Below are 57,671 nucleotides of genomic sequence, written 5' to 3' on the forward strand. Positions count from 1 at the left end.
CAACGTCCTCAAGTTCAAGAGCGCATGACACAGCAAATCCTTGTAGCATTGCAAACGCTACTAGAAACGGATGATGTTGCTGTAACCATGGATGCGGTTCATTACTGCGTGAAATCTCGTGGTGTAATGGACGCAACCAGCGAAACAACAACAACAGCTCTGGGGGGTATTTTTAGATCAAACCCAGCAACGCGCCATGAGTTCTTACACGGCCTGCGTTAGAATAAACCGATTAAGATCAAAAAACGGAGCATTATGCTCCGTTTTTATTGGTTGCTTCATAAGCCTACAGATTTACTATTTTCTTAAACTCTTCCTCTGAGTATTTCTTCTCTGTGCTTTTAGTCAAATCTGTAATCATTTTGTATCTAAGCTCAGTTGCCATATCTAAGGTACGCTTAAGCTGTCCGTATGAGTAGTCGGCAGCCATGTTCAGAGCCGCCTGTTTATCTACTTTATACATGTCTGTTAACGTTTTATCTAAGTGTGCGACCTGCTTGTATAGTTGAGTTTCTTCTTTGTCCCAAGTTGCTTTTAGTACTGGTAAATACTTATCTGGGTTTGTAGAAGCGAGGGCGGTTAGGCTACGGAACTGCCAATAAGCTGAATCATCACTGTAGTTATCATCGCCTACTTGGTACGCTTTTGGGTAATCTTGTAGGGTTGAGTATAACGGCACTAAAACAGATTCTGGTAACACGCCGAAGCTTTGCCAAATAAGACCTTGAAGCTCTTCTGGCATCTCAGGGCGAAGCTGAATAATATGCGACTCTAGTTGACGTTCAACTCTAATTGGTCGTTTCGATTTTCCTTCCAAAACCGTGTCTTTATAAGTCGCGCTAAGTACCTCTGCCACATTTTCAACTGAGATTTTTGTATCAGGTTTCATAAACAAAGGGTATTGCGTCATGCGACTTTGTTGATGCAGCGAAGGTGTCAGTATTTTTTGGCCTAACCATTCACGATCGATATTATACTCATCACCAATAACTCCGAATGCTTTTGCAAAATTGAAAGATTTTTCATCTGCGTTATCAAGCAGTTTGTTTTGTTCTACAAACTCGAATATGTCTTTTGAATGCAGTACCTCTTTGTTTGCCAAGTTCACACCATGTACACGTAAGCCATTTGCAATCATGGCGTAACTGTCATCTGGTACTTTTACAGCAATCCAATGGTGGCCTGAACCAATTTCAAATAACCACGCCTCATTGGTGTCTGCAATATACAAACTATTTCCTTCACCAGCACCATAGGTTTCGATGTAATGACCGAGTAACTCTACGGCTTGTTTTGCGTTTTCTGCCTGAGGAAGGATTAACGTAGGTATAATGGCTTCGATTACGCCATTGTCGATTAAAGGATCTACCTTGGCGACTTTGTCGTTTATTTCTGCGCTGGTTGTTGCTGAAATGGCAACGTTGTGTTCATTAATCCCACGTTCTTCATAGAATTTTCCGTCGCGATTAACGGTATCCGCATCCCAGTCTGGTATCGCAGAGTAAGCAAAGAAGTGCTTTGGCATCGGAACAATTAACCCGTTACCTAACTGCCAGTCACCTTCTTGGTTATCTTGCGCAGGTCGATACTTTAGGTATTTGTTCCAGTTGTTAATGCTAAAATCTTCATTACGAGCAATCATAATGCTACCGTCGTTCGACGCTTCTTTGCCAACAATAAGCCCAGTACAAGCTATCGCATTACTGCTTAGAGCGACAGCTACTGCAGTTGCAAGAAAGGATACAGACCATATTTTCATTTTAATTCTCCGCTTATAAAACAAGATAATTTAAAGTTAACGTTAGTTGTATTTGCAGGTTTTTTATTATCATTTTATAAAAATCAGTGTACTTATCATCACAAGAGAAAATGCTTCTGCTCGTCACATAACTGATATTTCCATTTGAGAATAATTATCTGAAAAATATGCACTTTTTGAATAAATTGATAAGTTATAGTTGTAAAGTAACCTTGCCATATACGTAGCTTTAATTCGTCGTGTTATGAGTAGTATCATTATCACAACAAGACTTTGTTCGTTTCTTACGTATGGTTCTTGGGTTGCAATCGGATAAACAACAGTGCTAAAGCGCGGAATCTTTTGGGGCTTTTTTGTGCTTGCAATGAAGTAAACTGCAATGACTGCGAATGTCGTCACTCTCTAAAGCGAGGAACGAGTGTAATAGGGAATCTGTTTGTCTGTGTAGCTTCTGACTTGGTATTAGATCCTCAACTCAGTCGTTCCTCCTTCTCGAGGATGACGGGCAAGATTGATGACGTTGATTAGGAAATGGTCACGCTTTAACTCGAAAGAGCTGTCGTCATTCCCTAAAGTGAGGAACGAGCGTAATAGGGAATCTCTGGCGGCTAAGCAGAATAAGTACGCTCTATAAAAACATAGAGCGTAACTAGAGCCAATCGCTGGTGGAATGCTTAAGAAAGATTAAACAAACGCTTAAAGTAATGAACAAAACCGGACGGCTTATTCTCAGCTTGATAGATATTCAAGCCATCATAAAAACTTGCCATGAACTCTACGCGAATCTCATCATCACTGCTTCTCGATATACGAGACAACAGCGTAGCGGCTACAGCAGCATGATCATTAGCAAGGCTGTAATCCATTCCTAGTCGTCCTTGAACGAACAACCACAAATGAGTGATTAACTGTAACTGCTGAGCGTTAGAGTTTTGAAACTTGTCGCTGTGCTCAGTGCCCACTGTAGTATCGAATACATTTTGCATCGCTTCATTCGCTTCTTTATTACTTTCAAAGCGATAGCTTGCATCGATATGTACCTTGGTTAACAGGCCAAGCAACGTCTGACGTGCAGAGTTGTCCGGCTTGTTCTCGCAAGCGTGTCTAAACAGAGCATGGTTTTCATCAATAAATGACTTTAACTCTTTTTCATAGCCAGTCGTCAGCGCTTTTACTGAATCGAGACCAGCGAGCTGTAAACACGCTTCGAGCTTAGTTTGGCGCTGAGGTTCAGTCTGAGTTTGGGTCTCAGTCATTACTCTGTAGCTCTTCCCACGTTACTTCTGCAGATTGCGTGTCGCTGTTTACGAACGCAGAGTTACCCGACAGCATCACTGAAAGGTCCATAGTACGTTGTGTCATCGCTGCTAGCTGCTCAATACCATCGTTGTCTAGACGAACGATCTGAGCCTTCAGATAACCGAATTTACCTTTGTTCTGTTCCCACCAAACATTCGATTTAGTGTTGAAGCTGAACACGCTCACAGACTTAGATAAGCGAGTCGCCTTCTTAACGCGTTCTGGATCGGGTTCACCAACATCAATCCACTCTAAGATTTGGTCATCTAACGACTTCTGCCATAAATCGGGTTCTTCAATGCTAGACAACCCTTTAGTGAACTCAAGTTCAGGAGATGCATTGATACAGAAAGCAATGATACGAGCCATCATGCGTTGTTCTGTTTCAGAAGGGTGTTGAGCAACCGTTAGATTAAAAGAGTCGTAATAGTCGCGATTCATATCGGTTAAAGAGATGCGAAACTTAAAGATTGTTGGTTTGAGAGCCATTGATAGGGTGTCTTAGATAGAAATAGTGGGGGGATGTTACCTTAAATCTCTGAATAGCGTGTAAAAAAATAGCCAGCAGAGGCTGGCTATTTTTAGAAAGATGTTTACCACTCTGTTCGCTTCTGTTTTTTACGAATCGAAACAGTGCTCAGTGTGACTTTAGCGGCATTTATTCTGGCTGTGATTGCTGTGAGCTTAATTCTCAAATATTGCTTAGAGAGCTAAAATATTGAAAATTAAATGCAGCGTCTAACACATGTCTAATATTCAAAGGCTTAGCATCATATCCACCACAGTAATGGCGTGTTATAGTTCTTAGCGGTTTGCAGTTTATCGCAGGTAGTCATATACAATACCGATCTTAAACTGCGGCTATAGTTTGTTATGCGATGACTTCGTTACTAGGGTAATACGCTTTAATGTGCGCTTTAGTCTCTTTAAGGAGACTGGGTTGTGAGTTTGTGGAGACAGGCTATTGCTAAGTCCATTTTCTGTTGGAATGATAAAACCATGAGAAACAATTGGTTAAGTGAATCTCATCACGTCATCGGTGACGATGTCACAGAGATTTCGAATGTTAAGTCTGTAAAAGCCACTTCTAAAATAGGCGATATGTGTGCTGTACCTGTATACAACGTTTATGCTTCCTGTGGGTTTGGTGCTCAAAACGATACCGAGTACCAACTTAGAACCGAATTCCTACCTTGCTTATGGTTAAAACGTTTCGGCCTGACAGAAGAAGATGCTCGTATCATCATTTGCCACGGCGACTCAATGGAAGACACTTTAAGCGACGGCGATGAAGTATTAGTCGATACCCGAGAACTCGATCACCCAGTAAAGCACGGTGTCTATGTTGTTCGCATTGGTAAGCACGTTTACATAAAACGCCTGAAGTACGACATCATGGCTGAGGGCTATAACGTCATCTCAGACAACAAAGAAGAATATGATTCGTTTATCGTGAATGAGGAGAAACTCAACGAGTTCGCGGTAATCGGGAAAGTTATTACCACCGTCATGAAGGCGGTGATTTAGAAAAGCGAAGGCGACCTCAGGGTCGCCTTTTTTATTGTTGAAATTGACAATAGTGGATATCACAACGCTGGCTTGTTTTGTTGAGTGCTTAGTCTTGTTTTGTCGATAAAGGATTTAGTCAGTCATTGTTTATCAATGGGTTTGTGATGATCATATGTTAGATAACACGCTGGCGCGTTTTTATGTGATGATAGAATACAAACTTGATATATTTACCTTAATTTTCAGTATTTTATGATGGGTTAATTAAGATTTAGACAGGTGGAGAAGCGAAATTGCCTGCTATTAAGAATGTTACACCCCAATGAATTTGAGTTTTAGCATATGAAGAAAGAATTTTACAGGTTCAGACGCATCAATAGCTTGATCGGTGAATTTAAAGAATTAGAAAATCAAAGCATATATTTTGCAGAACCTGATTCATTGAATGATCCTATGGAAGGTTTTCGAGATATGTACTGGGCAGGTGACTTCATAGTATGGAGAAACCTATTTCAACATTATTTATTATGCCTTGAGAGGCTTTGTTATTTGTTGTTAATCTCAGGCGAAGATCTCCCTATATCCGCAACTGATATGCCGGTTTTTTCTGGTGACGATGATTTTCCAACGCCAATGTATAAAGAGTTATTCTCCAGTATTACAAACAAATTTTTTGATAATGAAAGCTTAGCTAAACTTATTGTTTCGATTTCTAAACGAACAACCCCAGTAAGAAGAGATGAGTTGTTTTTCTATCTTCGAAATACCCATAGTTATGCATTGGAAGTCATTTATTCAGAATATGAGAAAAATGGCCTTATTCCAGAAAGAGACTGGAAAAATTCTGAAGCAGATAAACCAATTATTGACCTGTTAAAAAAAGACTTTATAGGTATTCTAGAAAAAAACTTGAATGAACATGAAGGTGACGAAAAAATAGTAAATGCCATGTTTTCAGCCCATCAGCATTGTAACCAGCAAATGGACCTTATATCTCGATATAATGGAAATATCGACAATGATAAAAAGAATAGAAATCTGGTAATTATTGAGTTTCCTAAAGAATATGTTTCACAAATTGAAAAATTAGTTTTTCCTGACTGGTATACAGCATGCTTTATGTCTGAGTGTAAGAGCTCTTCAGTATGGGGACATTATGGTGATAACCACTCTGGTGCATGCTTAATTTTTAATGCCGATGTAATTAATGATGAATCCTTTCTTAAGCTAAAGGGGCGGAATGGTTACAGCTCAAAATCTGGCCCTACTTATGGGTTTAATAACAGAATGTTTTATCCTATAGATTACATTCAAGGTTATGGTCAAATAGACTTCTTTCGTATGCTTGGTCGTCTTCCTGTTCCGAAGTTGAATTCAGTATGGTACTCGTTAGATGGCGAGATGAGTGAATGCGCAGATGATATGATTAAATCTGAAGATGATTGGCGTAAAAGATACTGGAAAAACTTCTATAGAGATGTCACTGTTAAATCGAAAGATTGGGCGTACGAAAACGAATACCGCCTGATTCTCGCTAGCTCATTAGATAGTTTCTCTGACCCTAAAGACAGATCATTAAATTATGAGTTTTCTTCTCTTAAAGGCATTATTTTTGGTATTAAAACGACAACCGAAGATAAATTAGAAGTAGTAAAAATAATTGAAGAAAAATGTAGAGAAACAGATAGAGGTGACTTTAAGTTTTATCAGGCGCAGTACTCGTCGGATAAAAAGTGTATAACACACTCTGAAATGAGCTTGCTTAGCTTCACTTAAGATGCGTAACAAGTTGCTTAAATGGAAAAATAACAATAGGCCATCGCTTCGTGATTATAGCCAACGGTTATTTGTCCACTTAACCGGCTGTTTTGTACTTGGAGGAAAAATGTACGAATTTTCAAAAATGGTGAGAGAAGTCTTCTTAGAAAATAAGGAAAATATTGATCTGCCTTTTTTCTACAGCTTTCCCAAAAATAGCTGTGAAAGCGCTTCATATTTCTTGGCTGCACTGCTGGCTCAAAAATTCCCAGATAAAGAGTTCTTGGTTGTTCATGGTTACAAACACTCATCTGATGAACATCATTACTGGGTTGAAGTAGATGGCCGAGTGATAGACATTACCGCAGATCAATTTAATAAAGTACGCGAACCTATTTATGGAGCAGATACTCATCCTCTTGAAGGTAAATTTGTTCCAGATTCTAAAATAGAAACCATACTAGGTATCAAGCGGTTTGAATTAGTCGAGTTGGAGCGCAAGAAAGCGGTGTGGGGACATATCTCTGCACTGATTGCACAACGTACATAGCAAACTGTTCAAGAGGGATTCGCGATATGTGGCATTCTTACTATGCGTTGGTTGTTGTGGTTAAGTTGATTTGCGGCGGCTTTGGTATTGCGTTGCTCACACCTTAAAAGGGCTATGCAGCACAAGTTTAAAAGGGTTTAGTATGTCTAAAAAAGATATGTTTGAAAGGTTAGTTGAGAATGCGTTCGATTTCTTAGATATGTCTGTCTCAGATATAGAGCAGCGCCCAAAATATTCAATTATTCACTTTCATGCAGCGTTGGAGCTAATTTTAAAAGCTAGGTTAATGCATGAGCATTGGACATTAGTCATATCTGACAATCAGAAACCGGACTGGAACAAGTTCGTTTCCGGGAATTTTCAATCAGTTTCCTTGTCAACCGCTACTGATCGTCTTGATAAGGTCGTACAAAGCGGGCTCACAAAGCAAGAGTTGCAAGCATTTAAAGATGTTACTAACCATAGAAACAAGGTAGTACATTTTTTCCATGAAGCACACAGTGATATTGATAATAAAAAGAATGTTCAGGAAATAGTTAAACAGCAATTATCTGCTTGGCAATTTTTACACAATTTAATTGGTACTAGATGGAGACCAGTGTTTTCCGGATGGGAAAGTAAGCTGGCTATTATTGACTGGAAGCTACGATCATTAAATAGCTATCTGCAAGTTGTTTATGACCAGAAGAAAGAGCAAATAGAAATACTTAAAAAGAAAGGTGAAAAAGTCCGGACTTGCTCGTCATGTGGTTTTGAGTCTATGCGCCAAACTAAAGCAGGTTGTTTAGTTGAGGAGAGCACTTGTTTAGTCTGTCGGCATGAAGAGAAATGTTTAACGGTTGCGTGTTCTAACTGTGGTAAGGATGTAACGTTTATTAATGAGGGTTTTGGAAGTTGCCTAAGTTGCGATAAACAGTATGAACCTAGCGACCTTCTAGATATTTTAGGGGATGAAGGGGCTTCATATATGGCGGCAAAGGAAGGCGATAACTCTTGGGACCTTGGTCATTGTAGCTTTTGTGAGGGTTATGAAACAGTAGTGAGAACAGAAGCGGATGAATTTGTATGCACTAGCTGCTTTACCGTTACTGAGTGTATGGAGCAATGCGGTTGGTGCAATTCTCTAAACAATGGCGATTTGGAATTTAGTTTCGCTAAAGGGTGTGTCGCGTGTGATGGTCGAGTAGGTTGGGGCGACTAGCTCCATACAAAGCGTCTAAGAGGAATTCCTAACGCTCGGCATTTTCAGTTTGATTCAGCTAATCAGTTATATCCTAATTTAGCAATATAACTGACAAGTTTTTGTATAGGAACTTTGATAGGTTTAATAGCTTTTGTTCACCGTTGGGAAGGGATTCTATTTGTGAGCACAAACAGGTCCCTTCGAGTCAATCTGTTTATATTCACTACAAACCATTAATCGCTTTTATATTTTACGGTCATGCAATTTATGTGGGAACAGCTGGGTATAAACCTGCCACAAGGTATTTAGGTTCCTATGCCCAGTTACTTGTGCAACTTCCTCAATCGTAAAGCCTTTCTCGAACAAACGGCTTGCACCTTCACGGCGTAGGTCATGATAGCGCAGGTTATCAATCCCAACCTTTTGACACACTTCAACGAAGCCTCGGCCAACTGAGCGTGGGTTATATGGAAATATCAACTCACCTTTACGCTCTTGCCTCATTACAATATCAAATGCTTCACCAAGCAGAGGAACTACCATATGGTTGCCTTCTTTCTTACGTGGGTCTTTTCGGTCACGTACGATCACTGTTCTAAGTTCTTCGTTTAAGTCTTCCCAGCGAATACCACAGACTTCGCTGACTCTCATACAGCTCAGGATGCTGAAGTCTAGAAGCACGGAGTAGGGGATTTTGTTTTCTCTGCGTTGCTCACGTTCTTCTAGTGCTTCTTTCAACAGGTCTATTTCATCGGTTGTAGGGCGTCTTGTTCGTTTCTCTGATTTACCGATGAGCTTCATTTCATACAGGATGGGTGTTGCTTCTAAGAATGTGTTCACGTTCGCGAAAACGTTGAATAGAACTAACTACCTTAAATCTCTGAATAGCGGGTAAAAAAATAGCCAGCAGAGGCTGGCTATTTTTAGAAAGCTTTAAAATACTAAATTAAAGTACTTTGATGCTGTCAGCTTGTGGGCCTTTTTGACCTTGAGATACAGTGAACTCAACTTGTTGGCCTTCAGCAAGAGTTTTGAAACCATCGCCTGTGATTGCAGAGAAGTGTGCAAATACGTCTGGGCCGTTTTCTTGCTCGATGAAGCCGAAGCCTTTAGTTTCGTTGAACCATTTTACTTTACCAGTAACTGTGTTAGACATGATGATATCCTAAAATTAAATTTTTATTTTGAGCCAATTGTGGCACTGATAGCGCGGAAAAGTTTATTGCTATTGCGTACAACACAACGGGGTTACTAGTAATCCAACGAAATGTTTATATACAAAGAACTTTCTTTCTAGCCGAGATGAAGTCTAAATCAAATTAGGGGATAGTCAATCGAATCCATAGTGAAAGGTTGCAGAAACTTGGGGGTAGTCAAACTTTGCATTCCTTAAATATCATGGAGTTACAGTTGTATGGTGATTTGTTGTAGTTTTTGTGAAAAAGGTGGTCGAAATTGATGACGAATTTGGAGTAATTGCACTGTTTTGGCACATTTATTTTCCAAATTATTAAGCCGCTAATTGGTGCCTGGCCCCAATTTTAACGGCTTATATTTATAAATCTCACGGTAAGCATCATGTGTCTATTGGAACGAGCTTTTGACTACTTTTTCAAGCGATACAGGTTGCCATTATCGGTACTGAAAAAGATGTCGCCGCTTGGTGAAGTTTCAATGTCTCTTATCCTCTCGCCTAAATCTTCTAAAATACGTTCCTCTTTAATTGTTTCACCTTGTCCATTGACTGTCACAATATTGATGTGGGTAAGTTTAAGCGCGCCGGCCAGCAGCTTTCCTTTCAACTCTGGGTATTTGTCACCTTGGTAAACAATCAAGCTGCCCGGAGCGATTGAAGGAACGTAGACTTTTTTAGGCGCTTCAATGCCATCCTTAGTTTCAGACTCGCCTACGCTAATTGGGCCCCAATACTCTTTTCCGTGTGATGTGACAGGCCACCCGTAGTTGGCACCTGCTTTAATTAGGTTGATTTCGTCACCACCTCGCGGGCCGTGTTCAATCGACCACAGCTTCTGGGTCGGGAAGTCGTAATACAAGCCTTGTGGATTACGATGGCCATAGCTCCAAATCTCATTGAGTACCTTGCTGTTATCCGAGAACGGGTTATCGCTTGGTGTGCTTCCATCAGCATTCAATCGTAATATTGATCCGGCGTGAGTCATGGTGTCTTGGCCGTTGTCTCGATCACCACGGTCGCCGATTGAAAAATACAGGTGGCTATCATCAAAGGTGATACGGCTACCAAAGTGACGTCCGGTGTCCGTTCTGGATTTAGATACAAACACGTCTGTCCAATTGGTAACTTCATGATTGCTGTAATTAGCAGAAGCCAGTGTCGTTACGCCTTCACCATCGACGTCTTTACTGTAAGTGACGTAGAACTTTCCGATTTCAAAAGGGGAGAGCGCGATATCCAACAGACCACCTTGGCCTTTCGCCCAAACATTGGGCAGCCTGAACAGCGTGCTTTGCTCACCCGTCTTTAAATCAACCTGTTTAATGACGCCAGCTTTTTCTGTTACTAGCATGGAGTTATCGTTGATATAAGCCAACCCCCAAGGGATCACGAGTCCGTCGGTGATCTTCTCTACTTGCCATGCAAAAGCAGAGGATATTGGACTCGATGCGATGAGTGCCAAAGCACAGGAAATAAGACGATGATGATTGTTCATGGGAGTCCTTTGTTTTCATGACGTGGTATTAGTTTAGCTTGTGGTCGACAGGTGCAAAGGTTGGGTTACTGAAAAGTGACTATTCATTTATTTAGTTCAACCAGTGTTGTATGAGTAAGCAAGCTCACGTATGTTTAGCCTGCCATTCTCTATTCGATTCCTTCGGAGCATAATGAATACTACCCTTGCAACATCTTCGCTGTTTTCTCTGTCTGTATGTTGTCAGGTTGATACTCAAGCTATCTATTCTCAAACCACCCGATCTCAAAACAGCTGTTATATTGGATACTTTACATCATGAGTCGTCGATTTGACTTTAAATCGATCCTACTTGCGTGTTTGGTCATCAGCATCGGCCAACTCAGTATGGGGCTGGTATTTCCATCATTACCATGGATCGCGAAAGACTTTGATGTTTCGCTAGAGCAAGCTCAGCTTCTGGTGAGTGTCTATTTGTTAGGTTTTGGACCTTCTCAGTTTATCTATGGCCCAATTTCCGATGCTCTAGGGCGTAAGAAGGTGCTGTTAAGTGGTTTGTTGATTGCGATGCTTGGCCTCTTGATGATCATCTTCTTTAGCCATTCATTTACTAGCATGGTGATGGGACGTTTTCTGCAAGGCTTAGGAACGGGTTGTTGCGCTGTACTTGCTCGTGCTTCCACGCGGGATAGATTCAGTGGGGCAGATTTACCTTTAGCTATGTCCTACATTGCGATGGTCGCGTCTATTACACCTTTGATTGCGCCCGTAATCGGCGGCTTTATTAACTTCCATTTTGGCTGGAGCATGGTGTTCATCTCGCTACTTGGCTATGTCTCATTAGCTTGGATGGTTTTGGCGTTCAAGTTTAAGGAAACCGTCACTCAGATCTCCGCTATTCCTTCGCCAAATAAAATGGTTTCTCAATACAAAGAGTTGCTAACTTCTCGCTATTTTATGAGTTTTGCGAGTATTGGCTGGCTTAACTTTAGTTTGATGATCACTACCGTATCAGTGATGCCATTTATTATGCAAAACCAGATTGGCATGACGTCTGATGAATACGCGATGTGGGCGGTGATTCCTGCTTTAGGCATGCTGGGTGGAACAAGTTTATGTAACCGTATTCGCCCCATGTTGGGCAACAAGAAAACTCTGTTATGTACCCCTGTATTGCATATCTCTGCGGCGTTGTGGCTTTTCTTTTGCCCACTTGAGCCTTTGTATCTCATGCTTGGCCAGTTCTTGATGATTCTTGGCAATGGTATTGCGTTGCCTTGTGCTCAGGCGTTGGTGATGTTGCCTTATAAGAAGAACGCTGGCGCGGCTGCTGCGATGTCTGGCGGCGGGCAGATGGTGGTGTCTTCAATGGTGAGTATGGGGCTAGTTCAACTAGGGCTAGGAGAAGCGTGGCATTTATCGCTTGTCATCATGTTGTTCACTATTATTACTCTGATTAATATTTTACGTGGTTTCAGTAGTCAAGAAGCGAGAGAGTCGCAGCTGAGCTAATTAGTTAATTAGTTATTTAATTATTTAGCTAGCGAGTGAAAAACGAAAAGGCCATTAAAGTTCTGAGACTTCAATGGCCTTCTTTATGCTTAGAGCTTAGAGCTTAGAGCTTAGAGCTTAGAGCTTAGACTTAAGCTGAAATACCCGAACTATTCACAGACGACTGCAACCTTCTCACTTGCTGCTGTCTTAGCTGGAACTGGATGATCGATCAGTCGAATCGGAGACTCATACAAAGCTGATAGCGCTTGTTCATCAAGTAACTTATCCGCACTGCCTTCAAAAGCAATCTGACCTTTTTTCAGTGCAACGATGTGTGTCGCGTAACGCAGTGCTAAATTCAAATCGTGCAAAATGACGATCACCCCAACATTTTCCGTTTTGTTGAGTTCAGACAGTAAACCCATAAGCTGAAACTGATGATGCACATCCAGTGCCGAAGTTGGTTCATCAAGGATTAGTACTGGTGATTGTTGAGCCAACAACATCGATACCCACGCGCGTTGACGTTCTCCTCCAGATAAATCATCCGCCAAGGCTTGCGAGAATTCAGTGACACCGGTTCTTTCCATCGCCTGTTGGATAATCGACTTATCTTCTGAATTCCAACGGCCTAGCGCGCCTCTCCATGGAAAACGTCCTAAACGAACCAACTCTTCTACGGTTAAGCCAGCAGAAGCGGGGAGCTTTTGCGGTAAATAAGCAATTTTTTTCGCTAAATCTTTGCTTTTGAATGAAGAGAGGGAAGTGCCGTCTAGTTCCACGCTGCCGTGATCCGGCGACATCTGCCCAGAGAGCAAATTAACGAGTGTAGATTTACCCGAACCATTATGGCCAAGAACGACTGTCAGTTCATTGGTCGGAATCGCGAGGTCTTCGATTGAGAGAATGGTTCGTTCATCACGAATAACTTTGATGTTTGAAAGCTGAAACATGTCAGTCCTGTAATTAGGTCAGTAGCGAAGCTCAATGGAGAAGGCTCGTCGTATTGAACTTTAATAAATGGCGTGACTAAGCGATTTTTTTGTTGTCTGGATGCCTAGGGCAATTATCACAGTACTTTCTTGAATCGCACTTATAAACCAGGCAGCAGCTGATTCTGATCAGTTTTAACATCCTCGAACTAGAGTCCACTTTAAGGCTGTCTAAATGATTTTCAGACAACTGGCATGCTTCTAACCAAAGCTTAGCTTGCGCAATAATGTAATCGTTGGTCAGGCTTGGTTCGTGTTGCTGAAGTTTTATCAAACTGCCTAACAATAGATCGGCCAATAAATGATTGGTAAATCCTGGGCGAATACGTGTCCATTCACTGATCTGGCTTCGATAAAACTCAGTCAGTGCAAGAATGGCTTCACCAGCATCGGGAATCAGCTCTTCTGGTGAACCATGTTGATGATCACCATTAAAGAAGCGGTAGCCAGTAATGAACTCTTTGTATCTAAATTGACCGATATTCTTGATGTCGGGCAATGAATGAAGCCCATAGATAGAAATGAAAGTCACATAGATAGGCTGCCAACACACGAGATCCCAGGTTCGCGTTAACCAATACGCTTTGCCTGCTTCTGGGTGGCTTTGCGAAAGACCATCGTAAACTCGTTTGAGCTCTTTATGGCTATTCTCATTTGTTACCGCAATGCTCTTGTTATTATGTGCACCAAAGCTTCCGCTTAAATAAGGGCTCACTTGTTTTGAGTAAGCGAAGATTTTTTGATGTAGAGACGGGGCTTTCCGACGAGTGATAATATTGTGCAGTTGGGGAAGCATCTTAAATCAATAAATGAGAATCAGTTGCGTTATCATAACGAACATAGTCGAGGATAACCATACAAAATGGGGCATCTACTCGGTGCTTTTTACGTTTTTGAGATTTATAAAGTTTGGGTGGGCTGTCCTTTTTTCAGTGATAAAAGCCACTTTAAGTGATAAAAGTATTGTTGAACCCAACCCGCCCTAGTCAAAAATAGAGAAGATGAAAGCTTGAATATGAACACACCTGCATTTGACCGTATCAGCCGCGTTCTGGCTTATATCCATGCGAATCTTAGCTCTGCGTTATCGCTAGAAGATTTGGCGACGCAAAGCTGTTGGTCTCGTTGGCAGCTGCAAAGAGTGTTTCAAGCCGAAACCGGGCTTACCGTGGCGAACTATGTGAGAGAGTTAAAGTTAAGTCAGGCTGCCGAAGAGCTGCTTGATGGAAAAGATCGTGTTATCGATATTGCGCTTGGTCTCGGATTCAATTCAGAAATAAGCTTTAGCCGTTCGTTTAAGCAAATGTTTGGGGTAAGCCCAAGTCAGTATAGAAAAGCAGGCAAAAGAGTAGGGTTAAAAAAGCCGATACAAGTATCAGAAACGGTGAGTAATTCTGAAAATAGGGCGTTAAGCTTTGTGGAAGTACGCATTGATGAAAGAGAGCCTTTCTTAGTGAAAGGAATGACATCGGAAATCAGTGGCTTGTTTTCACTCACGCAAGACTTCGCGCAGAAAGTCCCTCAGCTATGGTCACGTTTAGAAGGTGAGGTTGAAATCCCTGACGCCAACATGCTCCAGTTTATTGGCGTTGTTGACCTGACTCAGTCTTGTTTTGACGGAACCAATATTTACTATTGGGCGGGCGTTGAGCTTCATGATGAGATCTCTATCCCGCAACTGCCTAGTATTATCTCTGATAAGTTAGAGGTGCTGACGATTCCGAAGCAAACCTATGCTGTAGTGAAGCACCGTGGTCCTATAGAGCATCTACCCCATACTCTAAGTTGGTTTGTGCTTAATTGGCTTCCAAATTCAGGTTATCGTGGCGTTGATGGTTATGAACTTGAGATGTACCCATTTGGTTATCAAGCGCATGCTTCTGATGCGGAAATGGAGTACTGGGTTCCAATTATTAAATCGTAGTCATATTTCAGCCCTCCGACTTTCTCCCCCCTTCTCAAAAGCCTTTGTGTTACAAGGTCAAAGGTTACAAGGTCAAACGCTACTAGGTCAAATGCGACTAGAACAATTGTGTGTTTAATCAGCAATTGACCTAGTTTTACTCAAAATAGGCCAAGTTCTTTTTGAATTTGCACCAAATTGTTAATTATCCCTTCTCTAGATACATACAATGCAAATGAGATTTATTACTATTTACAATTAAGCATTGGTACCGAGGGAATCATGACCACTCACACTCGTTTTAAGTATTCATCATTGGCAGTCGCGTTGCTGACTGCGTTTTCAGCGCAAGCATTCGCGAAAGATACCGCTACTTCCGCAGATTCGAATGTAGAAACTATTACTGTTATGGGTAAAGCCTACCGTAATACAGCAACGAAAACCGTTTTAGCGCCAGAAGAAACGCCGCAAACACTTAACGTTATCGAAAGCGAACAGATGGAACAACGTGGTGTTAAGTCTGTAATGCAAGCTCTTCGTTATGCACCAGGTGTATCAACCGAGAATAAAGGTGGTGCAGTGGTTCTTAGTGATTGGGTTAAAATTCGCGGTTTTGACTCTACGAATAACTATTATGACGGAATGATGTTGCCAATCCTTCCTGGATGGAACGTACAACCTCAGATTGATCCTATTGCGATGGAGCGTTTGGAAATATTTAAAGGTCCAACATCGGTTCTTTACGGATCAATGCCACCAGGAGGCATGGTTAATATCATTGCAAAAGCGCCTAAGTTCGAAGAGTCGACGAAAGTTGGCTTAGCAACGGGTTTAGATAACTTAGTTGAAGCTTCAATTGATACAACGGGTGCTTTGAGTGACAACGTTGCTTATCGCTTGGTTGCTCTGGGTCGTAAGAAAGATACGCAAGTAGACGGCGTTGAGGAAGAGCGCTATGTGATTGCGCCATCAATCGATTGGTATGTGTCTGATAAAACCTTTATTAACTTCAATCTTTATTATCAGAATGACCCTGCACTAGGTCAGAACGTGACACTCCCATTAGCGGCGATTGAATCAGGAAAAGTCTCACCTTCGACATTTGCCGGGGATGTTAATTACAACACCATCAAACGTGATTTCTTGATTACTGGTTATAAATTTAACCATGATTTCAACTCAAATTGGGCATTTCTTCAGAATTTCCGTTATATGAAAACTGACTTTTATCAAGAAAGTACTAGCAGTGGCAATTTTGATGCTTCAACTGGCTCATTAGCTCGTTCGGCATATAGCACCGATGAAAGTTCTACGGGTATTAGTGTTGATAACCAACTATCGGGCTTAGTGTCGACTGGCTCATTGGATCACTATTTACTTTTTGGTGTGGATTATCGAAACACAGAGGGTGATGTAGCCTACGACGCTTTCGCAGGTGTTGATAGCATCAACCTTTACAATCCAAATAACGATAAGCTGAACCCGAATGATTTTACTAAAACGTATTATCAAAATAACGACATTGAAGTGAGTCAGCTTGGTTTCTATTTCCAAGACCAGATGTTGATTGATAATTGGGTGTTCATTGCTGGTGGTCGTTTTGACAAAGTCGAAACAACGACAAAAGTATCAGTATTTGGTGGTGCACCAAGTAAAACGGATACTGATGATACTAATTTCTCATACCGCTTAGGTGCTTTGTACAAATTTGATAACGGTTTATCTCCATTTGCTAACTTTGCTACCAGTTTTGAACCGAGTGTAAAGTTAGATACTAACGGTAATAACTTAGATCCTGAAACCGGTGAACAAGTCGAGTTTGGTCTTAAGTATGACTCATATGAGAATATGATTTCAGGTTCGATGGCTCTGTTCCAAGTGAATAAGAAAAATGTTGGAGTTCGTCCTGATGGCGCTTCACCATGGACTTCAGTTGGTGAGATTCGCTCACAAGGTATTGAGTTAGAAGGACGAGCACAAGTCACTGATAACTTGGATGTGTTAGCGAACTACACATACACCGATATGGAAATTACGGAAGATAGAAATGCATCAAATATCGGACAAACACCAGTATTTGTACCAGATCATACTGCAAATGTTTGGGCTAACTATTTTGTACGTAGTGGTGCAATGAGTGGTCTGAGAGTTGGCGGTGGCGTGCGTTATGTGGGAGAAACTGTTCTAAACGATACGTCAGACAAAAATAAAGGCCAAGTACCATCATATACTTTAGTTGATTTGTCTCTAGGTTATGACTTAGGAGAGGTTAACAGCTCGCTTAAGAACGCAACAGCTAATGTCGTTGCAAATAACATATTCAATGAAGAGTATTACACTTGTTGGAATGAGAGCTATTGCTGGTACGGTCAAGAGCAAACTGTAGAATTTAATGTTAATTACGAATTCTAACTAAGTTAGGGTTATCAATTTAAAGCAGCCATTACTGGGCTGCTTTTGTCGTTTGAATAAATATAGAATTTAGATTGAGTAGGCAACAATATGAATTTACAACGAATAGCTTCCCATGTTTCTAAAATAAAGAGCTTGCATATAAAGCTGGCGGTATCCGTATTAGCGAGCGCTTTATCGTTTAATGCGATGGCCGATTACCAAGTTGAAGACAGCGAGGGCGTTAAAACCCTTGAAGCTCAGCCTGTTAGAGTGGCGGCGCTGAACTGGGACATAGCCGAACAAGTGATTGAACTCGGTATAACACCAGTGGCAGTGCCTGATATCGCTGGCTATACCGATTGGGTTGTTCAACCTGCGATCCCAGAAGGCGTGGCGGACATTGGCACTCGAACTGAGCCCAACTTTTCTGCTTTGAAGAAGCTAAACCCTGATGTGATTCTCATCGCTTCACCGCAGAAAGATCTTCAGGATCGACTCTCTGAAATTGCGCCCGTACTTTACTACCAAACGTACAGTGACCAGCACAGCAATGCTGCGGCTGCTATCGAGAACTTCAAGAAGATTGGCCAGTTACTTGGTAAAGAAGAACAAGCGAACCAAAAGCTGGCCGCAATGGATGAGCGTATCGCTGTCCTTAAGGCTGAACTGGATAAAGCGTATCCGGGCGACAAACCGAAAGTGACCTCTTTCCGTTTTGCGAGCACAACTTCTGTGTTCATTTATGGCGATAACTCGATTCCACAATATGCGCTTGAACAGTTAGGTTTTGAAAATGCGATGGATCTTCCTGCGAGTCAGTGGGGCATCAGTCAAAAACGAATGACAGAGCTTAAGAACGTAAAGAAGGGCATTGCACTTTACTTTGAACCTTTCCCATATCAAGACAAACTAGACCGTTCTCCGGTTTGGAAGAGCATGCCTTTTGTTCGTAATGGTCAATTTAGCCCAGTAGCGGCAAGTTGGAGTTACGGCGGTGCCATGTCGATTTTGTATAACGCAGAAGCTATGGCGCAATCGCTGTTGACGTTAGCGGAGCAGTAATGAAATCCAGTGGTTTGGTGATGGGGGCAGCGCTGTTTTTCGCTTCCCTTGTTCATTTATGGTTAGGGCAATCTGAATTTGGCCCTATCGGTGAGCTGCTCCAGCAAGTTTCACTGATCAGTGACAGCGCGGCATTCAACTCAATGGTTGATGATTCATTCGAGTTGATGGCGTTAATCTATGTCAACTTGCCTCGCTTGGTCATGGCGATCTTGGTTGGCGGAACACTCGGCACCATAGGTAGCCTGTTTCAACAACTGACGCAGAACCGAATGATGTCGCCGCTTACTTTAGGTACGTCGTCAGGAGCATGGCTTGGTCTGGTTATTCTGAATGTGGTTGCGCCGATGTTGGTCGCTCAGTATTCAGTTTGGTTCGCTCTGATCGGTGCACTGCTGGCGATGGGGCTGATTGTTTCTATTGTCGGAATCAAAAACATGAGCGGCTTGCCAATTGTATTGGCGGGCATGGCGGTCAACTTGTTGCTAGGGGCATTTGCGACAGCAATTATCTTGCTTAACGACCAGTACGCACAGAACTTGTTTGTATGGGGAGCGGGTGATCTAGGGCAGAATGGTTGGGAACAAGTAATTTGGCTGATGCCTAAGCTACTTCCGATCTTCGCCATCTTCTTATTGGCGCCAAGAGTCCTGACTTTACTTTCGATTGGCACTGAAGGGGCAGCAGCACGCGGGCTCAATATTGGCGCAACATTCTTTGTGCTAATGGCAATTGGCGTTTGGTTGGTCTCAGTGTCGATTACCTCAGTGGGCGTGATCAGCTTTATTGGTTTGATAGCTCCGAACATTGCGAGGCATTTAGGTTTTCTAAAGGCCAAATCTGAACTCGTCGCAAGCTGTGTATTAGGTGCGCTACTGCTTTGTGTGACCGACAGCTTGGCGATTTTCTTGGCGCAATGGTCTTTGGATATGATTCCAACAGGAACGGCAACCGCGGTGATTGGCGCTCCAGCGTTGATCATTATTGCGAGAAAGCAATTATCGGCTCAAGATCAGCTGTTTTTCTCGATGCCTAAAGGCCCAAAGTTTATTTCACCTTTGGCTTACTTCTTGTTGGGCACAGTGCTTTTCGGGTTGTTGGCGTTGAGTACGCTCTCACAGCCTTCTTCTGATATGGGCTATTTTGTTATCCCAGACGCTTTTGAATGGTCGATTCGTTGGCCGAGAATGTTAACCGCGATATTCGCTGGTGGCGGTTTGGCGGTTGCTGGCGTAATTTTACAAAGGTTAGTCTACAATCCGCTTGCAAGCCCGGACATTCTTGGTGTGTCGGCGGGCGCAGTTCTGGCGTTGATTTTCAGTAGCCTGTTTATGGGATATTCGATTCACTCCTTGAGCCCGTGGGTTGCGTTTTTGGGCAGTGCGATTGCACTGTGTTTATTGTTACTTCTTGGCAAGAAGCACCAGTTTGCGCCGTCTATTTTAATCCTGACTGGTATCTCGCTCACCGCAATGCTAGAAGCTTTGGTGCAATTCTCTTTAACGCGAGTGGGTGAGGGGAAATACACTTTATTGGCTTGGTTAGCGGGGTCTACCTATCGTGTTGAACCTGAATCAGCAATGATTTTGGCCATGGTGATAACGGCTTCTATCGGGGCTGCTTTACTGTTGAGTCGTTGGGTGACCTTAATTGCGACTGGACGTCAGTTCGCGAGTGCCAGAGGGTTAAATATCAATCTCGCCTACGTGGCATTGTTGTGTATTGTTGCGATCTTATGCTCGGTCGTGACAACCACCATGGGGCCAGTCGCATTTGTCGGCTTGTTAGCTCCGCATATCGCTGCAATGATGGGGGCTCGCTTGGTTCGAGAGCAGATCATCTTGTCGTTTTTAATTGGTGCTGCTCTCATGCTATTTGCAGACTGGTTAGGGCAAGTGGTGGTGTTCCCAGCGCAGCTTGCAGCAGGGACGTTAGTTTCCATTATTGGTGGCAGTTACTTCATCTTCTTGTTATTGAAATCTCGAAGAACATAGGTTCTCCCAAAACTGAGAGTCCTTGATTATCAAAGCTACGAATGAAAAGCAGTGAATGGAGCGATCCATCACTGCTTTTTTGTTGATGTTGTTTATGTAAGGGAGAATCGTTAAGCAACACAGGTCTCGCTTCTCAATGTGCAAGTTTGGCATATGTTAATAAAATGTATAATCTAAAGGTCTGACCACTGATAAGGTAGCCACCATGCCAAACCTCGATCGTATTACTTGTTCCATTGATGAAAACCAAATTGCGACGGTTGTTTTGAATCGACCCGATAAGCTCAATGCTATTGATATGGCAATGTTTCAAGGCGTGAATAACATGGTGACTCAGCTGAAAAAGAACACCGAGATTCGAGCTGTAATAGTAAAAGGCGAGGGTTCTGATTTTTGTTCAGGGCTTGATGTTAAGTCTCTTTTGACCAGTAAATCCGGGGCGATGAAGCTGTTGTTTAAATGGCTACCGACATTGCCTAACGCTGCACAACGCTTTTCATTGGGTTGGCGAGATATTCCATGCCCTGTCATTTTTGCGATTCACGGGCGTTGTTGGGGAGGTGGGCTTCAATTAGCGAGTGGTGGTGATTTTAGAATCGCTAGCCCTGATGCAAATTTCTCGATATTGGAAGCGAAGTGGGGGTTGATTCCTGACATGGGAGGCGCTATCGCATTTAGAGAGCTGATGCGTAAAGATCACACCTTAGAAATGGCAATGACGGCCAAAGTGATCGACTGTGAAACCGCGAAAGAATATGGATTGGTGACCAAGATTGCTGAAGACCCTTACGCTGAAGCCTATGCGTTGGCACTTGAGTGCGCGAATCGGTCGCCAGATGTTGTCGCTGCTAATAAGAAACTCTACAACAAGACTTGGTGGTCCAGTCCTGGGTTCGCCTTATTTTACGAGACTTGGTATCAAATAAAGGTAGGGTTAGGTAAGAACAGAGCAATTGCTGCTCAACGTGAAATTCATCGAGACAAGCCGCGTCCATACGTCGCTAGAAAGTTCAAATAACGCTTGTAAAGTAATAATGGGTATTCCCATTGTTTATAGGGCTTTGCGGTAACCTTAGATCAATTTAATGTCTAAGGCTAAATGAGCAATCTGATGAACAAAACTTTTACTTACTCGCTAGCTGCCACCGCAATTTTTACAAGTTTAAATGCTTTCGCAAGTGGTCTATTTTTACAAGAAGCTGTTATTGCTAATGCCGGTACAACTGGTGCAGGTGACGGTGTTTACTCTCGTTCAGCTGCTGCGATGTGGACTAACCCAGCAACCATGTCTCACATGGGCGAAAGCAAAACGACCATCAATACCATGGCGTTCGATCTTGAGATGAAATATCAAGACAACCAAGACTCTAGCGATGATGGAAAAGGGCACTCAGTTCTTCCCTCATTTGGTGCCTTTCATGCTCATCAAGTAACAGACCAACTGCACCTTGGTATCGCACTTGGCGCTGTCGGTGGCTCAAGCCTTGATTATGGCAGTGAGTGGGCAGGCAGCCCTTTACTTGAAGATATCACTCTTACTGCGATGCAGGTGAACCCGTCACTGAGCTATCAACTGAATGACCAATGGTCTGTTGGCGCGGGTATTCAATTGAGTTGGGCTGCATTACAACAGTCAACATCTGCGTTGACCGTCAAACAAGACACAGATTGGGCATACGGCTATAACCTTGGCGTGATGTATACCCCGACAGATAAGCTTAAGTTGGGTGCGAGTTACCGTTCGAAGCTAGAACATGAGTTCAATAATGACGTAAAAGGTCCAACAAATATCGGACTACTGAACTCTTTATCTACAGATATTGTAGTTCCAGAAATTATTGACTTAAGTGCGAGTTATGCGTTGAACCAACAGCTTGACCTGTTGACGAGTATTCAGCTGCACCGTTGGAGTGAGTGGGATACTACTGTTCTCGATTTTGGAACCCAAATAGGGGGGCTCCAGATCGATCGTGACTGGGATGATGTTTGGAAATTTGCGGTTGGTGCTGATTATCAACTTAACTCAGACTGGCGTCTAAAAGCCGGCATCTCTTACGAAACCTCTCCGCAAGACGACCCAACAATGCAGTATGTTGACCTTCCAGTAGGCGAGCAATATCGCTACTCGGTAGGCGCGTCTACTTACTGGGATGATATTTCAATCGACGTGTTCTACGAATACGCTGATTTAGGGTCGGTTGATATGGACAGATTTATGGTAGATGGCTCATTCGACGGTCGTATCCACTTTGTTGGCGTTAGTGCGACCTTCTAATGACATTACGTAATCTATTACTTATTGCTACGGCAACGCTCGGATCGATGGGTGCTTTGGCTGAAGAGAAGCACCCTGATGATCCGACTAAAATCGTGACCAAAGCGGGCGTTGCTTATAACGAAGATTTGCAGTTCTCAGGCTCTATCGGTTTAGATGAAGCGCGAATGATCAATGCTCGTGTCAATGCGGACGGCGAAGAGTGGCGATTAGGCGGTTCATGGCTGTTGCCGATGGGTATCGTGAATTTCAACTTTAGCCGTTCTGAATATGATAACGATGCTTATAAGAACAACTACAGTATTGGCACATTTATACCACTGAGCTATTTCGATATTGAGCCGTTCGGTTGGCAAATCTTCCCAATGGCTGGCTACAGCTATAACGATGGTGAAGTAGCCGTATTCGATGATGATAACGTTGGCTCTGACTATGTATTGATGCCGAGCTCAACACACGGTGGCTATATTGGTGCGTTTGGCTTAAAAACGATAACCGATGAATGGTCTATCATGGGATTTGGTGGTGGTTCAATGGGTTCTGACGATTACTCAGGCTATTGGGCTGGCGTTGGTGCGAGCTATAAATTGAGTGATGCTCAATCATTCAACTTCTTCACTATCTTTGCTGAGGATGACTTCGGTGAAAACAACAGTGTTGGTGCATCTTACACCTATGAGTTTAAATAGCTGTTAGCAGGCAGCAATTCGCAGGTGGACACCTCTCGTAAGAACCATTGACTTAGTTCAGATTAAATTGAACAAAGTCGCTTATTAAAACTGAGCGACTTTCTTTTATTCTATTTCCCAATCTTTTTTATCTCTTTCTCATGTGAGAGTACTGCTCTCTTAATCTAGATTAAGTTTTCCTCGCCTTATTCTCTGTACTATCCGCATAAATCAACGCCCATTCAGTAATGGACAAAAGAGAGTCACTTTGTGAAAAAGAAGTGGTTCTCTTTTGTCTTTTAAAATGGGCAAACATAATAAAGATTTAATGAGGATAAGACTTGAGCACTTTGTTTACAGAAACCCACATTGGCAAGATGACACTAAAGAACCGCTTCATGAGAAGTGCAACGTGGGAAAATATGGCTACCGAAGATGGGCATATGACAGATAAACTGTACGCTATCTATGAAGAGTTGGCTCAAGGTGAAGTCGGCCTGATCGTAACGGGTTACGCGAACATCGTTGAAGAAGAAAAGCCAAATGCGGGCATGATGGGGATGTATAACGACTCATTCATTGAAGAGTATCAAAAGCTGACTCAATTGGTGCACGACAACGACTCTAAAATCGTGATGCAATTGGCTTATGGTGGCACGAAAACCACGCATGATCTTGGCGAACGAGTGATCTACGCACCAAGTGAGGTTCCAGAAAAAGGAACTCAAACACTAGGCAAAGCGATGACCAATGATGAGATCGACTACATTGTTGATGCGTTTGCTCAAGCATCTTTGAGAGCACAAAAATCAGGTTTTGATGGCGTTGAAATTCATGCCGCTCACACTTACCTGATTAATCAGTTCTTAAGCCCTTACTACAACCAACGTGAAGATGAGTACGGCGGTAGTTTAGAAAACCGCATGAGATTCTTGTTAGAGATCTATATCGCGACGCGTAAGTTGGTGGGAGATGATTTCCCTATCTTGGTTAAGCTTACAGCTTCGGAGTTTTTTGAAGGTGGTGTTACCTTCGATGAAACACGTCTCGTGTGCAAAAAGTTAGAAGAAGTGGGTGTTGATGGCATCGTGGTGTCAGGCAACATCCATGGCAAAGCCGACACCATGATTGGCGAATCTCACGATGGATTCATCATTCAAGCTGAAGGTTATTTTCACGAATATGGTCATGCTATCAGCCAAGACGTTAATATTCCGGTGATCACGGTTGGCGGCCTAACGGATTTCGATGCCATTGAAGCCATCGCAAATAACACGGGCATTGAATACTTCGCGCTTTCAAGACCGCTGCTTTCTGAACCACATTTGGTTAAGCGTTGGAAGGAAGGGGATAGAAGCCCTGTTGAATGCGAACGATGCTCTAAGTGTCGTACTAAGCGCGGTAACTTCTGCGTGGTGAATAAAGACAGAAAAGTACAGCTTGCACGCATGTAGTCGCTGAGCCCAGCTCCAAGCGAGCTCCGAAGTTTATAGCTGAGTCTAAGTTTGAGCCTGTGTAATCGCGCAGGCTCTTGTTCATTCCGTATTCCACGAAACGAAATTTGAAACCTTATTACTCACATCTTCCTGTCAAATTGGCGCGACTAAACAGTTACACTACGCCTGTAAATTATCCAACCAAGTTATCGATAAAAACTGGGCAAACTTTGAAACTACTTCCTCTTCTTAAGCAACCTCGAATCCACTGACGCCTCTTTAGTTTTAGCGACATTGCTATGATTTAAGCGTGATACTCACTATTCGTCCCTGTGAACCCTGTGTTTGTGGGCCGTTAGTTTGTGCACCTTGGATTTGCATCGTCGAACACTTTGATATTGAAACGAATAAAACTAAATAGATCATTCAGAGGTAAAAATGCAAAAGAAGCATTGGTCCAAATTCGAGTTGTTGCATGAAGTCGTAACCAACCCCAATATTCATGTAAAAGGTCAACACAGTTATTACAGTGATTGCTGGGATAACGGTTTTGAACAATCGGTAGTGCGTTATTTACACGGCGACGAAGTCAGCCGCCAGTGGGAGCCTCGATGGGAAATCGACGAACTCTATATCGGTGATTATGTCTGTATTGGCGCAGAGGTCGTGATTTTGATGGGTGGCAACCATACCCACAGAGTTGATTGGTTTTCGCTGTATCCATTTATGGATGTCATCGACGATGCCTACATTGGCAAAGGTGGCACTCACATTGAAGATGGGGTGTGGTTAGGCATGAGAGCGATGGTGATGCCCGGTGTGACGATTGGCGAAGGCGCTGTAGTTGCAGCGAATAGTGTGGTGACTAAAGACGTCGCTCCATACAGCATTGTCGGTGGTTCTCCAGCTAAAGTCGTCAAATACCGCTTTGGTGAGTCCGTTATTGACGAACTCATGTCATTCAAAATATACGAGTGGCCCTCAGATAAATTTGAAGCGCTGAAACCGTATTTATGTAACTCAGACTTTTCAAAGTTAAAGCAGGCGATAACGGATTACGACAATTGTTTGTAAGGAGCGCTTGTAACGAGCATTTGTAAGGTGCGTTTTTAAGGTACGGGTATAGCCACAGATTTGTATAGAAAGATCTGTGTCATATTTATATTGAAAAACACGTTAAATCAGTCCGTTACCTTGCAATACTCAACATGGTGTACCAATCTTATTTCATAAGCATGGATAAGGATTGTGTATGCCCGCAAGTTCAATGAAAAACAAAGGGGTGGTGGGGAAAGTCCTACTGCCTTCTTTACTCATAAATCTTCTCTCTCTCGCCGTTCCGTTAACGGTTTTACAAATTTACGATCGTATTTTACCTAACCAAAGTTACGGTACTGCCACTTTGTTGTTGGCGGGTGCAGCGTTGGCTGTTGCCATGGAAGCATTAATCCGGTTTGTGCGTACTTGGCTTTTGTCAGCCGCGGCCAGCAATACCGAGAAAGCGACCTATCAAACTTTGGTTGAAAGAGTAACAACGGCTTCATCAGGCCATCTCCGCCACATTGGTGTTGGCGGCGTGGAAGAGGGGCTTGGTTCTGTATCCAAAGTCAAAGATTGGTATTCCGGTGGTGTGATTGCAGGCTTTATTGATTTGCCTTTTGCCTTGATCTTCTTGGGCTTGGTGGCTTACATCGGCGGTGAGCTGGTGGCGATACCTTTGGCAGTTTGGCTGATTACTCTTGGAATCGTTTGGTTATCTTCTATTCGCGTAAAAAGCTTAAGTGAAGAGGCTTCCCAAGATGAGCAGGAGCGAAAAGCGTTCTTGATTTTGCTGAGCCAAACCATTCAAGGAATAAAACGTCAGGCCGTTGAGTCTCGAATCTTCAACCAGTTTAAATCCCTCAATAATGTTCGCTCTCAGTCTAAAGCGAGAGAAGAAGAACAGAACGCCTTCGCCCAAGAATGTATTCAGCTTGCCGCATTAGCCACGTCAGTGTTACTCGTGATTACGGGGAGCTTATGGGTGTTGGATGGTCAGTTAACTACTGGTGGCTTGGCGGCATGTTCTATCTTATCTGGCAGAGCGGTTGCGCCTTTGAGTGCACTGGTTGGGGTTCGAATCAAGCTTAATTCAATACACAGTGCTAATCAGGCAATTGAAAAATTGAGTGACTTGTCACTATCTGAGTTTTCAGATTCTGAGCAACCTGAGATCCCTTTATCTGACTTTGAGACGTTGGAAATCAAGCAAGCGACCGTTGAAAGATACGGTGAACTCTCTCATGCAGATGTCACACTGAATAAAGGTGAGTTGGTATTGTTAGAGAGTGAGGATCGCCACACTAACAGTCATTTATTGTCGTCGATTGCAGGTATTGATGATCTAAAAGCGGGGGAGTGCTTCATTAACGGAGCTGCAGTTTCAATCGCATCCGTAACCAATATTGTGGCCTACTGTGGCGTTAAAGGGCAGTTGGTGTCGGGTACTATTCTCGACAACTTGTGCGGGTTTGACCCTGAGAAAACGCAAAGCGCCAGTGACTATGCAAAGCGTTTGGGTTTAACCAAAGAGATTACTCGATTACCCGATGGACTAGAGACACAAATTGGCCATACGAGTGCTTCTTTGTTGAGTATGGGTAACGTGAAAATGCTCAATATCGCGGCTCAATTGGCAAGTGATAAACCCATAATCATGTTGGAAAGGCCGGATTCTTCACTTGATTTAGACGCCCTTGGGAATCTAGCTAAGGTGTTGGAAGAAGAAGTAACGGCAGGACGCACGATACTGATGGTGAGCTACCATTCGAAGCTTCGCGAATTGGCTAATCGAATCATTACAGTGGAAAGTCGAGCTATTACGGTCGACAGCGAGAGCAATCAGGAGGCCGTCGTATGAATCGTTTAGATATTGGTAACCCTTCAGGTACGAACAACCGTGCAGATACCAGCGGTCGACAAGAGGTGATGAACCATTTAGAAACCGAGAGCCTTTCCGTTCTTAAGCAGTTGGAAGTTAATGCTAATATCCAGTTGTTCGCACATCAATGGGTCGATGAAAATGGCATTGAATCAATCGACGATATGTTTGCCTTGTTCGACAGGCTTGCACTGCCTTATCGCTTGGTTGCCAACCTAGATGACGTTGGTGAACATAAATTGGTCTTGCTGGTGCTTGGTGAAAATGAGCTTGTCTCTGGTCATTTAGAATCCAAACAATTTGTTGCCTTTAATGCCAATGACGACATCACCGATGTCCCTCAGTTTTGCATCGTTATCGAAGGGCCACCATTAGAGAAGGCCTCTCCTGATTGGGTTGGCGAAAGGTTACATGCGTTTCGTCCCATCATTCCTAAATTGTTGTTGGTCAGCTTTATCACTAACTTATTTGCGCTTGCCGTTCCTTTCATCACGATGTCGATTTATGACCATGTGATTGGCGGTGATGCAGGGCATGAGTTGCAAGGTATCGCCATTGGCGCGGCGTTGTTGTTTGTGATGATGGGTTGGTTGAGAACATTACGTAGCCGCGTGTTTGCTTCAGTGTCGAACCGAGTAAGTCGTGAGATTTCTCAATCCCTCGTGCAGCGTCTGCTTCGTAATAGCTATGCTCAAAATCAGCAAACAGCTTCTTCTAGTCAGCAAAACCAAGTGATGTTGTCAGAGCGTATTTCAGGTGTGCTATCGGGGCCATTAGGAAATGCGTTATTTGACCTACCATTCATTCTTATTTTTGTACTTGCGATAGGTGTTTTAGGCGGATGGTTGGTACTGGTTCCAGTCGTCTCTTTAATCCTTTATTACTTGCTAGCAAAACGTTCGATACGCTCTAGCAGCAAGCGCTCGATGCAATCGACAGTGGCAGGTACGAATCGTCAAAACATGACTAATGAGCTGTCATCCAAGCTTGCCTTTATTCGCAGTGCTGGATTCTCAGAGCACTGGATTCAACGTTTCAAAAAAGCCAATCTTCTTGCTTCAACAGTGACCTTTAATCAATCGGTTCTCCAGAGCCGGTACACCTCGATTTACTATTTCATTGGTGTGGGGTCGACACTCGCCGCGATGGGGTTAGGAATAGGACTTATTTTTGAACAAGTGATGACGCCCGGTGGTTTGATTGCTTCAATGATGTTGATATCTAAGGTGACGGGTCCAGCTCAGGTGTTGGCAAACAGTGCGATGCGTTTTAATAGCTTTAATCAATCCAAGCTGCAAGTGAACCGTATTTTGTCTCAGCCGTCTGAGCGTGAATTCAGTTACCAGCATCACCCGTTACCTGTGGTAGCGCCTAACTTGAAATTAGAGCAAGTGACACTGCGCTATCCCAAACAGAGTCGCCCGGCCTTGAATGGTGTGAGTTTTGATATTGAAGCCGGTGAAATTGTCGCGATTACCGGCCCTTCTGGGAGCGGTAAATCAACATTAATTGAAGTGCTGTCTGGCTTGCAGCCTATCCAAAATGGCATGGTTGAGCTTGAAGGCGTTAACCTCGTTCAATACGATCCGCAGCTTTATCGCCACTGGTGTTTTATTCGAGCCGCATATCCTGATTTGCTTACGCTGAGTATTCGAGAGTGGCTAAACGACGGTCACAAAGTCGAAGATAAGAAAATGATATCTGCAATTGAAATGGTGGGCGGAAAGCGTTGGTTCGAGACATTATCAGGTGGGCTCGATACTTCCATCAGCAGTATTCAGCCGGACAGCCTTTTTGACATGTTGTCTGGCAGCGTCGCGCAGATCCTCATTGATGCAAAAGCGCTGGTTTATGACTACCCAATGTTCTTAATGGATAATCCTGTGCCTGATGCTCACCCAAATGCTAAACGTATATTTGGTGAGTTTGTGCAGTCGAAAAAAGGAAAAGCAACGGTGATTTACACGTCCCACGATCCGGATTTAATCAAGCTTGCCGATAAAGTGGTGGTATTAAATGAAGGTGCAGTGGTTTATGCCGGTCCATTAGAGCCGGAGCAGTCTTCGAAGCAGGAACAGCCTTCAGAGCCTCAAGCTTCTCAAGAACCGCAGTTATCTGAGCAACCGTTATCTCAAGAGCTACAGCCGTCAACTCAAGAGGCGTCTGCTCAAAAAAATGCAGCCCAACAAGAACAATCAAAGTCTAAGCAAGGAGTCGCTAATGACTAAACAATCTATCGAGAAGGGCAAGCGCTACGGTGAACTTGTTGAATCACAAAATACGGCTCGTACATTGGCGCTGGCCACATGGTCGGTTGCCTTATGTGTTATTGCTTTTGCCACTTGGTCTGTAGTCACTCAAGTTGATGAAATCGCCAAAGCCAAAGGTGCTGTGATTCCGGAAGGCGAGAAGCAAGTATTACAAAGCGCGATTGGCGGGAAGTTAAAGCAAATTCTCGTTAAAGAAGGGCAGTTGGTTGAGAAAGGCCAGCCGCTTGTTGAGTTTGATGCCACTTTCCAGCGTACCGCCCTTGAAGAGCTAAAGTCCCAACAAGTGACGCTTCTAGCCAGTGTGGAACGTATGAATGCGCTGCTTGAGCAGCGTGAGCCTAACCTTGCTGAGTTTGAGGTCGATTACCCAGAGATCGTCAGCCAACAAAAAGCGCAGCTGAACGCGCAAAAAGCCCTCTACTTCCAAAAGCGTGTGGTGCTTGAGAAAGAGAGCGAACAAATTGCAGAGCAGCTTCGTAGTGTAGAAAAGGCCTTGCCGAGTTATGAGAAAGAGTTGAATGCGACTAAGCAAGAGTTGAATATACTAGAAAAGGGTTATAAATCGGGCAACATTTCACGCTTACGTGTGCTTGAAATGCGTCAAAAACTGGCCAGTATTGAGCAGAAAATTGAAGAAGCTCGTGGCAAGAAGTCGGTATTGATTAGACAAGCTGACAGTAATGACCAAAAAATCATACAGCTTCTGGCCGAGGCGAAAGCTAAAGTGAGCGATGATCGTTCTAAAGCCGTCTCTGACTTGTCAGCCCTGAACGCCAGAGTACGTTCAAGCCAAGCGAAACTGACCAACACCATGTTAGTGTCGCCGCTACAAGGTTTGGTGCAAAGCCTGCCAAGTACAAAGAACGGAGGTGTTATTCAGCCGGGTGGCACTGTGGTTGAAATTGTTCCTGTTGGTGGGAAAGCCGACTTTAAAGCTCGTTTGTCGCCAAGAGATATTGGTTTTGTGAGTGTAGGGCAGCCGACTCGTATCAAGATTGATGCGTTTGATTACAGCCGCTTTGGGGCGCTAAAAGGGGCGGTTGAGAGTATTTCACCGACCACAAGTCAAAGCGAGCGTGGCGAGATCTATTATGAAGTCGTCGTCTCGGTGGATGTTCCCTATTTCCGTGATAATCCTGAGAGCTTTTCTATCTTGCCAGGTATGACGGGCGAGGTAGATATTACAACCGGTGAGAAGTCAGTATTCCAGTATTTATGGAAACCGATTTATACCAACGTGAGTGTCGCGTTTGGGGAGCGTTAGTTTGTTTTATAGTTAAAAGTTAGAACTTAACCGAACTAAACGACTGTCTTGTATTTCAAGGTGTTAGAATAAATATCAATAGGTTATGGAAAGTTTAACTGCGTATAAAAACATATAACTTTGTCTTTCGGGAGATTCTGTCGCCAATTTGTCGCCATAAAATCTTCTCTTTAATAAGGATAAATTGTTGGAGAGATAAAGATTAAAGTTAATTCGAAGTAGATTCACAGATAGTTAAAACCATCGGCAAGTTCTGGCTAGAAACAATTTAAGGCGTTTGAGTTAATTTTTACGTTTTAGGTTACGCAAAGCAACTTGAAACTAGAAGTATTGGGGGATTTATGGTTGTCTTATCTTCTTGTTGCATAACCAAGTATCAATGCTTTACTACCAATGACTGTATTATATTGATAAAATACCGCGAAACTCCAGAAAGTTGGTAATTATGATAGACAATAACGTACCCAAACTATGAAAGTGATTATTTTATCAGGTGCTGGGCTTTCTGTTCCTTCAGAACTGCCTGCATATGAAGATATTAAAAATACACCTGAATACCAAGCATTCCAAGGAGCTTCACCTTGTGAAGTATTGGCTCTTGTAAAGAAAATTCGGCATCAATATGAATAATTTTTGCCGAATCGAGCACATTACGAATGTATGTATCTCGAAACATATTGTCAATCACTAGGAGTTGAGTTTCTACATTACACTTTAAATATTGATGACTTAATTGAGAAAGCTGGAGGGAGTGCGGTACATCTTCATGGTTGTATAAATGAACCAGACAGTATCGTTCAATGCAAAGATGTCCCTTGTGTAGACCTTTTCAATATTGAGTGGGAAGTAAACGATCTCCTAATAGTACTTGGTGTTAGTAACAATGGTTTTCCTTTAGCTGCATTAGAGGCAAATGCTTTGGCGTCTGGAGCTAAATTTGTAAACTACAACATTGTTTCTAATAGTGAAACTAGGGCGTGTTGATCTTTCGTGAATGTTTTTTGAACAGCATGGTAAAGAGTTATAATTTGCTTCGCCAAAAGTAAAACCATAACCAATACCATGCCAAGAACAATGCTAACTGATAGGGTTCGCTGGGAACTGATACTCCAAGTTATGAAAAGTACAGGTCGTATTTACGATAAAACTGAACATCGAATGACATTTGAAGGAATACTTTATCGAATGAGAACAGGTATTCCTTGGCGAGATCTACCCTCTGAGTTCGGAGAGTGGACTGCCGATTTGCTTTGATTTATCAGAGGGACAACGCCACGATATAGTGCATGCCGAAAGCTTAGTTGAGCAACTCGATGAAGTTAATACCATCGTTTGTGATAAAGGATGTGACAGCGAACCTTTCCGTACTTTTGTTAAGGAACGTGGCGGAGAAACGGTAATTGCTAAACGCAATTACGGACAAGATATAGACAAAGACAGTATGGATTGGTGTCTATACAAGTATCGTCACTTGGTCGAAAATGCCTTTGGGAGAATTAAACATTATCGAGCTATTTCAAGTAGATATGACAAGCTAGAAAGGAATTATGCCAGCATGTTATCGCTGGCATTCATGTTAATGTGGCTACCGATGTATTGTTGAACGCGAAATGTACAGCAAAGATCAACACGCCCTAGTTAATGACCAATTTAGTTCGTTGGAGCATTTCCATACAAAATACCCGTGTCATTACCTAACACCCCTGCAATGTAATCTTTACCGTTGTGCTTAACCGTTAAGAAAACCCCGTTGTAACTGCCATTTAGCGCTGATTGCGAGCAAGAAACGGCACTTGCGTTATCTGCATTAAAGTAAGATCCATTACGAACCAATTTACCTGTAATTGTACAAACGCCATTAACGACATATGAACCATCTGCGTTAATCGTCCACGTACTACCATCTGTTGTATTGGTATGAGTACCGGTGATTTGGGCAAGAGCTAATGAGTCAGTTGTTTTATTCATTGAGTAAACAAGGTTTGACCCGCTAACAACGGCTGTTAGAGTTGCAATATTGTTTGTAAATTTAGCATGCATTAACTGAATTCTTTCTTTCACAAAAACATTGTTGCTAGTAAAAGATAGACCTCTAGTTGTCATCGATGTTTCTGTCGTGGTCGCACTATCAACAAAGTAAACGCTGTTGTTCGCGAAGTCACCCACAATTAGGTTGTTCTTAGATCGCTTTGAGTCAACAAGCATGACGGTCAAGTCAGTCGGGTTAACGTATAGGCCATTACCACTAAACGTTTTTACTGTTGCACTCGGTGCCGCTGACGAACCACCGCCACAACCTACAAGTACTACTGAAGCGAAAACACCTAAAATGAAGCCTTTGTTTTTCATTGTGATTACTCTTTATTATGTATAAAGATCTTATCATATCTAAAAATAATAAATCCCGCAAAGTTGCGAGAGAACCGGCGACGCTGACGGATCCCCTCATATTTTCCCTAGTCCTGCATTGTGTGTGAGCCTTTGATATTCGAACATGATCTGCACCATCAATACTGGACGTTACGTTAAGCGACTTTGTCATTACGTTAACTACGGACTAGGTGATATAAAGGTATGAATCAGTTAGTTGATACTTAACGGTGTACTCTTAAGAACTAAAGTTTTTAATTTTCCACTCTTGGAAGGCGTTGTTGCCTAAATCAGTTGAACCTTTTTCGAGTCTTGCGATCTGATCCTTTATGATGGTTAGAGCGGTGGTGACATGGGTAAGGCAAAAAAGAAGATAACTAACTGGGCGGAGTACAATAAGGCTCTGTGCAAACGGGGCTCGGTTACGTTCTGGATAGATGATTCAGCCGTAGATGCATGGCGATGCAAAGCCCATCATGGTAAGCGTGGTAGAGGCTTCCAGTACTCTGATACAGCGATTGAAACTGCATTGATGATTAAGGGGATATTCTCTCTACCATTGCGGGCTCTTCAAGGTTTTATCGACTCTATCTTTGAGCTACTGGAGGTTCCACTGACGCCCCCTGACTACACGTGTATCAGCAAACGCTCGAAGACAGTTCAGGTCAAATATCATAACAAATCCAGAGGAGCTATTCGCCATATCGCTATTGACTCGACTGGTCTCAAAGTCTTTGGCGAAGGTGAGTGGAAGGTGAAAAAGCACGGCGCCGAAAAACGCAGAACTTGGCGCAAACTGCACTTAGCCGTTGATGTAGAAACTCATGAGGCCATTAGTGCAGAAGTCAGTCTTGTAAGTGTTGGCGATAGCGAAGTGCTGCCAACATTACTCAACCCTTTACGTAGAAAGGTAGATACCGTATCTGCTGATGGAGCGTATGACACAAAAAGTTGCTATGAGACCCTGCAAAATAAGGGCAGTACGCCGTTGATACCGCCTCGAAAGAATGCGGCGCTTTGGGAAGAAGGGCATCCCAGAAATGAAGCAGTAAAGGCTTTGAAAAACGGAACAATAGCGGAGTGGAAATCTGAGTCGGGTTATCACTATCGCTCAATATCTGAGACCGCAATGTCTCGATATAAAGGACTAACCAGCGGTAAATTGAGCTTGAGATGTTATAACGCTCAAGTGGGAGAAATCATGGCGAATGTCAAAGCTATAAACAAAGTCATAGGACTAGGTATGCCTGTTCGAAGCTAACGGTGAGTCAAATATGGCGTCGTTGGTCTTTAAACCGATTTGATCAACAACGCCGTCGTATTGACTAAAAAGCATGCGAAACGGGGTGCCTCTATCTCCATTGAATTACGCAACAAAGCCTTATCGACCACAGCTCCACCCCAGGCACTGATTTATTTTACTTTTCACTTTTCGATGACTTTGCTCAACTATATTGTTCAGATATTTAATTTGACACACTTCAATCAAGTTGAGTATTTTTCCCATCAGCCAGAGTTGAACATTGACATTATGCAACGCTAACGCGTTGGCACCACTCTTATCGCTAACCACTTTTCCTGGTAAACCATTATAGCAGATTGCCTTGGTAAAGAAGGCGCGAGCCGCTTTCTCATCACGGCGTTTGCAGAGTGAAAAATCAATGAAATGACCGTGCTTCTAACGACTCGAGAGTAATATTTCCACTGACCTTTGACGTTAATGTACGTCTCGTCCATTCACCACGAAGAAGCGACTGGCTTCTTTATTTACGTGCCTGGTGCTCAAGCAGGGGAGCGTATTTAATGACCCAACGGTTCAATGTTGAGTGGTCAACACTGAGGCCGCGCTTAGCTAACAGCTCTTCAATTTCACGGTAGCTCAGTTTGTAGGAAATATAGTAACGAACGGACTGCAGTATGATCAGAACCTACCACCCTTGTTCGCGACAACCCCCCTAGGAGAAGGCAATGCCAACCTCACTTGAGAAGAAGAGATTTGAGTTCCATAATAAGATCGTTTGCGGGATAATTATCGATTAAAGAACAAAAGTCTTCTTCTAATTGAAGATATTTAAAAGCACGATGTCTCAAATTCCGTCTATCTTCTTCACCAAGCCACTTACTTTGGATAAAGGTACACTTTAATTCCAGCTTTAGGTCATCCATATGCTGTCCTTCTTGCCCAGTTAAAGTTTGATATTCCTCTTGTCAGCATCAGCAACTTTTTTAATTTTGACTTTAAATCCAACAGGCGACATGGTGAACGCGAACTGTTCGAACACATCTTCAGGAGCTTGCTGAGGCTCTAACGTAAATTCATTAAATAAAGAATGAAACGCCAATTTTATTTCCATAATAGCGAGTGAACGACCCGGACAAAGCCTTGCCCCCCCGCCAAATGGTTGAAGGTTCGAAAATGACGCCCCTTTTTTATTTATCCAACGATTAGGATCGAACGACATTGGATCTTCAAACAAATCGGGATCAAAACCGTTAGCATGCAGTATTACGAAAACAGGCGTGCCTTTTTTTATTTCAAAATCACCAAGATAAGTATCTTTTGTCGGCTCTAGGTAAAGCTGAGGAGCCACAGGTTTAAGGCGCATCGCTTCATACATAATTGCTGTCATGTAGGGAACCCGAGGGATCGGCCACTCTAATACAGAAGCTTCTCCCAGATCAGCCAGTTCACTTTGTAAAGCTTGCTCGCTACCTTGGTTTCCACTCACAAGAAACGCCATCCAAGCAAGAGTGTTTGCTGTGGTATCTTCCCCTGCTAATAACAGAGTAATGGCGTTCGCTAGAATATCTCGATCAGTCAGTGATGTATCCAATTCTTGTTCCAGCAGCATTATTTGAAGCATATTTTCTGGCGACTCTCTAAGTTCAGGACACTCAGCCAAACGCGTGCGCTGCTTATCAATACAAGTCGACACAAAATGACCGATCTCTTCTAAACTTGCATCGAACTGAGTATCTTTCTTGGTTTTGAAAAATCGCCATAAAGGAATAGGAGACTTAGAGCGCTGGCTAATCACAGGAAAGACATGTCGTAAACTTTCTCCAAGAGGAGTGTCTGATTGCTCAATCGAATTAAAGTCTTCACCAAAAGCCAACAATGATGTGACATCTACTGTGTATTTTTTGAATTCGCTAACTAAATCAACGACAGTTCCTGATTCTGATAACTTTTCAAAGTGCTTTCTTAAACGTTCGGTAATCACACTTAACTTAGGGTAAAAATGTTTAAGGTGGCTAGGCTGGAACATAGGCTCAGTCAACTTTCTCTGATGTTTCCAACGATCACCTTCTGCAGAAAAAATACCGTTAAGCCCTGCTTCTTCAAACACACTTTCAATGCTTTTCAAACGGCGAAAGTCATCTGGCCTCGATTTTAAAATCGCCTTAATCTGAGAGGGTTCAGAGAGAACCATTACATCCTTCATTCCCAGTTTCAAACGAAAATAAGCACCATATTCATTCACCCAAGACAGCATCTGTTGATGAACATTGGGTTTCTTCAAATAACTCACATGCCCCAAAATCCCCGATTTAGGAGGCATTGGAAGCTGTTCAATTTTCTGCATTTGTATTACCTTAACTTGATCTGAATGCTATGAATAGGAGGTGCTGAGAGCGGCTTAGCATGCTTGTTATCGTAATACGAAACTTTGGTTGTGATACAACGCTAGCGCGTGTAAACAATGTGAGTACCGTATTGTGTGAACTAAAGAACTCTTGTCGCTCAGAGCGAGTGACTGCGGTGTCGGTAGATCTTATAGATAGATTGGATACCGATTGGCAGCATAGTAAAGATACCAATAAGCATCACACTTCCATAAATGTCTTTTGAGCTAAAAATTTCGCCATGCAAAGTGGCGACATCAAGGTTGTCTTTGAACAAGAAGCAAAGGATGTATTTTGACATTATGGTAACGTAAATGATTGAGGGCAGGTATAAGTAACCATGGGGCGGGATTTGCTTCAAATGTACTTTATCGTTGTAGCACCATAATGAGAAAGGCAAATAAAAGGTAAATACGCATAAAAACCACCCAAAGAAATTACTTAACGGAACGCCAAAATACACACCACGATCGGTCCAGACCCACAGCGATTTGATGAGCGAATTCACAGGATCCATAACGACATCCCATGAAACCATTACAAATGAGGCAGTAAGAGAGATGATGATTGCTTTACTTTTCGTTTGTATCGGTTTATCAAACTGATTAAGAAGGATGGTTGATATAAACCAAGAGACATAACCCAAACTGAAGTAGGTCGGCATGATTGCTAATGGGACGTCAAATATTTTAATTCCTAGTCGGTCAGAATAATAATAGTGACCGAAAGGAAATCCACTTGAAATACTAACGCTTTCGTAGAAAACACTGACAACGAAGACTAATAGAAAGAAACATGACATTTTCTTTATACCGCAATAGACACTACCGTGTAATATTGCAAACGGGAACAAAATTAGTGGAGTAAATACGCTCGATATATGTAAGTCGGTATAACCTCGAAGAAATGAATAAACAATATAAATAATGGTGATTGCAAGCAAGAATAAAGGTGCTCTAGGCTTCATATACTACTCTTATTTTTGAAACTAAAAGTCATGATAACGATTAGGCAAGATGAATAATGGTGCTAATCAATTGATATCAAATAGACGATAATAATAAAGCGGGACAGAATATCATGAAAAGTTTGTTGCCTGGTCTAATCAGTGGCTTTGATGTAATGTGATCTGTACCATTAATACGGTTGTGTCGCAAAGTTATGACGAAGTACAAGTGTACAGATCTTCAGATGCAATTAGGCTGCTAGGGCGTAAAATTGCTCCCAAGCAGATAAGCCTTCAGGATTATCGAGCTGTTCACTTTTAATTATCGACCACAGTTCCACGCCTGCCAGGGTGGAACTGGCTCCCTCATCTGATTTCCCATCAGCCAGAGTTAAACATTGACATTATGTAACGCTAACGCGTTGGCACCACTCTTATCGCTAACCACTTTTCCTAGTAAACCCTTATAGCAGATTGCCTTGGCAAAGAAGGCGCGAGCCGTTTTCTCATCACGGCGTTTGCAGAGTAAAAAATCAATGAAATGACCGTGCTTCTCAACGACTCGATAGTAATATTTCCACTGACATTTGACGTTAATGTATGTCTCGTCCATTCGCCACGCAGACGCGACTGGCTTCTTTATTTACGTGCCTGGTGCTCAAGCAGGGGAGCGTATTTAATGATCCAACGGTTCAATGTTGAGTGGTCAACACTGATGCCGTGCTCAGCTAACACCTCTTTAATTTCACGGTAGCTCAGCTTGTAGGAAACATAGTAACGAACGGACTGTAGTCTGATCTCAGAAGGAAAGTGACGGCCAGTAAACTTAATAGTCATAATGTTAAAGCTGAAGAATGTTGAGGGGTGATCATAACCTACCCCCTTGTTTGCGACACAACCCCTGTTTCTTGTGATTAAAATTTGCCGCCACTATATCGCCATTCGGGTACTGGAAGTAAGCATAACTCCATGATTTTTCGTTACATTAAGTTAGCTTTGAGATTATAGGTTATAACTGAAATTTAAAAGAGAATAGAAATAAAAAGGAACACTAAATAGTGTTCCTTTTTTGGTTTTAGTGATTGGCATTTTATGCGTTAACTATTTGGATCAATGTCCGGTAACCCATCGATATCGTTGTGGTGGTGGTGCTCATCATCTTGGTTATGGTTGATGTTTGCATCATGGTGTTCCAGCGCGTCTGACATATCCAAGTGCGCTTGGTCATGTGTTGCTGCATCTGGTTGGTCGACTTGTGCAAGTACGATATCCATATCCGCAGGTTGATCGTGAACCGTTGTCGATGTCGCATCGGGTTTAATGCCCAATGCATCCAGATAAGCGGCTGCACCATGGTGACTGCTTTTCTGATCGGGTTCTTGATGGGTCTGCTGGGTTAAATCTAGATTGCTATCATCGCTTAGTGTGACCGTAAAGTCGGCTTGCGAAGCCATGTCTGGCTCGTCATGTTGAACAGGAGGCGGTGGCGGTGGAGCAGGGTGCGATGTATGGACTAAAGGTGTGATCGTCATATCAACCACTTCAGTTCCAACTGTCAGCTTTCCACTATTTCCTGGCCCATGACTGAGTATCTGGATGTTCACATGGGCGACCACTTCATCTTGATTTGACCCTTGTAATGCTACTTCAAATTTATCTTCGTGTTGACCGATACCTGAAGCGCTGCCATGTGGGCCCGTATGAACCTGAGCTTGCTCTTGGTAATGTAAGTGGCCGGTTTGAGGGTCAATGGTTAATGTTCCATATTGCCCATGGTGGCTGGTGACATATTGTCCATTAGGTAAATGGATTCGCCAACCGCTTTGTGCTGTTGGTACCGGAGTTAACGATGGTAATAGTGGTGGCACCCCAAGTGTGCCAGACACTTGGTGGCTTCCCGATGGCGGTCTGACAATAATTGGTTCAGGAATAGCGCTTGCAGCAAAACCTTGGCTACCTGCGGTATTACCGTGTTCGTCAGTCATTGTTGCTTGTACATTAGAACCCGGATGAACTTCAATTTGTATTCCGTGCTGTAGAGTATGAGCATCTAATACATGATCCTGACCGTTAACGACAAGATGCTCACCGATTTTGGCATCACCAGGAGGCGTAACGGTTGCAGTGATCGTGTTTGCTTGTCCTCGGGCGATTTCAGCTTTGCTGTATAAGTTGTCTGCCCCTGCGTTTTCAAAGGTAATCGTAGGAACGCTAACCTGTGTATCGACTTGGTAAGTAACATCTGCAGTGGCATGAGCGCTATTACCTGCGGTATCTGTTACCGCTACTGATGCCTCTATTTTTTGGTCAGCATCGGCAATGAGTTCACTGCCAGGTACGGCAATTGAATAGTGTCCTTTTGCATCGACCACGCCAGTATGCTGTGTCCCATTTACATCTAAAGTCACAATGTCGCCTGCATTATAATCGCCAGAAACGGATCCGGTGATGTCAATGGAGCTGTTGGATTCTTGAGCATTTATCACATTGTCGGCGGTAATTGGGTCTGTTTGAATACCGACGTGTACTTGTGTATCTATATGGACGGAAAGAAGCGAAGAGGTAGCCGGTAGCACTGACGAAGGAGCCAATGCTTTGGCGGATAGATTATGATCGCCATCGGTTAAGCTATCGACCACTACGCTATATTGACCTGAAGCATTAGATACCGCATGTCCAATAGGTTTTGAACCATCGTATATCGTCACTTGAGAATATGGAATATCGGTGTGTCCGTTAATCGTTGGGGTAGTGTCGTTGGTCAGGTTGTCAGTTTGCGATGAACCTGAATCGCTTGTTGACGCGAGATCCAGAGTAACGGTGTTCGTTGGCGCGACGTTAGTGCCTGAAGGCAAGGTTGGTTGCGTCGCAGTTACCACAGGTTGGTGCGGAACAGTCGTCGAGGTGACTAAGCTACCCGTTGGTGACATGGTGACATGTCCCGAGGCATCAAAGGTGATGAATTTCGAATCTTCCGTATGGCCGTCACTGACTTTTACTTCGAATACATCGACACCATGATAGGAGTTGGTGGCAGAGTTATAACTCATTCCTGTGATAGACGTATTTGGTGTGTAGACGTAGTCACCAGTATTTGGATCTACCGACAATGAACCGAATTGCCCTGTTGAGCTGACGACAGAGAACATATGAGTGTCATTAACGTCTACATCTGTCTCTGTTAATGTACCTGCTGTTGATGATGTTTGGTTAACGCCGAGAATCGGTGCGTCATTGGTTCCGGTAATGGTAACCACGATATCATGGTGCGTGCCATCTGCAGATTGAACCGTGATGGTTTCAGTGTCTGTCTGACCTTCGCCAAGCTGTTGAACGATTGGGTGTTTGTTGTAAAGGTCGTAAGTCCAGTGACCATTACTATCAATGTGTGCATGCCCATAACCTTTACTTCCTACTATCCCAGCACCACCTTGAACGGCAATAAAGCCTGTAGTTCCATCTGGATCGCTAGATGTCAACGTACCTGACGCTTGAAGTGTCATGTCTTCTTGAGCTACCCCTGTGGAATCGCCTCCGAATGTTGCTGGGTCGGCGGCATTAGCAATGTTAATGAATATTGACCCTTCTTTTGAATCAGCTTGGCCATCGTTTGCGGTAAATTGCACCGCACCCAGCCCGCTGACACCAGAACTAAAATAGTTGTGAGTTGGGGTGAAGATGAGTGATGAAACGTCGGAGGCGCTGACGTCATCACCAACATTCACTGTGGCGCCATTCAGCGATAACACGCCATGGGCGACATTGGTAATCGTGATGTGGTTTAACGCATCTCCATCAATATCAGAATATTTAAAGTCTGCGGTGGTGAACGCATGAGGCTTATCTTCTAAAGAACTAATAAAACTCGATCCAACGATAGGTGCATCATTGACTGCATTGACATCCACTACCATCGTTGCGCTTGCCGAATTTTTATGGCCATCATTCGCAGTAAATGTAAATTGCGCATAGTTGGCGCCGTTTTCATTATTGCTCGGCGTGAAAGTTAAATGGCCTGCGTCTAAGTCAGCCTTGCTGATTTGCTGGTTGGCGGTTACGGCGTTACCGTTTAAAAGTAATAATCCATGACTCGGTAAGCTGCTAATAGTCACGAACTGTAACGCATCGCCATCTTGATCACTGTAACCAAATTCACTGGTCGTAATGGTTCTGGTGATGTCTTCATTTGTAGAAACGGTTTGCCCTGTCACCGTTGGCGCATGTTGTAGAGGAGGGGTGACTTCAATAGAGAGAGAGTTTTGAGAAGAGTCTCCTATTGGGTTACCGCCATCATCGCCGACGCGATAAACCATACTTGGCACTTTACCTGTAAAGCCAGCTTCCGGGGTGAAGGTATAATGACCATTCGCTTCGATCGCGAGTGTACCGATACCGGCCATAGTATGTGGTTGCCCCGGCCTTACCGCGACATAACCTGACACCGGGTCTTTTATTTGAATATCTTGCAACACCAGATGTGCGTTGGAATCGGTGTCTGTTGCTGCACCACTCAATCCTTGATCCGTCCCAGAGCCAGTAAGTAGATTCCCTTCAACTGGACCACTATGTTGAACACCAGAATCACTGAGGCTGTGTAGAACAGGATCATCGGTGGTCCCATTAATCGTGACGGTTATTGAATGCTTGGTACCGTCTTTTGATGTGACTTCAATGCTATCTGTGAGTGTTTGTCCATTGTCTAAGTCTTGAATCTGCGTACTCTTGTTGTCTGCTTTATAAACCCATGTCCCAGTACTAGTGATGTCGAAATGACCATAGGTTCCATCCAGAGATATTTTCGGTTGCCCCTTAAGATCTAATGCAGCTTCGCCATGACCATCAGCGTCAGATACAATCAGGTGCCCATGGCAAGAAAGGGCATCTGGAATAGTTGCTGACCCCGTGATATGCGCGTTGTGGTGAATGTTTGTATCTTCTTTTATGCTGCTGGAGTCACCGGCAAATGTGGCGGCATCATTAACTGCTGCAAGGGTTGTGATTGCTCCTGTATGAGTCGTTCCGCCATGCGCATCTGTGACGTCATAGCTAAAATGAACTTGGCCGTTATAGTCTTTGGTTGGAGTAAAAGTGTAGGTGCCGTCTTTGTTATCGACTACAGAGCCGTGATCGACTAACAGATTCTCAATGGAAAGCTTACCTGCGTCATTGGCATCCACGTCGACAGTATTGGCTAATAAATCAGCTTTGGTGAAAGTAAGAGCTGTATCTTCTGTGCCTGTGGAAAGTGTTACTTCAGAACTGATATAAGGTCTATCATTATCACCATGAATGGTAATGACTATGTCTTGCGCAGTACCATCTTTAGAATAAATGGTAATCGTATCTGTTAATTCTTGCCCATCGCCTAATTGATCGATCTTTGTGGCTACGTTTTGTTGGTTACTACCAACGGTAACCTTATAATGCCAATTACCATCGGCATTTAGTATTAATTGACCATAAGTGCCATGGTAGGAGTAGCCTATGCCTTTTGTATCAAATTGTGCTTCGCCAGTGTCTGGGTCAATAATCTCTAACTTGCCATCAGTATATAAAGGGTCATTGGTTAATTTAGCCATCCCAAGCTGTGCGTAGTTTGGTGACCGATCATGATAGGTACCATGCCCTTCATCGACATCGCCCGTTGTCGTTCCAGTGATTACTGCTGTGTCACCAACTGCATCAATATGAAGAGTGTTAGTAGCCTCTTGTGAGTCATCATGCCCATCGTTAACAGTATATTTAAACTGAACATCGCCATTAAAATCTTGCGCAGGAACGAACTGAAGTTTACTGATGTCAGCTGTAGGGATGTGTTGCCCCGCTGTAACATCGTGTCCATCAAGCACAAATTTACCTTGTGTTGCTGATGGTAGATCTGTGATTGCGATGGAATGTAACGTATCGCCTGTGTCGATATCACTGAATCCAAACTGATTGGCTTGCATTTGGTAATGCGTATCTTCAGTGCCATGTGCAAGTGTCGTCGCAGTAATGCTCGGTTGATCGTTGGTGCCTGTCACCGTTATTGTTATATCGTGGGCAGTGTGGTCTGCAGAGTAAACACGATATACAACTTTTTCTACTTCACCTTCAGCTAATGATTGCAAGCGACTATTGGCTACTTCATATCCCCAAGCGCCACTTGGTGTAATGCGTAAAAAACCACCAAAGGGATCGTGAATCGCCTGTTCTCCTAATAACAGATTGACCTGAAAATGGTCTTGCCCTGCATCAGGATCTGTCACACTCAGCAAACCCGATGCAACGACAGGCTGTAATGAACTGTGACCCACATTATGATCTTCAATAATCGTTCCGGTATCACTACCGCTTATAACCGCTTTATCAGCAACTGCACTTAAACTGCTGGTAGCTCCAGTATGAGTGACACCGCCATGTGCATCTTTGACATCATAGGTGAAATGAACTTTACCGTTATAGTCTTTTTCTGGTGTGAAAGTGTATGTACCATTTTGGTTATCTAAAATCGAGCCGTGATCTGGATGAAGGTTTGCTACTGTAAGCAGTCCAGAGTCATTTTTATCGACATCTATTGAATTTTGTAACAGTTGTGCAGCTGTAATGGTTTGTCTTGTATCTTCAGTACCTGCGTTGAGTTGAACTTCTGAAGAGCAATAAGGCCGGTCGTTACTACCATTGATAGTGATGACTATATTATGTGGTGTTCCATCTTTTGTGTGAACGGTGATAGTGTCTGTGAGTGTTTCACCCTCACCTAATTTATCGATAGCGGAGCCTCTGGTTGTGGGCCTTCCACCAATGTGAGTGAGACTTCCAGCATCGGCATAGTAATTCCAATCGCCATTTGGATTTAAAATTAAGTCACCATATGTACCGTGATAGTTATACCCCACATTATTATCAGCAAAGCCAGACTGACCAGAGTCAGGATCAATCACAGATAAATGTCCATTAGCGTTTAGTGTACTAACTCGAAGTGTCGCCATACCGGATTGAGCATGATCTGGTGACATATTATCTCCAGCCGCTTTCTCAGTGACGCTTGCAGTATCTACTCCACCGACCACAGCATTATCATTAGTGCCGTTCACCGTAATGGTGACTTGATGAGGTGTGCCATCGGCTGAATGAACGGTAATGGTATCAGTAGCGGTTGCGCCATTACCTAACGCTTGAACTGCTGGGTTAGTGTTATCTAAGTCGTAGGTCCAAGCGCCATTATCTGTTAGATGTAATGTCCCTAAGGTGCCTTGGATATCAGCATTCGCAAAGTGTGCTTCACCAGTATCGATATCCGTAACGGTCAATATGCCTGAGGTTTGCAGTTGTGTTTCTTCTGTCACTGCGCCAGTAGAACTTCCACCAATTACAGCTGTATCATTAGTACCATTGATGGTTACCACGACATCATGCGTTGTACCGTCTTTCGAAGTCACTTTAATTGTGTCTGTTAACTGCTCACCTTCGCCTAAGGATTGAATCGCTGTTTGAGAATTATCGGCAGAGTAACTCCAGCTCCCATCTTGACTGATCTCCAATTTACCATAATGACCTTGTAGGGCCGTTTTGTTAAATCCATGGGATACAAAACTACCTTCACCTGTATCTATATCGACAATATCTAACTTACCTGTCGCAGTCAGTTCATTACTCTGAGGATTAGCGCTCACATCTTCTTTTAATGCCCCCGTATCGACACCACTAATGACCGGCGTATCATTCGTGCCCGTCACCGTAATCACTAAATCTTTAGTATCTGTTGCACCTACAGAATCGGTCACGGTAACAGGGATAGTGAACGTGCTTATCTCACCTGCTTTAAGGTGTTGGAAGCTTGCATCTGTTGGGTCTAGGTTGTAGCTACCATCTGCATTGAGTGTAAATCCACCCTGTGTTGATGTGGTTGTGAAGGTTGCAGTATCACCCGCATCAATATCCGTTGAGGTGAGTTGACCTGTGACTACTGCACCATCTTCAGTGGCGTTCACTGGCACAATCGGATTAATAACGGGCGCATCGTTTGCCGGTGTTACATCAACATTGATAGTTTGACTGGTTGTCGTATGCCCATCAGTCACTGAAAGAACAACTGAAGCAGGACCATTGTAATTAGCATCAGGCGTAAACACGATTTCACCTTGCGCATTCAGCGAGGCACTACCGTGTGTCGCTGACACACTCGGGGTCAACGTATCCGTCGTATCAATATCCGTTGCATGGAAGGTAATGGTTTTACTGCCATCCTCGGTTACCGTTTGCGTCGCAACAGGGGTGATAACAGGTGCATCATTGGTACCATTGATGGTTACCAAAATAGTTTTCTGTGTGCCATCAACCGAGGTTATTGTTGTCGACTCTGTTAAAGTTTCACCAACACCTAAAGCCTGAACAGCCGCTTGTTTTGAATCTGCGGAAAATAGCCAAATGCCACTTGGTATAAGTGTAAATGAGCCGATCCCGTGGTCGCCAACAATGCCAGATTGCATCGGAAATGTAGCTTCATTCGTATCTACATCGCTAATGAATAGCTTGCCTTGTGTAAGCATGTAGTTTGGGTGAACATTCAACTGATTTGTTAAATCTTGATCTTCGGTAACTGCTCCCGTATTTGTACCAGTAATAACAGCCTTGTCATTAGTTCCATTAACGGCAATGGTCACTTGGTGAGTTGTACCATCTGCTGAAGTAACTGTAATGGTATCGGTTGTTGCAGCGCCTTTACCTAGGGCTTGTACCGTTGGGTTTGTGTTATCTAAATCGTAAGTCCACTGCCCAGCATCGGTTAAATGCAATGTCCCAAGCGAGCCTTTAATATCAGTATTTGAGAAGTGTGCTTCACCGGTATCGGTATCTGTAATAGTCAGCGAGCCTGAGGTTTGTAACTGCGTTTCTTCGGTCACTGCGCCTGCAGAAGTCCCACCAATTACAGCCGTATCATTAGTCCCACTCACCGTAATGGTAATTTGATGCGGCGTACCATCTGCTGAGTTGACAGTAATAGTATCAGTCGCTGTCGCGCTTTTACCTAAGGCTTGAACTTGTGGATTCGTATTATCTAAATCGTAAGTCCAAGTGCCGTTATCAGTTAAATGTAAAGTGCCTAATGTGCCTGCAATATCAGTGTTGGAGAAGTGTGCTTCGCCAGTATCTACGTCAGTGACAGTCAGTGTACCTGACGTCTGAAGTTGAGATTCTTCAGTCACTGCACCAGAGTTTGTCCCGCCAATGATGGCCTTGTCGTTAGTGCCATTAACCGTGATAGTAATTTGATGTGGTGTGCCGTCAGCAGAATGAACAGTAATGGTATCGGTAGCGGTTGTTCCTTTACCTAACGCTTGAACGGTTGGGTTGGTGTTATCTAAGTCGTAAGTCCATGTCCCCGAATTAGTGAGGTGTAAGGTGCCTAAAGTCCCAGCAATATCGGTATTGGAGAAGTGTGCTTGACCGGCATCAACATCAGTCACAGTCAGTGAGCCAGAGGTTTTAAGCTGAGATTCTTCGGTTACCACGCCGGTACTTGTTCCGCTTATCACGGCTTTGTCATTGGTTCCGTTAATCGTGACCTTGATGGTCGAGGATGTGCCATCAATAGACGATACAGTGAAGGTCTCTTCGACCTTATCGCCGACGTTCAATTGATTAAACGCGCTGTTGGCTGTAAAGGCCCAATGACCATTGGCATCAATAGTCAGGTCACCGTTGGTACCTGAAATCGAATCCGGCGTAAACGTATTGTCTGGGTTGTCTACATCGGTACTGGTCAATGTTCCTGATGTCGTTATCGCTTTGTCAGTCTCATCCACACTGACTGTTGCGGTACTGACTGTCGCTGCATCGTTAGTGCCATTAATCGTGACCTTGATCGTCGAAGGGGTGCCATCGATGGACGACACCGTGAAGGTTTCTTCGACCTTATCGCCGACGTTTAATTGGTTAAACGCACCGTTCGCGGTGAACGCCCAATGACCATTAGCATCGATAGTCAGGTCACCGTTGGTGCCTGAAATAGAATCCGGCGTAAACGCATTGTCTGGGTTATCCACGTCAGTACTGGTTAGCGTGCCTGAGGTGGTTACCGCTTTGTCGGTTTCATAGATGGCAACGGTCGCACTGCTGACAGTAGCGGTGTCGTTAGTGCCATTTACTGTGATAGTCACTTGATGCGGCGTGCCATCAGCAGAATGAACGGTGATGGTATCAGTAGCTGTCGAGCCTTTACCTAATGCTTGAACGGTCGGGTTAGTGTTATCAAGATCGTACGTCCAAGAACCAGTATCGGTCAGATGAAGCGTACCAAACGAGCCTGCAATATCGGTACTTCCTGTGGATGAAGTAGCGAAGTGCGCTTCACTGGTATCTACATCCGTTACCGCAAGTGTGCCCGAGGTCTTAAGTTGGGACTCTTCGGTTACCGCGCCGGCACTGGTTCCGCTTATCACGGCTTTATCATTGGTGCCGTTAACGGTAATTGCAATTTGATGAGGAGTGCCGTCGGCGGAGTGGATGGTTATGATGTCTGTTGTCGCAGAGCCTTGACCAAGAGCCTGAACTTGTGGATTTTTATTATCTAGATCGTAGGTCCAATCGCCATTGTCTTTAAGGTGTAAAGTACCCAGTGTCCCCTTGAGGTCGGAATTAGAAAAATGCGCCTCTTTTGAGTCGATATCGGTGATGTTGAGTTGGCCCGAAACCGTTAGGTCTTTATCTTCAGTAACTTGGCTTGAGCCATTACTTGTCCCGATAGCGAAAAACGAACTTGGTGAATTTGCTGTACTACTCGTGATTACCGCATGGTCGTTGGTGCCATTAATCGTAACCGTAACTTGATGTGCTGTGCCATCGGCAGAGTGAACAGTGACGATGTCTGTCGCAGTTGAACCTTGGCCAAGTCTTTGAACTACTGGGCTATTGTTGTCTAAATTGTATGTCCACGCACCGTCTTTGGTGATGCTTAGCGTACCGAAATTGCTAGTTACTTGTGATGCCTGGAAATGATCTTCTCCAAGATCTGAATCTGTTACCGAAAGCTGCCCTTGAACTTGTGTCGTTAAATCTTCAGTTAACGTGCCAGCATCCACACCCGTAATTACGGCATTGTCGTCGTTCCCGCCAATCGTCATATCGATGGTTTGCGGTGTGCCATCTTTGGTGTGAATTGTGAAACTTTCATGCAGTGAAGTGGCTGCGGTTAAAGCTTGAACATTAGAGAGCGAGTTATCAACTTGATACTGCCAATGTCCATCAGCATCGATAGTTAATGAACCATATTTACCTGAGATAACTTCCGGTGTAACCGAACTTTCATTTTGGTCAGGGTCTATGACATCGATTTTGCCGTTCGCATGTAACAAGCCTTGTGAATCAATATTGTGATCTTCTGTTACGACACCTGTTAAGTCTCCAGAAATACTTGGCGTGTCTTGCTTACCTGTTACCGGTATCTGAACAATGATGCTCGAGCCATTAGATAGGTGTAACGCAAAATGGTCAGTACCTGGTTGGTGCTGATTCAACAGTATGTATTGAGGAGAATTTGGATTCAATACGAATGTGTATTGACCATTTGCATCAACATGAAGCTCTCCGTACGTACCTTTTATGACTTCTGGCATAAAGGTGACGGGTAAAGCGGGCGTCGTAGGCGCATTCGAATGAGTCGGCTGACCGTTACTTCCTGAGGAGATAGTCGGCATCGATACCGAAGGAATGTAATGGACTTGCGGGTGAGAAAGCGTCGATAAATGATGAGAAGGAACCAAGTGAGAGCTCGAACCATGGGCGGCATGACTTGCACTTAAGGTGGAGTTTACGTCGTTGTCACTCGTTTGAGCCTCTTGATGAGCAACCGCTGATGAGTCCGCCTTGCTATGGTCATCGGTGACATCTTTTTCGGTCACGTTATTTGCGGTTACTTGATCTGCAGCGTCGCTGGAATTGTCTATACTCTCTGCAGCAGCGTGTTTAGCCAATGATGGCAAAATCATCATGAGTGACTGAAAAAGTGGGATATTCACTTTTAGATGTGAATGCAGTCTGCGCTTCTTTTTTTGTGTTGGTTTCTTTTGCTCTAGCTCGTTACTTTTCTTATTTTTGATTTCTGTATTTTTCTTGTTTGTTTCGACGTTTTTTTTGTTAGCCATTTTTATCATCCGTGAATCGTGGTTGCACTATCTTAAGTAAAATACACAGATAGAGGTTTCGCTAGCTAATTGGATAATTTTTAAAGAAAAAACTGCAAAGTCGAAGAATTATCTCATTTTGATGAAAGAGAGGATGAATACTTTTTCAACGGTCAGGTAAATATCGGCACAATGGCATTGACCTTACCCTAAGGGGAACGTTTATAGTTGCGTTGTAAATTCAAAGGTAAGCTATGACAAACACATTCCGAAAAACTTGGATTATTGTTTTCAGCATCATTGCGATGTTGATGTCTAGCTATGCCTCAAGCTCCTCAGCCTTGATGACTAAAGTAATGATGATGGAAATGGGGTCGAGCAAGTCGGCTTGTTACCACAGCGATACTTCGGTTAATGATTCAATGGCAGGGTGTCATGTGATGAGTGAAGAAGTACACGCTGAAGACTCTAACATGAGTGCCCATGCTTTGATGGCTCAATTCGATATGCCTTCAATGAGCGAAGACGGCAGTCCGATGATGGGTAACCATTGTTCGAGTGCCGATTGCTGTGCCTCAATGTGTTCTGCAAGCCCCTATCCAATTCAGACTGTTCAAGCCGTTGATCAACTTTCCTTTTCATTAGCTCGTTTTCAATCGGTCACGATTGGCCAGAAAGTCGCACGCGCTCAATCTTTGCTACGCCCACCTTCCGCATAAATCTATATCTAAAAATACAGCTCTATCAGTTAGATAAATCTGATAAGCCATTCTTTTTTATGCGCTAATTAGCGCTAGATATGGACATTCATTGTGAATATGAAACCAACAACCTCTGTGTTTGTCATGAACACGAGCTTAGTGGTTGCTGCTGCCTTGCCTATGGCCTTGTTTTCAAGTGCTACGCTCGCGGCTACCACGGCGTCAGCTTCAAATGCTCAACACATTTCAGCACATGACCAAGCAAGCTCGACGCAGCAACTCAATACACTGATTGAGATTGCTTTAAGCGAAGATGGAAATCGCAAACAGTACTTTGCTCAGTCTCAAGCGATGCGAGAAACGGGCATTGCCAGCTCGACCTTAATGGACCCGAAATTGAAAGTTGGATTTGGCGGTTTGCCTGTCGATAGCTTTCAATTCGACGAAGACCCGATGACCAATATATCGGTAGGGCTGATGCAGCAGTTTGAGCGTGGCGATACGCTTAACCTTCAACAGAAAAAGGCAGGCCAACAGGCAGATGCTTTAGCTTTGCAGGTGCAAGCAAGAGAATTGACGGTTGCGAATAGCATGACGCAGCTTTGGCTTGAGTTAGGTTATCAGCAAAAGGCTGAGTCGGTGATTCGTCAAAATCGTCGTTTGTTGGTTGAGCTTGAAAACTATGTACAAACCAATTACTCAATTGGTAAAAGTGAAGCTCAAGATCTGCTTAATGCTCAGCTTCAAGTGAGCAAGCTTGATGAGAAACTTCAGGCAAACCAGCAGGTTCAGCGCCGCTTAATCTCTCAGCTTTCTGAATGGTTGGGTTCTGATTGGCTAGGCTCTCAGGTTCTTGATTCTCAGGGTACACTGAATGCAACTAACCAAATCGATTGGTCGTTGTTGGAAAGCAAATTAGCGACCAATATCGATTCAACTAAGCACTACCAGCTACTGACTGACCATCCTTTGGTTAAGATCTCCGATGTCAGTATTGCCTCCAATCAAACTCAGGTTGAGTTAGCCGAGCAAGCTTATACCCCGCAGTTTGGGGTGGAAGTGATGTATGCACACCGTCAAGCCAATAACATGGCGGGTGAACCAGCTTCTGATCTTGTGAGTGCTTATCTGACAGTCGACATCCCGCTGTTTACAGGGAGCCGACAAGATAAAAACTTATCGGCTGCTCAGTATCAAGTTGGTGCGGCTAAATCTCAAAAAGACACCTTACTTTCCCAAATGAACGCGCAAGTCAACGCATTGCTGGTGGACAGATCAAATCTGATCCAGCGATTAGATCGCTATCAAACGTCCTTGCTTCCTCAAACCGCAGCACGAATCAGCGCGGTTGAGAGGGGCTATCAAAACAACACCGCCCAGTTTAACGATGTCATTTCAGCAACGACCGATGAGCTGGCGCTTCAGTTAGAGCAACAACGTTTGATCACCGATCTCAACATCGTTAACAGCAAACTGGCGGCGTTAGTCAGTGGCTTTGAATACCAAGTAAACCAACCACAACTCAGCTCAAGCGCAACTAAACACACAGCCAATCAATAAGGGAATAGACAATGAATACAGTAAAAGTAGCAACAATCGCTTTATTGGTCGGTGGTGCATTGGGTTTTTGTGTGAACCATTTTCTAATTAACCCAGCACACGACATGTCAGCAATGGCAACGAGTACAGACGCCGAAGTAAGTAAACAAACCAAGGATGAACCTCTGTACTGGGTGGCTCCGATGGACCCAAATTATCAGCGTGATAAGCCGGGCCAGTCACCAATGGGGATGGATCTTATCCCTGTATATGCTGACGATGTGAACGGCGGAGCCAAAGATAAGCCCGGTACCGTGTTCATTGATTCTTCGGTAGAAAATAACCTGGGTGTCAAAACAGCGAAAGTTAAGTTCGAAGCGCTGTCTCCTCGGATTGAAACCGTGGGTTATGTGGCGTTCGATGAAAGTACATTGTGGCAAACCAACGTAAGAGCAGCTGGTTGGGTTGAGAAGCTCTACATCAACGCTGTGGGTGAGAAGGTAAACAAAGGTGATGTGCTGTTCACGCTTTACTCGCCAGAGCTTGTAAAGGCACAAGAAGAGTTACTGAGTGCTTATAAAACGGGTCGCAAAGGATTGGTCAAGGGCTCTACTGAACGCTTGGTTACCTTAGGTGTAGATAAAGCGCAGATACGATCCATCGCTCGTAAAGGGAAAGCCTCGCAAACCATCGAAATCAAAGCGCCTGCGGATGGTGTCATCGCTAGCCTGAATATTCGAGAGGGTGGTTACCTTTCGCCTGCTCAAGCGGTAATCAGCGCAGGGCCTCTAAATGAAGTGTGGGTTGATGCTGAAGTCTTTGAACGCCAAGCACACTGGATCTCATCAGGCAGCAATGCCGAAATGACACTGGATGCGATTCCCGGTAAGGAGTGGCAGGGCAACGTAGATTATGTCTACCCAATTCTGGACCCGAAAACTCGAACCTTGCGCGTTCGTTTGAAGTTCTCTAACCCGCATGGCGAGCTTAAGCCGAACATGTTCGCCAATATTGCACTGAAACCGATCAGTGATGAATCTGTTCTTACTATCCCAAGATCGTCGGTGATTCATTCAGGTGGCATGACACGAGTTGTGCTGTCTGAAGGTGCTGGCAAATACCGTTCAGCGCGTATTGAGGTTGGTCGTGAAGCCGGCGAAAAAATAGAGGTGATTCAAGGGTTGCAGCAAGGTGAGGACATTGTCACTTCTGCACACTTCATGTTGGATTCTGAATCGAGTCAATCGGCTGATCTTTCACGCATTAATGGTGTTGAAGAAGAAGCTGAAACGGTGTGGGCGAACGGTGAAATTTCCGATGTGATGCAAGGCAGCCGTATGGTGACAATTAACCATCAGCCAGTCCCTGAATGGGATTGGCCGGGCATGGTGATGAATTTCACCTTTGCGGAAGGCTTAGACATGAGTGACGTGCAACGTGGTAAGGCAATTGACTTTGAGATGCGAAAGACAGAGTCAGGGCAGTACGAGGTTGTGGATTACAAGGTCAACAAACACAAGATCGCCGGCGAAGTTTGGGTAACGGGTGACATCACCATATTGATGTCAGATTTTGGCATGATCACTGTAAAGCATCAGCCAGTCCCTGAGTGGAATTGGAAAGCGGGTGAAATGAATTTCCAAGCCAGTGATGACCTTGATTTATCTGAGTTTGCCGAGGGTCAAACCATTCGGTTTCTAGTGGCGAAGCAAGGTTCTGATTATGTGCTCAAATCTCTCGAACCGACGAATAGCACGGGTGAGGGCACATTATGATCAATGCAATCATTCGTTGGTCCATCAGTAACCGATTCTTGGTTCTGATTGCCACGGTCGCCATCGTATTTGGTGGCTTATACAGTGTTAAAAATACACGTGTCGATGCCATTCCTGATTTGTCAGATGTTCAGGTAATCATCAAAACCAGTTATCCGGGTCAAGCCCCGCAGGTGGTCGAGGATCAGGTGACCTATCCATTAACCACCGCCATGTTAGCCGTTCCGGGTGCAGAAACGGTTCGTGGTTATTCGTTCTTTGGCGATTCCTACGTCTATATCATCTTCAATGATGATACTGATATGTACTGGGCACGTTCACGAGTGTTGGAGTACTTAAGCCAAGTTGCACCTAACTTGCCATCGAGTGCCAAGCCTACACTAGGGCCGGATGCAACTGGTGTGGGCTGGGTTTACAGCTACGTGTTGCAAGATAAAACCGGTCAGCACGACTTAGCGGAACTTCGTAGTTTGCAAGATTGGTTCTTGAAGTATGAGTTGCAAACCGTAGAAGGCGTGTCTGAAGTGGCGACCGTTGGCGGCATGGTGAAGCAGTATCAAGTACAGATTGATCCGGCCAAGTTACGTGCATATGACCTGACACTTCAGCAAGTTAACAAGGCAATCCAAGATGGTAATCAAGAAACAGGAGCGTCTGTTGTTGAGATTGCGGAAGCCGAGCATATGGTTCGTACCACCGGTTACCTGACAAGCATCGAAGACATTCAATCTCTGCCGCTAAAAGTGACTGACAAAGGTACTTCGCTGTTACTGGGCGACATTGCTGACATTAACCTTGGCCCGCAAATGCGTCGTGGTATCTCTGAACTCAATGGTGAGGGTGAAGCGGTTGGCGGCGTTATTGTGATGCGCTTTGGTGAAAATGCCAGTGAAGTGATCGACTCGGTTAAAACCAAGCTTGCTGAACTGCAAGCTGGCTTACCGGATGGTGTCGAGATTGTCGCAACTTATGACCGTTCGACTTTGATTGATTCAGCCGTTGAAAACCTTTGGAAGAAGCTGGCTGAAGAGTTCATCGTGGTCGCCGTGGTGTGTGCGCTGTTCTTGTTCCATATCCGCTCGTCGTTGGTTATCGCGCTAAGTCTGCCTGTCGGTATCTTAGGCGCATTCATCGTTATGCATTGGCAGGGTATTAACGCCAACATTATGTCTCTTGGCGGGATCGCGATTGCGATTGGCGCCATGGTGGATGGTGCCATAGTGATGATTGAGAACGTTCATAAACACATTGAACGGACTCCGCTCACTGACAAAAACCGTTGGCAGGTGATTGGTAAGGCAGCAGAAGAAGTCGGCGCACCACTGTTCTTCTCCCTGATTATCATTACCTTGAGTTTTGTGCCTGTGTTCGCGCTAGAAGGGCAAGAGGGCAAGATGTTCTCGCCACTTGCGTTTACCAAGACGTATGCAATGGCCGCTGCAGCCGGTTTGGCTATCACGCTTGTGCCTGTGCTAATGGGTTACTTCATTCGCGGTAACGTGTTGCCTGAACACAAAAACCCAGTCAACCGCAGCCTAGTGGCGATGTATAAACCGCTTCTAAACCTCAGCCTAAAATATCCCAAGGTGATGATTGTTATCGCACTTGGCTTAATGGCGTCTGCTTATTACCCAACCAGTAAGCTTGGCAGCGAGTTCATCCCTCCTTTGGACGAAGGGGATTTGATGTACATGCCAACCACGTATCCGGGCATCTCAATAGGTAAGGCTCGTGAGTTGTTGCAACAAACCAACAAGCCCATCAAAACCATTCCAGAAGTCGAAACCACGTGGGGCAAAATTGGTCGAGCAGAGACGGCAACCGATCCTGCGCCACTGACCATGATTGAAACGGTTATTCAGCTTAAACCGCGAGAACAGTGGCGTGACGGTGTCACTACGGAGTCTCTGCGTAAAGAGTTTGATGATCTGATTCAATTCCCCGGTTTGACCAACGCTTGGGTCATGCCAATCAAAACACGTATCGACATGTTGGCGACGGGTATTAAAACGCCAATTGGTATCAAAATCGCAGGCCCAGATCTGAGCGTGATTGAGGATATTGGCTCTCAACTTGAACCCATCCTCAATAGCTTGAGTGGTACTGCTTCTGTCTACGCTGAGCGTGTTGCGGGTGGTCGTTATGTGACGATAGACATCAAGCGCCGCTCTGCTGCTCGTTACGGATTAAGCATCAAAGAGGTTCAGCAGGTTATTTCGACCGCAGTTGGCGGTATGAATGTCGGCGAAACGGTAGAAGGGCTAGAGCGTTATCCAATCAATGTCCGTTATCCGCAAAGCTATCGTGATTCTGTCGTTAAGTTGCAGAACCTGCCGTTAGTGACACCAAACGGAGCGCGAATTGCTTTGTCTGATGTTGCAGATATTCGCTATGAAGATGGACCACCAATGATTAAGACGGAGAACGCGCGTCCTAATGGCTGGGTGTTCGTTGACATCGAAGGTCGCGACCTTGGTTCTTATGTGGCAGAGGCGCAAAAAGTCGTTACAGATAAAATCGTCTTGCCTGCTGGATATTCATTGGCGTGGTCTGGTCAATACGAATACATGGAGCGCGCCAAAGAACGTTTAAGTGTCGTTGTGCCAATCACCATCGCCATCATCATGTTGTTGCTCTACCTCAGCTTCCGCCGCGTTGGTGAGGTGATGATGATCATGCTGACGTTGCCACTCGCAATGGTTGGTGGTTTATGGCTGATGCATGTCCTCAATTACAACTTCTCCATTGCAGTGGGGGTGGGCTTTATCGCCCTTGCCGGGGTAGCTGTTGAGATAGGTGTGATCATGTTGGTCTACCTAAATCAAGCATGGCACTACAAGAAGTTGGATGCGGAGCAGAACCAGAAAGCACTTCAGCGTGAAGACCTAACGGATGCTATTCGTGAGGGCGCAGGACTGCGTGTTCGCCCAGTTATGATGACAGTACTTACGGTGATTATTGGCCTCATTCCAATTATGTATGGCGAGGGTACGGGCTCTGAAGTGATGCAGCGAATTGCTGCGCCGATGATAGGCGGAATGGCGTCTGCACTATTGCTTACCCTACTGGTGTTGCCTGCAATCTTTAAGCTCTGGAAACAGCGTGAGATTACGCATAGCCAAAACGAACCAAACAAATAACGTATTGATTATTAGCCCTTACTGACCAAAAACAGAGTGAGTAAGGGCGTACCACATGAACATGTGAAAC

Annotated in this window: 35 protein-coding genes and 5 pseudogenes (1 of these 40 only partly in view); 25 read left to right on the top strand and 15 right to left on the bottom strand. The window is 43.9% G+C overall.

The genetic code is table 11. The features are described 5' to 3' along the window. Positions 1 to 222, top strand: partial view of a GTP cyclohydrolase I FolE gene (folE, locus tag OCV30_RS19540; RefSeq protein WP_004731548.1) — the end only. Its footprint begins 432 nt before the window's first position; the window shows 222 of its 654 coding nt (coding positions 433-654); its start codon lies beyond the left edge, outside the window; the stop codon is at positions 220 to 222. A gap of 64 nt (positions 223 to 286) precedes the next feature. Here folE and OCV30_RS19545 read toward each other — a convergent pair whose 3' ends face one another. The 3 genes from OCV30_RS19545 to OCV30_RS19555 form a co-directional block, all read right to left on the bottom strand. Then, complete coding sequence (locus OCV30_RS19545; RefSeq protein WP_065679932.1) at positions 287 to 1,759, bottom strand: C69 family dipeptidase; 1,473 nt, start codon at positions 1,757 to 1,759, stop codon at positions 287 to 289. Between the two features lie 674 nt (positions 1,760 to 2,433). After that, a complete protein-coding gene (locus OCV30_RS19550; protein WP_065679933.1) occupies positions 2,434 to 3,015 on the bottom strand; it encodes a hypothetical protein in 582 nt (193 codons plus the stop codon). Next, positions 3,008 to 3,547: a YaeQ family protein gene (locus OCV30_RS19555; protein ID WP_017101705.1), complete on the bottom strand. Its 540-nt coding sequence runs from the start codon at positions 3,545 to 3,547 to the stop codon at positions 3,008 to 3,010. Before OCV30_RS19555 ends, OCV30_RS19550 begins: the two co-directional genes overlap by 8 nt. Positions 3,548 to 4,000: 453 nt before the next feature. Here OCV30_RS19555 and OCV30_RS19560 point away from each other — a divergent pair, with 453 nt between their 5' ends. The 4 genes from OCV30_RS19560 to OCV30_RS19580 all read left to right on the top strand — a co-directional run bounded on the left by OCV30_RS19560 (position 4,001) and on the right by OCV30_RS19580 (position 8,076). Then, complete coding sequence (locus OCV30_RS19560; protein ID WP_244499056.1) at positions 4,001 to 4,585, top strand: S24 family peptidase; 585 nt, start codon at positions 4,001 to 4,003, stop codon at positions 4,583 to 4,585. A gap of 324 nt (positions 4,586 to 4,909) precedes the next feature. Further along, positions 4,910 to 6,343 (top strand): DUF2971 domain-containing protein, encoded by a 1,434-nt coding sequence (locus OCV30_RS19565; RefSeq protein WP_065679935.1) that lies wholly within the window; start codon positions 4,910 to 4,912, stop codon positions 6,341 to 6,343. Positions 6,344 to 6,452: 109 nt separating this feature from the next. Then, positions 6,453 to 6,875, top strand: coding sequence for a hypothetical protein (locus tag OCV30_RS19570; protein WP_065679936.1), 423 nt, complete (start codon positions 6,453 to 6,455; stop codon positions 6,873 to 6,875). Positions 6,876 to 7,017: 142 nt separating this feature from the next. Then, entirely contained in the window at positions 7,018 to 8,076 is a 1,059-nt protein-coding gene (locus OCV30_RS19580; RefSeq protein ID WP_065679938.1) for a hypothetical protein, read from the top strand. A 225-nt stretch (positions 8,077 to 8,301) separates the two neighbouring features. Here the strand turns inward: OCV30_RS19580 and OCV30_RS19585 are convergent. The 3 genes and pseudogenes from OCV30_RS19585 to OCV30_RS19595 form a co-directional block, all read right to left on the bottom strand. Next, positions 8,302 to 8,919, bottom strand: a pseudogene (locus OCV30_RS19585) (site-specific integrase); the annotation flags it as partial. Between the two features lie 85 nt (positions 8,920 to 9,004). After that, the gene (locus OCV30_RS19590) at positions 9,005 to 9,214 is read right to left on the bottom strand and encodes a cold-shock protein (protein WP_004731543.1); all 210 of its coding nucleotides are present in this window, start codon (positions 9,212 to 9,214) and stop codon (positions 9,005 to 9,007) included. A gap of 448 nt (positions 9,215 to 9,662) precedes the next feature. Beyond that, positions 9,663 to 10,748 (bottom strand): PQQ-dependent sugar dehydrogenase, encoded by a 1,086-nt coding sequence (locus OCV30_RS19595; protein ID WP_065679939.1) that lies wholly within the window; start codon positions 10,746 to 10,748, stop codon positions 9,663 to 9,665. A 297-nt stretch (positions 10,749 to 11,045) separates the two neighbouring features. On the opposite strand from OCV30_RS19595, the gene OCV30_RS19600 reads away from it, so the two are divergent. Continuing rightward, complete coding sequence (locus tag OCV30_RS19600) at positions 11,046 to 12,239, top strand: multidrug effflux MFS transporter (RefSeq protein WP_065679940.1); 1,194 nt, start codon at positions 11,046 to 11,048, stop codon at positions 12,237 to 12,239. A gap of 149 nt (positions 12,240 to 12,388) precedes the next feature. Here the strand turns inward: OCV30_RS19600 and OCV30_RS19605 are convergent, their stop codons facing one another. Together OCV30_RS19605 and OCV30_RS19610 are read right to left on the bottom strand one after the other, a co-directional pair. Continuing rightward, positions 12,389 to 13,174 carry an ABC transporter ATP-binding protein gene (locus OCV30_RS19605; RefSeq protein WP_065679941.1) on the bottom strand — a complete coding sequence of 262 codons (786 nt, stop codon included), beginning with the start codon at positions 13,172 to 13,174 and terminating at the stop codon, positions 12,389 to 12,391. Between the two features lie 76 nt (positions 13,175 to 13,250). Continuing rightward, positions 13,251 to 14,009, bottom strand: coding sequence for a siderophore ferric iron reductase (locus OCV30_RS19610; RefSeq protein ID WP_065679942.1), 759 nt, complete (start codon positions 14,007 to 14,009; stop codon positions 13,251 to 13,253). Between the two features lie 219 nt (positions 14,010 to 14,228). Between OCV30_RS19610 and OCV30_RS19615 the strand changes: the two genes are divergently transcribed. The 14 genes and pseudogenes from OCV30_RS19615 (at position 14,229) to OCV30_RS19680 (ending at position 33,002) form a co-directional block, all read left to right on the top strand. Then, entirely contained in the window at positions 14,229 to 15,137 is a 909-nt protein-coding gene (locus tag OCV30_RS19615; RefSeq protein WP_017103741.1) for an AraC family transcriptional regulator, read from the top strand. Positions 15,138 to 15,398: 261 nt separating this feature from the next. Next, positions 15,399 to 17,528 carry a TonB-dependent siderophore receptor gene (locus OCV30_RS19620; protein ID WP_065679943.1) on the top strand — a complete coding sequence of 710 codons (2,130 nt, stop codon included), beginning with the start codon at positions 15,399 to 15,401 and terminating at the stop codon, positions 17,526 to 17,528. A gap of 90 nt (positions 17,529 to 17,618) precedes the next feature. Continuing rightward, entirely contained in the window at positions 17,619 to 18,572 is a 954-nt protein-coding gene (locus OCV30_RS19625) for an iron-siderophore ABC transporter substrate-binding protein (protein WP_065679944.1), read from the top strand. Then, complete coding sequence (gene fhuB / locus OCV30_RS19630) at positions 18,572 to 20,566, top strand: Fe(3+)-hydroxamate ABC transporter permease FhuB (protein ID WP_065679945.1); 1,995 nt, start codon at positions 18,572 to 18,574, stop codon at positions 20,564 to 20,566. The genes OCV30_RS19625 and fhuB overlap by 1 nt, the downstream gene beginning before the upstream one ends. A 205-nt stretch (positions 20,567 to 20,771) precedes the next feature. Then, a complete protein-coding gene (locus tag OCV30_RS19635; protein WP_065679946.1) occupies positions 20,772 to 21,584 on the top strand; it encodes a crotonase/enoyl-CoA hydratase family protein in 813 nt (270 codons plus the stop codon). 93 nt (positions 21,585 to 21,677) lie between these two features. Beyond that, positions 21,678 to 22,841: an OmpP1/FadL family transporter gene (locus tag OCV30_RS19640; protein WP_065679947.1), complete on the top strand. Its 1,164-nt coding sequence runs from the start codon at positions 21,678 to 21,680 to the stop codon at positions 22,839 to 22,841. Beyond that, positions 22,841 to 23,530, top strand: coding sequence for a hypothetical protein (locus OCV30_RS19645; protein WP_065679948.1), 690 nt, complete (start codon positions 22,841 to 22,843; stop codon positions 23,528 to 23,530). Before OCV30_RS19640 ends, OCV30_RS19645 begins: the two co-directional genes overlap by 1 nt. Before the next feature lie 377 nt (positions 23,531 to 23,907). Then, the gene (locus tag OCV30_RS19650; RefSeq protein WP_244499059.1) at positions 23,908 to 24,963 is read left to right on the top strand and encodes an NADH:flavin oxidoreductase; all 1,056 of its coding nucleotides are present in this window, start codon (positions 23,908 to 23,910) and stop codon (positions 24,961 to 24,963) included. Between the two features lie 420 nt (positions 24,964 to 25,383). Further along, positions 25,384 to 26,019, top strand: a complete 636-nt coding sequence (locus OCV30_RS19655; RefSeq protein WP_065679950.1) for a CatB-related O-acetyltransferase — start codon at positions 25,384 to 25,386, stop codon at positions 26,017 to 26,019. Between the two features lie 178 nt (positions 26,020 to 26,197). Next, complete coding sequence (locus OCV30_RS19660; protein ID WP_065679951.1) at positions 26,198 to 27,844, top strand: ABC transporter transmembrane domain-containing protein; 1,647 nt, start codon at positions 26,198 to 26,200, stop codon at positions 27,842 to 27,844. Next, the gene (locus tag OCV30_RS19665) at positions 27,841 to 30,093 is read left to right on the top strand and encodes an ABC transporter transmembrane domain-containing protein (RefSeq protein ID WP_065679952.1); all 2,253 of its coding nucleotides are present in this window, start codon (positions 27,841 to 27,843) and stop codon (positions 30,091 to 30,093) included. The genes OCV30_RS19660 and OCV30_RS19665 overlap by 4 nt, the downstream gene beginning before the upstream one ends. Continuing rightward, on the top strand, positions 30,086 to 31,399 hold the full coding sequence (locus OCV30_RS19670; RefSeq protein WP_017098437.1) for an HlyD family type I secretion periplasmic adaptor subunit: 1,314 nt from the start codon (positions 30,086 to 30,088) through the stop codon (positions 31,397 to 31,399). The genes OCV30_RS19665 and OCV30_RS19670 overlap by 8 nt, the downstream gene beginning before the upstream one ends. A gap of 471 nt (positions 31,400 to 31,870) precedes the next feature. Beyond that, positions 31,871 to 32,029, top strand: coding sequence for an SIR2 family NAD-dependent protein deacylase (locus OCV30_RS19675; protein WP_017101689.1), 159 nt, complete (start codon positions 31,871 to 31,873; stop codon positions 32,027 to 32,029). A 432-nt stretch (positions 32,030 to 32,461) separates the two neighbouring features. After that, a pseudogene (locus tag OCV30_RS19680) lies at positions 32,462 to 33,002 on the top strand (transposase). 47 nt (positions 33,003 to 33,049) lie between these two features. Here the strand turns inward: OCV30_RS19680 and OCV30_RS19685 are convergent. Then, positions 33,050 to 33,748, bottom strand: coding sequence for a hypothetical protein (locus OCV30_RS19685; protein ID WP_017100276.1), 699 nt, complete (start codon positions 33,746 to 33,748; stop codon positions 33,050 to 33,052). A 373-nt stretch (positions 33,749 to 34,121) separates the two neighbouring features. On the opposite strand from OCV30_RS19685, the gene OCV30_RS19690 reads away from it, so the two are divergent. Continuing rightward, positions 34,122 to 35,030: an IS5 family transposase gene (locus OCV30_RS19690; RefSeq protein ID WP_065679953.1), complete on the top strand. Its 909-nt coding sequence runs from the start codon at positions 34,122 to 34,124 to the stop codon at positions 35,028 to 35,030. Between the two features lie 120 nt (positions 35,031 to 35,150). Here the strand turns inward: OCV30_RS19690 and OCV30_RS19695 are convergent. From OCV30_RS19695 to OCV30_RS19720, 6 genes and pseudogenes are all read right to left on the bottom strand, one after another. After that, a pseudogene (locus OCV30_RS19695) lies at positions 35,151 to 35,694 on the bottom strand (IS6 family transposase). Positions 35,695 to 35,955: 261 nt separating this feature from the next. Next, a complete protein-coding gene (locus OCV30_RS19700; protein WP_017104229.1) occupies positions 35,956 to 37,356 on the bottom strand; it encodes a cytochrome P450 in 1,401 nt (466 codons plus the stop codon). Between the two features lie 158 nt (positions 37,357 to 37,514). Further along, on the bottom strand, positions 37,515 to 37,697 hold the full coding sequence (locus OCV30_RS19705) for a hypothetical protein (protein WP_235447484.1): 183 nt from the start codon (positions 37,695 to 37,697) through the stop codon (positions 37,515 to 37,517). A 57-nt stretch (positions 37,698 to 37,754) separates the two neighbouring features. Next, a pseudogene (locus OCV30_RS19710) lies at positions 37,755 to 38,363 on the bottom strand (carotenoid biosynthesis protein); the annotation flags it as partial. A 230-nt stretch (positions 38,364 to 38,593) separates the two neighbouring features. Continuing rightward, positions 38,594 to 39,179: pseudogene (locus OCV30_RS19715) on the bottom strand (IS6 family transposase). Positions 39,180 to 39,439: 260 nt separating this feature from the next. Beyond that, positions 39,440 to 50,467, bottom strand: coding sequence for a VCBS domain-containing protein (locus tag OCV30_RS19720; protein WP_065679954.1), 11,028 nt, complete (start codon positions 50,465 to 50,467; stop codon positions 39,440 to 39,442). A gap of 233 nt (positions 50,468 to 50,700) precedes the next feature. Here OCV30_RS19720 and OCV30_RS19725 point away from each other — a divergent pair, with 233 nt between their 5' ends. The 4 genes from OCV30_RS19725 (at position 50,701) to OCV30_RS19740 (ending at position 57,601) form a co-directional block, all read left to right on the top strand. Next, positions 50,701 to 51,165 (top strand): hypothetical protein, encoded by a 465-nt coding sequence (locus OCV30_RS19725; RefSeq protein ID WP_065679955.1) that lies wholly within the window; start codon positions 50,701 to 50,703, stop codon positions 51,163 to 51,165. Between the two features lie 99 nt (positions 51,166 to 51,264). Next, positions 51,265 to 52,707: a TolC family protein gene (locus OCV30_RS19730; RefSeq protein ID WP_065679956.1), complete on the top strand. Its 1,443-nt coding sequence runs from the start codon at positions 51,265 to 51,267 to the stop codon at positions 52,705 to 52,707. A gap of 11 nt (positions 52,708 to 52,718) precedes the next feature. Continuing rightward, the gene (locus OCV30_RS19735) at positions 52,719 to 54,461 is read left to right on the top strand and encodes an efflux RND transporter periplasmic adaptor subunit (RefSeq protein ID WP_065679957.1); all 1,743 of its coding nucleotides are present in this window, start codon (positions 52,719 to 52,721) and stop codon (positions 54,459 to 54,461) included. Then, entirely contained in the window at positions 54,458 to 57,601 is a 3,144-nt protein-coding gene (locus OCV30_RS19740) for an efflux RND transporter permease subunit (RefSeq protein ID WP_065679958.1), read from the top strand. Before OCV30_RS19735 ends, OCV30_RS19740 begins: the two co-directional genes overlap by 4 nt. The last annotated feature ends 70 nt before the right edge of the window (positions 57,602 to 57,671 follow it).

Origin of the sequence: Vibrio atlanticus, from assembly GCF_024347315.1 — a bacterium.
GTDB classification, from domain to species: Bacteria; Pseudomonadota; Gammaproteobacteria; order Enterobacterales; family Vibrionaceae; genus Vibrio; species Vibrio atlanticus.

Coding starts and splice junctions, on each gene's coding strand:
- OCV30_RS19545 (WP_065679932.1), bottom strand. CDS start 1,759: ATGAAAATATGGTCTGTATCCTTTCTTGCAACTGCAGTAGCTGTCGCT.
- OCV30_RS19550 (WP_065679933.1), bottom strand. CDS start 3,015: ATGACTGAGACCCAAACTCAGACTGAACCTCAGCGCCAAACTAAGCTC.
- OCV30_RS19555 (WP_017101705.1), bottom strand. CDS start 3,547: ATGGCTCTCAAACCAACAATCTTTAAGTTTCGCATCTCTTTAACCGAT.
- OCV30_RS19565 (WP_065679935.1), top strand. CDS start 4,910: ATGAAGAAAGAATTTTACAGGTTCAGACGCATCAATAGCTTGATCGGT.
- OCV30_RS19570 (WP_065679936.1), top strand. CDS start 6,453: ATGTACGAATTTTCAAAAATGGTGAGAGAAGTCTTCTTAGAAAATAAG.
- OCV30_RS19580 (WP_065679938.1), top strand. CDS start 7,018: ATGTCTAAAAAAGATATGTTTGAAAGGTTAGTTGAGAATGCGTTCGAT.
- OCV30_RS19590 (WP_004731543.1), bottom strand. CDS start 9,214: ATGTCTAACACAGTTACTGGTAAAGTAAAATGGTTCAACGAAACTAAA.
- OCV30_RS19595 (WP_065679939.1), bottom strand. CDS start 10,748: ATGAACAATCATCATCGTCTTATTTCCTGTGCTTTGGCACTCATCGCA.
- OCV30_RS19600 (WP_065679940.1), top strand. CDS start 11,046: ATGAGTCGTCGATTTGACTTTAAATCGATCCTACTTGCGTGTTTGGTC.
- OCV30_RS19605 (WP_065679941.1), bottom strand. CDS start 13,174: ATGTTTCAGCTTTCAAACATCAAAGTTATTCGTGATGAACGAACCATT.
- OCV30_RS19610 (WP_065679942.1), bottom strand. CDS start 14,009: ATGCTTCCCCAACTGCACAATATTATCACTCGTCGGAAAGCCCCGTCT.
- OCV30_RS19615 (WP_017103741.1), top strand. CDS start 14,229: ATGAACACACCTGCATTTGACCGTATCAGCCGCGTTCTGGCTTATATC.
- OCV30_RS19620 (WP_065679943.1), top strand. CDS start 15,399: ATGACCACTCACACTCGTTTTAAGTATTCATCATTGGCAGTCGCGTTG.
- OCV30_RS19625 (WP_065679944.1), top strand. CDS start 17,619: ATGAATTTACAACGAATAGCTTCCCATGTTTCTAAAATAAAGAGCTTG.
- fhuB (WP_065679945.1), top strand. CDS start 18,572: ATGAAATCCAGTGGTTTGGTGATGGGGGCAGCGCTGTTTTTCGCTTCC.
- OCV30_RS19635 (WP_065679946.1), top strand. CDS start 20,772: ATGCCAAACCTCGATCGTATTACTTGTTCCATTGATGAAAACCAAATT.
- OCV30_RS19640 (WP_065679947.1), top strand. CDS start 21,678: ATGAACAAAACTTTTACTTACTCGCTAGCTGCCACCGCAATTTTTACA.
- OCV30_RS19645 (WP_065679948.1), top strand. CDS start 22,841: ATGACATTACGTAATCTATTACTTATTGCTACGGCAACGCTCGGATCG.
- OCV30_RS19650 (WP_244499059.1), top strand. CDS start 23,908: ATGAGAAGTGCAACGTGGGAAAATATGGCTACCGAAGATGGGCATATG.
- OCV30_RS19655 (WP_065679950.1), top strand. CDS start 25,384: ATGCAAAAGAAGCATTGGTCCAAATTCGAGTTGTTGCATGAAGTCGTA.
- OCV30_RS19660 (WP_065679951.1), top strand. CDS start 26,198: ATGCCCGCAAGTTCAATGAAAAACAAAGGGGTGGTGGGGAAAGTCCTA.
- OCV30_RS19665 (WP_065679952.1), top strand. CDS start 27,841: ATGAATCGTTTAGATATTGGTAACCCTTCAGGTACGAACAACCGTGCA.
- OCV30_RS19670 (WP_017098437.1), top strand. CDS start 30,086: ATGACTAAACAATCTATCGAGAAGGGCAAGCGCTACGGTGAACTTGTT.
- OCV30_RS19675 (WP_017101689.1), top strand. CDS start 31,871: ATGAAAGTGATTATTTTATCAGGTGCTGGGCTTTCTGTTCCTTCAGAA.
- OCV30_RS19685 (WP_017100276.1), bottom strand. CDS start 33,748: ATGAAAAACAAAGGCTTCATTTTAGGTGTTTTCGCTTCAGTAGTACTT.
- OCV30_RS19690 (WP_065679953.1), top strand. CDS start 34,122: ATGGGTAAGGCAAAAAAGAAGATAACTAACTGGGCGGAGTACAATAAG.
- OCV30_RS19700 (WP_017104229.1), bottom strand. CDS start 37,356: ATGCAGAAAATTGAACAGCTTCCAATGCCTCCTAAATCGGGGATTTTG.
- OCV30_RS19705 (WP_235447484.1), bottom strand. CDS start 37,697: ATGTCAAAATACATCCTTTGCTTCTTGTTCAAAGACAACCTTGATGTC.
- OCV30_RS19720 (WP_065679954.1), bottom strand. CDS start 50,467: ATGGCTAACAAAAAAAACGTCGAAACAAACAAGAAAAATACAGAAATC.
- OCV30_RS19725 (WP_065679955.1), top strand. CDS start 50,701: ATGACAAACACATTCCGAAAAACTTGGATTATTGTTTTCAGCATCATT.
- OCV30_RS19730 (WP_065679956.1), top strand. CDS start 51,265: ATGAAACCAACAACCTCTGTGTTTGTCATGAACACGAGCTTAGTGGTT.
- OCV30_RS19735 (WP_065679957.1), top strand. CDS start 52,719: ATGAATACAGTAAAAGTAGCAACAATCGCTTTATTGGTCGGTGGTGCA.
- OCV30_RS19740 (WP_065679958.1), top strand. CDS start 54,458: ATGATCAATGCAATCATTCGTTGGTCCATCAGTAACCGATTCTTGGTT.